Annotated in this window: 65 protein-coding genes, 2 tRNA genes and 1 other RNA gene (2 of these 68 only partly in view); 22 read left to right on the forward strand and 46 right to left on the reverse strand. The window is 37.1% G+C overall.

The annotated features are described in order from the left end of the window. The 6 genes from atpB to PT281_RS02515 form a co-directional block, all read right to left on the reverse strand. On the reverse strand, positions 1 to 692 hold the 5' portion of the coding sequence (gene atpB, locus PT281_RS02490) for a F0F1 ATP synthase subunit A (RefSeq protein ID WP_277151745.1). Its footprint begins 22 nt before the window's first position; only the first 692 of its 714 coding nucleotides appear in the window; the start codon lies at positions 690 to 692; its stop codon lies beyond the left edge, outside the window. Between the two features lie 118 nt (positions 693 to 810). Then, positions 811 to 1,440 (reverse strand): uracil phosphoribosyltransferase, encoded by a 630-nt coding sequence (gene upp, locus PT281_RS02495; protein WP_277129785.1) that lies wholly within the window; start codon positions 1,438 to 1,440, stop codon positions 811 to 813. Between the two features lie 85 nt (positions 1,441 to 1,525). Beyond that, a complete protein-coding gene (locus tag PT281_RS02500) occupies positions 1,526 to 2,530 on the reverse strand; it encodes an L-threonylcarbamoyladenylate synthase (RefSeq protein ID WP_277151747.1) in 1,005 nt (334 codons plus the stop codon). Further along, a complete protein-coding gene (prmC, locus tag PT281_RS02505; protein WP_277151749.1) occupies positions 2,531 to 3,379 on the reverse strand; it encodes a peptide chain release factor N(5)-glutamine methyltransferase in 849 nt (282 codons plus the stop codon). Next, complete coding sequence (gene prfA, locus PT281_RS02510; protein WP_277151751.1) at positions 3,372 to 4,460, reverse strand: peptide chain release factor 1; 1,089 nt, start codon at positions 4,458 to 4,460, stop codon at positions 3,372 to 3,374. The genes prmC and prfA overlap by 8 nt, the downstream gene beginning before the upstream one ends. A 6-nt stretch (positions 4,461 to 4,466) precedes the next feature. Beyond that, positions 4,467 to 5,078: a thymidine kinase gene (locus PT281_RS02515; protein WP_277151753.1), complete on the reverse strand. Its 612-nt coding sequence runs from the start codon at positions 5,076 to 5,078 to the stop codon at positions 4,467 to 4,469. A 155-nt stretch (positions 5,079 to 5,233) separates the two neighbouring features. On the opposite strand from PT281_RS02515, the gene PT281_RS02520 reads away from it, so the two are divergent. Continuing rightward, positions 5,234 to 6,586, forward strand: a complete 1,353-nt coding sequence (locus PT281_RS02520; protein ID WP_277151755.1) for a Mur ligase family protein — start codon at positions 5,234 to 5,236, stop codon at positions 6,584 to 6,586. Between the two features lie 103 nt (positions 6,587 to 6,689). Here PT281_RS02520 and PT281_RS02525 read toward each other — a convergent pair whose 3' ends face one another. After that, positions 6,690 to 7,424 (reverse strand): carboxymuconolactone decarboxylase family protein, encoded by a 735-nt coding sequence (locus PT281_RS02525; protein ID WP_277151756.1) that lies wholly within the window; start codon positions 7,422 to 7,424, stop codon positions 6,690 to 6,692. Positions 7,425 to 7,526: 102 nt separating this feature from the next. On the opposite strand from PT281_RS02525, the gene PT281_RS02530 reads away from it, so the two are divergent. Then, positions 7,527 to 7,961: a MerR family transcriptional regulator gene (locus PT281_RS02530; RefSeq protein ID WP_277151758.1), complete on the forward strand. Its 435-nt coding sequence runs from the start codon at positions 7,527 to 7,529 to the stop codon at positions 7,959 to 7,961. 914 nt (positions 7,962 to 8,875) lie between these two features. On the opposite strand, the gene PT281_RS02535 is transcribed toward PT281_RS02530, so the two are convergent. Further along, a tRNA-Gln gene (locus PT281_RS02535) sits at positions 8,876 to 8,947 on the reverse strand. Between the two features lie 9 nt (positions 8,948 to 8,956). Further along, positions 8,957 to 9,028 (reverse strand) — tRNA-Glu (locus PT281_RS02540). Positions 9,029 to 9,127: 99 nt separating this feature from the next. On the opposite strand from PT281_RS02540, the gene PT281_RS02545 reads away from it, so the two are divergent. Next, positions 9,128 to 10,138 carry a serine hydrolase domain-containing protein gene (locus PT281_RS02545; RefSeq protein WP_277151760.1) on the forward strand — a complete coding sequence of 337 codons (1,011 nt, stop codon included), beginning with the start codon at positions 9,128 to 9,130 and terminating at the stop codon, positions 10,136 to 10,138. A gap of 55 nt (positions 10,139 to 10,193) precedes the next feature. On the opposite strand, the gene PT281_RS02550 is transcribed toward PT281_RS02545, so the two are convergent. The 5 genes from PT281_RS02550 to PT281_RS02570 all read right to left on the reverse strand — a co-directional run bounded on the left by PT281_RS02550 (position 10,194) and on the right by PT281_RS02570 (position 14,769). Then, on the reverse strand, positions 10,194 to 10,385 hold the full coding sequence (locus PT281_RS02550; RefSeq protein ID WP_277151762.1) for a hypothetical protein: 192 nt from the start codon (positions 10,383 to 10,385) through the stop codon (positions 10,194 to 10,196). Positions 10,386 to 10,609: 224 nt separating this feature from the next. Further along, on the reverse strand, positions 10,610 to 12,001 hold the full coding sequence (locus PT281_RS02555; RefSeq protein ID WP_277151764.1) for an MFS transporter: 1,392 nt from the start codon (positions 11,999 to 12,001) through the stop codon (positions 10,610 to 10,612). Positions 12,002 to 12,076: 75 nt separating this feature from the next. Beyond that, the gene (locus tag PT281_RS02560; protein WP_277151766.1) at positions 12,077 to 12,607 is read right to left on the reverse strand and encodes an ECF transporter S component; all 531 of its coding nucleotides are present in this window, start codon (positions 12,605 to 12,607) and stop codon (positions 12,077 to 12,079) included. 112 nt (positions 12,608 to 12,719) lie between these two features. Next, entirely contained in the window at positions 12,720 to 14,063 is a 1,344-nt protein-coding gene (locus PT281_RS02565; RefSeq protein ID WP_277151768.1) for a glucose-6-phosphate isomerase, read from the reverse strand. A gap of 82 nt (positions 14,064 to 14,145) precedes the next feature. Then, a complete protein-coding gene (locus PT281_RS02570; protein WP_277151770.1) occupies positions 14,146 to 14,769 on the reverse strand; it encodes a VanZ family protein in 624 nt (207 codons plus the stop codon). Positions 14,770 to 14,911: 142 nt separating this feature from the next. On the opposite strand from PT281_RS02570, the gene PT281_RS02575 reads away from it, so the two are divergent. Continuing rightward, positions 14,912 to 17,107, forward strand: a complete 2,196-nt coding sequence (locus PT281_RS02575) for an LTA synthase family protein (RefSeq protein WP_277151772.1) — start codon at positions 14,912 to 14,914, stop codon at positions 17,105 to 17,107. Positions 17,108 to 17,141: 34 nt separating this feature from the next. Continuing rightward, positions 17,142 to 18,002, forward strand: a complete 861-nt coding sequence (locus PT281_RS02580; protein ID WP_277151774.1) for an SPFH domain-containing protein — start codon at positions 17,142 to 17,144, stop codon at positions 18,000 to 18,002. Between the two features lie 54 nt (positions 18,003 to 18,056). Here the strand turns inward: PT281_RS02580 and PT281_RS02585 are convergent, their stop codons facing one another. From PT281_RS02585 to manA, 4 genes are read right to left on the reverse strand one after another with little or no spacing between them, the layout of a single operon-like run. Next, positions 18,057 to 19,508: a sensor histidine kinase gene (locus PT281_RS02585; protein WP_277151776.1), complete on the reverse strand. Its 1,452-nt coding sequence runs from the start codon at positions 19,506 to 19,508 to the stop codon at positions 18,057 to 18,059. Next, positions 19,505 to 20,236, reverse strand: coding sequence for a response regulator transcription factor (locus PT281_RS02590; RefSeq protein ID WP_277151778.1), 732 nt, complete (start codon positions 20,234 to 20,236; stop codon positions 19,505 to 19,507). The genes PT281_RS02585 and PT281_RS02590 overlap by 4 nt, the downstream gene beginning before the upstream one ends. Beyond that, positions 20,233 to 20,628 (reverse strand): hypothetical protein, encoded by a 396-nt coding sequence (locus tag PT281_RS02595; protein ID WP_277151780.1) that lies wholly within the window; start codon positions 20,626 to 20,628, stop codon positions 20,233 to 20,235. The genes PT281_RS02590 and PT281_RS02595 overlap by 4 nt, the downstream gene beginning before the upstream one ends. Before the next feature lie 33 nt (positions 20,629 to 20,661). Further along, on the reverse strand, positions 20,662 to 21,624 hold the full coding sequence (gene manA, locus PT281_RS02600; protein WP_277151782.1) for a mannose-6-phosphate isomerase, class I: 963 nt from the start codon (positions 21,622 to 21,624) through the stop codon (positions 20,662 to 20,664). A 317-nt stretch (positions 21,625 to 21,941) separates the two neighbouring features. Here manA and PT281_RS02605 point away from each other — a divergent pair, with 317 nt between their 5' ends. Both PT281_RS02605 and PT281_RS02610 read left to right on the forward strand, forming a co-directional pair. Then, positions 21,942 to 22,265, forward strand: coding sequence for a hypothetical protein (locus PT281_RS02605; RefSeq protein WP_277151784.1), 324 nt, complete (start codon positions 21,942 to 21,944; stop codon positions 22,263 to 22,265). Positions 22,266 to 22,512: 247 nt separating this feature from the next. After that, positions 22,513 to 23,106 carry an SLAP domain-containing protein gene (locus tag PT281_RS02610; protein ID WP_277151785.1) on the forward strand — a complete coding sequence of 198 codons (594 nt, stop codon included), beginning with the start codon at positions 22,513 to 22,515 and terminating at the stop codon, positions 23,104 to 23,106. A gap of 560 nt (positions 23,107 to 23,666) precedes the next feature. Here PT281_RS02610 and PT281_RS02615 read toward each other — a convergent pair. The 13 genes from PT281_RS02615 to PT281_RS02675 all read right to left on the reverse strand — a co-directional run bounded on the left by PT281_RS02615 (position 23,667) and on the right by PT281_RS02675 (position 31,451). Continuing rightward, complete coding sequence (locus PT281_RS02615) at positions 23,667 to 24,866, reverse strand: DUF6575 domain-containing protein (RefSeq protein WP_277151787.1); 1,200 nt, start codon at positions 24,864 to 24,866, stop codon at positions 23,667 to 23,669. Between the two features lie 9 nt (positions 24,867 to 24,875). Beyond that, positions 24,876 to 25,319, reverse strand: coding sequence for a hypothetical protein (locus PT281_RS02620; protein WP_277151789.1), 444 nt, complete (start codon positions 25,317 to 25,319; stop codon positions 24,876 to 24,878). A gap of 239 nt (positions 25,320 to 25,558) precedes the next feature. Then, on the reverse strand, positions 25,559 to 26,584 hold the full coding sequence (locus PT281_RS02625; RefSeq protein WP_277151791.1) for a GH25 family lysozyme: 1,026 nt from the start codon (positions 26,582 to 26,584) through the stop codon (positions 25,559 to 25,561). Then, positions 26,577 to 27,017 carry a phage holin, LLH family gene (locus PT281_RS02630; RefSeq protein WP_277151793.1) on the reverse strand — a complete coding sequence of 147 codons (441 nt, stop codon included), beginning with the start codon at positions 27,015 to 27,017 and terminating at the stop codon, positions 26,577 to 26,579. Before PT281_RS02630 ends, PT281_RS02625 begins: the two co-directional genes overlap by 8 nt. Further along, positions 27,007 to 27,393, reverse strand: coding sequence for a hypothetical protein (locus PT281_RS02635; protein WP_277151794.1), 387 nt, complete (start codon positions 27,391 to 27,393; stop codon positions 27,007 to 27,009). The genes PT281_RS02630 and PT281_RS02635 overlap by 11 nt, the downstream gene beginning before the upstream one ends. 11 nt (positions 27,394 to 27,404) lie before the next feature. Beyond that, on the reverse strand, positions 27,405 to 27,587 hold the full coding sequence (locus PT281_RS02640) for an XkdX family protein (RefSeq protein WP_277151796.1): 183 nt from the start codon (positions 27,585 to 27,587) through the stop codon (positions 27,405 to 27,407). Then, positions 27,587 to 27,994 carry a hypothetical protein gene (locus tag PT281_RS02645; RefSeq protein ID WP_277151798.1) on the reverse strand — a complete coding sequence of 136 codons (408 nt, stop codon included), beginning with the start codon at positions 27,992 to 27,994 and terminating at the stop codon, positions 27,587 to 27,589. The genes PT281_RS02640 and PT281_RS02645 overlap by 1 nt, the downstream gene beginning before the upstream one ends. A 53-nt stretch (positions 27,995 to 28,047) precedes the next feature. Next, positions 28,048 to 28,314: a Txe/YoeB family addiction module toxin gene (locus PT281_RS02650; RefSeq protein WP_277151799.1), complete on the reverse strand. Its 267-nt coding sequence runs from the start codon at positions 28,312 to 28,314 to the stop codon at positions 28,048 to 28,050. Then, positions 28,307 to 28,573, reverse strand: a complete 267-nt coding sequence (locus PT281_RS02655; RefSeq protein ID WP_277151801.1) for a type II toxin-antitoxin system prevent-host-death family antitoxin — start codon at positions 28,571 to 28,573, stop codon at positions 28,307 to 28,309. The genes PT281_RS02650 and PT281_RS02655 overlap by 8 nt, the downstream gene beginning before the upstream one ends. A 658-nt stretch (positions 28,574 to 29,231) precedes the next feature. After that, on the reverse strand, positions 29,232 to 30,350 hold the full coding sequence (locus tag PT281_RS02660; RefSeq protein ID WP_277151803.1) for a PBSX family phage terminase large subunit: 1,119 nt from the start codon (positions 30,348 to 30,350) through the stop codon (positions 29,232 to 29,234). Positions 30,351 to 30,445: 95 nt separating this feature from the next. Then, the gene (locus tag PT281_RS02665) at positions 30,446 to 30,643 is read right to left on the reverse strand and encodes a terminase small subunit (protein ID WP_348635617.1); all 198 of its coding nucleotides are present in this window, start codon (positions 30,641 to 30,643) and stop codon (positions 30,446 to 30,448) included. 93 nt (positions 30,644 to 30,736) lie between these two features. After that, the gene (locus tag PT281_RS02670; RefSeq protein WP_277151805.1) at positions 30,737 to 30,952 is read right to left on the reverse strand and encodes a hypothetical protein; all 216 of its coding nucleotides are present in this window, start codon (positions 30,950 to 30,952) and stop codon (positions 30,737 to 30,739) included. Positions 30,953 to 31,115: 163 nt separating this feature from the next. After that, positions 31,116 to 31,451 carry a hypothetical protein gene (locus tag PT281_RS02675; protein WP_277151807.1) on the reverse strand — a complete coding sequence of 112 codons (336 nt, stop codon included), beginning with the start codon at positions 31,449 to 31,451 and terminating at the stop codon, positions 31,116 to 31,118. 174 nt (positions 31,452 to 31,625) lie between these two features. On the opposite strand from PT281_RS02675, the gene PT281_RS02680 reads away from it, so the two are divergent. From PT281_RS02680 to PT281_RS02695, 4 genes are all read left to right on the forward strand, one after another. Beyond that, a complete protein-coding gene (locus tag PT281_RS02680; protein ID WP_277151809.1) occupies positions 31,626 to 32,033 on the forward strand; it encodes a M48 family metalloprotease in 408 nt (135 codons plus the stop codon). A gap of 72 nt (positions 32,034 to 32,105) precedes the next feature. Beyond that, positions 32,106 to 32,942, forward strand: coding sequence for a hypothetical protein (locus PT281_RS02685; protein WP_277151811.1), 837 nt, complete (start codon positions 32,106 to 32,108; stop codon positions 32,940 to 32,942). 9 nt (positions 32,943 to 32,951) lie between these two features. After that, positions 32,952 to 33,650: a DUF3862 domain-containing protein gene (locus PT281_RS02690; protein ID WP_277151813.1), complete on the forward strand. Its 699-nt coding sequence runs from the start codon at positions 32,952 to 32,954 to the stop codon at positions 33,648 to 33,650. Positions 33,651 to 33,794: 144 nt separating this feature from the next. Further along, positions 33,795 to 34,931 carry a site-specific integrase gene (locus PT281_RS02695; protein ID WP_277151815.1) on the forward strand — a complete coding sequence of 379 codons (1,137 nt, stop codon included), beginning with the start codon at positions 33,795 to 33,797 and terminating at the stop codon, positions 34,929 to 34,931. A gap of 71 nt (positions 34,932 to 35,002) precedes the next feature. Here PT281_RS02695 and ssrA read toward each other — a convergent pair. From ssrA to PT281_RS02750, 11 genes are all read right to left on the reverse strand, one after another. Further along, positions 35,003 to 35,370: a transfer-messenger RNA gene (ssrA, locus tag PT281_RS02700) on the reverse strand. 60 nt (positions 35,371 to 35,430) lie between these two features. Next, positions 35,431 to 36,615 carry an acetate kinase gene (locus tag PT281_RS02705; protein ID WP_277151817.1) on the reverse strand — a complete coding sequence of 395 codons (1,185 nt, stop codon included), beginning with the start codon at positions 36,613 to 36,615 and terminating at the stop codon, positions 35,431 to 35,433. A gap of 44 nt (positions 36,616 to 36,659) precedes the next feature. Further along, a complete protein-coding gene (locus tag PT281_RS02710) occupies positions 36,660 to 37,664 on the reverse strand; it encodes a class I SAM-dependent methyltransferase (RefSeq protein ID WP_277151818.1) in 1,005 nt (334 codons plus the stop codon). A 59-nt stretch (positions 37,665 to 37,723) separates the two neighbouring features. Beyond that, complete coding sequence (locus PT281_RS02715; protein ID WP_277151820.1) at positions 37,724 to 37,882, reverse strand: hypothetical protein; 159 nt, start codon at positions 37,880 to 37,882, stop codon at positions 37,724 to 37,726. Beyond that, complete coding sequence (locus tag PT281_RS02720; protein ID WP_277151822.1) at positions 37,854 to 38,351, reverse strand: ComGF family competence protein; 498 nt, start codon at positions 38,349 to 38,351, stop codon at positions 37,854 to 37,856. Before PT281_RS02720 ends, PT281_RS02715 begins: the two co-directional genes overlap by 29 nt. Continuing rightward, entirely contained in the window at positions 38,335 to 38,610 is a 276-nt protein-coding gene (locus PT281_RS02725) for a hypothetical protein (protein WP_277151824.1), read from the reverse strand. Before PT281_RS02725 ends, PT281_RS02720 begins: the two co-directional genes overlap by 17 nt. Continuing rightward, the gene (locus tag PT281_RS02730; protein ID WP_277151826.1) at positions 38,603 to 39,040 is read right to left on the reverse strand and encodes a prepilin-type N-terminal cleavage/methylation domain-containing protein; all 438 of its coding nucleotides are present in this window, start codon (positions 39,038 to 39,040) and stop codon (positions 38,603 to 38,605) included. The genes PT281_RS02725 and PT281_RS02730 overlap by 8 nt, the downstream gene beginning before the upstream one ends. Then, complete coding sequence (gene comGC, locus PT281_RS02735) at positions 39,015 to 39,362, reverse strand: competence type IV pilus major pilin ComGC (protein ID WP_277151827.1); 348 nt, start codon at positions 39,360 to 39,362, stop codon at positions 39,015 to 39,017. The genes PT281_RS02730 and comGC overlap by 26 nt, the downstream gene beginning before the upstream one ends. Before the next feature lie 13 nt (positions 39,363 to 39,375). Further along, positions 39,376 to 40,368: a type II secretion system F family protein gene (locus PT281_RS02740; protein ID WP_277151829.1), complete on the reverse strand. Its 993-nt coding sequence runs from the start codon at positions 40,366 to 40,368 to the stop codon at positions 39,376 to 39,378. Continuing rightward, complete coding sequence (gene comGA / locus PT281_RS02745; protein ID WP_277151831.1) at positions 40,346 to 41,320, reverse strand: competence type IV pilus ATPase ComGA; 975 nt, start codon at positions 41,318 to 41,320, stop codon at positions 40,346 to 40,348. Before comGA ends, PT281_RS02740 begins: the two co-directional genes overlap by 23 nt. A 115-nt stretch (positions 41,321 to 41,435) precedes the next feature. Continuing rightward, entirely contained in the window at positions 41,436 to 42,164 is a 729-nt protein-coding gene (locus tag PT281_RS02750) for a YebC/PmpR family DNA-binding transcriptional regulator (protein WP_277129920.1), read from the reverse strand. Between the two features lie 227 nt (positions 42,165 to 42,391). Here PT281_RS02750 and PT281_RS02755 point away from each other — a divergent pair, with 227 nt between their 5' ends. From PT281_RS02755 to PT281_RS02790, 8 genes are all read left to right on the forward strand, one after another. Beyond that, positions 42,392 to 44,041: an amino acid permease gene (locus PT281_RS02755; RefSeq protein WP_277151833.1), complete on the forward strand. Its 1,650-nt coding sequence runs from the start codon at positions 42,392 to 42,394 to the stop codon at positions 44,039 to 44,041. A gap of 129 nt (positions 44,042 to 44,170) precedes the next feature. Continuing rightward, a complete protein-coding gene (locus PT281_RS02760) occupies positions 44,171 to 44,983 on the forward strand; it encodes a Cof-type HAD-IIB family hydrolase (RefSeq protein ID WP_277151834.1) in 813 nt (270 codons plus the stop codon). Positions 44,984 to 45,011: 28 nt separating this feature from the next. Beyond that, positions 45,012 to 45,713 (forward strand): ABC transporter ATP-binding protein, encoded by a 702-nt coding sequence (locus PT281_RS02765; RefSeq protein ID WP_277151836.1) that lies wholly within the window; start codon positions 45,012 to 45,014, stop codon positions 45,711 to 45,713. A gap of 15 nt (positions 45,714 to 45,728) precedes the next feature. Continuing rightward, the gene (locus PT281_RS02770) at positions 45,729 to 48,509 is read left to right on the forward strand and encodes an FtsX-like permease family protein (RefSeq protein ID WP_277151838.1); all 2,781 of its coding nucleotides are present in this window, start codon (positions 45,729 to 45,731) and stop codon (positions 48,507 to 48,509) included. Positions 48,510 to 48,799: 290 nt separating this feature from the next. Then, a complete protein-coding gene (locus PT281_RS02775) occupies positions 48,800 to 49,564 on the forward strand; it encodes an ABC transporter ATP-binding protein (protein WP_277151840.1) in 765 nt (254 codons plus the stop codon). 1 nt (position 49,565) lies between these two features. Then, a complete protein-coding gene (locus tag PT281_RS02780) occupies positions 49,566 to 50,297 on the forward strand; it encodes a multidrug ABC transporter permease (protein WP_277151842.1) in 732 nt (243 codons plus the stop codon). After that, a complete protein-coding gene (locus PT281_RS02785; protein WP_277151844.1) occupies positions 50,297 to 51,016 on the forward strand; it encodes an antibiotic transporter permease in 720 nt (239 codons plus the stop codon). Before PT281_RS02780 ends, PT281_RS02785 begins: the two co-directional genes overlap by 1 nt. 2 nt (positions 51,017 to 51,018) lie before the next feature. Next, a complete protein-coding gene (locus PT281_RS02790) occupies positions 51,019 to 51,450 on the forward strand; it encodes a GNAT family N-acetyltransferase (RefSeq protein WP_277151846.1) in 432 nt (143 codons plus the stop codon). 44 nt (positions 51,451 to 51,494) lie between these two features. Here the strand turns inward: PT281_RS02790 and PT281_RS02795 are convergent, their stop codons facing one another. From PT281_RS02795 to PT281_RS02805, 3 genes are all read right to left on the reverse strand, one after another. After that, entirely contained in the window at positions 51,495 to 53,396 is a 1,902-nt protein-coding gene (locus PT281_RS02795) for a copper-translocating P-type ATPase (RefSeq protein WP_277151848.1), read from the reverse strand. Between the two features lie 10 nt (positions 53,397 to 53,406). After that, entirely contained in the window at positions 53,407 to 53,778 is a 372-nt protein-coding gene (locus PT281_RS02800; protein ID WP_277151850.1) for a cupredoxin domain-containing protein, read from the reverse strand. A 130-nt stretch (positions 53,779 to 53,908) separates the two neighbouring features. Then, the gene (locus tag PT281_RS02805; protein WP_277151852.1) at positions 53,909 to 54,145 is read right to left on the reverse strand and encodes a hypothetical protein; all 237 of its coding nucleotides are present in this window, start codon (positions 54,143 to 54,145) and stop codon (positions 53,909 to 53,911) included. Between the two features lie 220 nt (positions 54,146 to 54,365). Here PT281_RS02805 and PT281_RS02810 point away from each other — a divergent pair, with 220 nt between their 5' ends. The 3 genes from PT281_RS02810 (at position 54,366) to PT281_RS02820 (ending at position 56,059) form a co-directional block, all read left to right on the forward strand. Then, positions 54,366 to 54,788 (forward strand): YjdF family protein, encoded by a 423-nt coding sequence (locus PT281_RS02810; protein ID WP_277151854.1) that lies wholly within the window; start codon positions 54,366 to 54,368, stop codon positions 54,786 to 54,788. Between the two features lie 125 nt (positions 54,789 to 54,913). After that, the gene (locus PT281_RS02815; protein WP_277151856.1) at positions 54,914 to 55,375 is read left to right on the forward strand and encodes an HIT family protein; all 462 of its coding nucleotides are present in this window, start codon (positions 54,914 to 54,916) and stop codon (positions 55,373 to 55,375) included. A 30-nt stretch (positions 55,376 to 55,405) separates the two neighbouring features. Then, entirely contained in the window at positions 55,406 to 56,059 is a 654-nt protein-coding gene (locus PT281_RS02820; RefSeq protein WP_277151858.1) for an NAD(P)H-binding protein, read from the forward strand. Positions 56,060 to 56,188: 129 nt separating this feature from the next. Here PT281_RS02820 and PT281_RS02825 read toward each other — a convergent pair whose 3' ends face one another. Then, positions 56,189 to 56,667, reverse strand: the 3' portion of a protein-coding gene (locus PT281_RS02825; protein WP_277151860.1) for a VanZ family protein. Its footprint extends 100 nt past the window's final position; only the last 479 of its 579 coding nucleotides appear in the window; the start codon falls outside the window, past its right edge; its stop codon occupies positions 56,189 to 56,191.

The raw sequence follows: 56,667 nt of genomic DNA on the forward strand, positions 1-56,667 counted from the left end.
CCAATGTAAACCATCGACAAAGTTACGAAAACATATGCTTGGATAGAGCCAATGAAGACAGAGAAACCTTGCCAAATCATTGCAAGCGGCGCTGCTAAAACTAACGTAGAAATACCAAAGCTTGGAGCTAAACTATTTCCAATTAACGTTAACAGAACTTCACCAGCATAGATATTCCCGTATAAACGCAAAGACAACGTTAAAAAGTTAGTAATTTCCTCAATCATATTAATTGGGAACAAAAAACCAACTGGTGCAGCGTAATTGCGCCAAAATCCACCAACGCCGAACTTTTGTATTCCAAACGTGAATGATAGAAGCAAGGTCATCATTGCAAACGACATTGTCGTCACTGGGTCAGCTGTTGGCGACTTGACAAACATATAGTCGCCAGCTTTGACTTCCAAGAACAGACCAAGCATGTTCATAAACCAAATAAAGAGAAATAAAACGAAAGCATAAAGCGATAAATGCTTCTGCGCATCTTCATCTTCAACATTGTCTTTAACAATATTATTCGTGAAATCGAGTAGATACTCTAGCGCATTTTGCTTTTTGTTTGGTTTCATTTCAACTTTACGTGAAAGCCAAATACAGACAAATAAAATCACGGCTGCCATTAAAGTTGAGCCAATAATCCCACTAAGATCAAAGTTTAAGCCCAAAAATTTAAAAACAAATGATTTCTCCATTACTTCGCGGACCTCCCTTCCTGTGCTCAATTATCGAACACTCATACAATATTAACACCAAACAATAATTTTGTGAAAAATTGTAAGCGAATTCTATAATTAATTTATCAAATGTAGATTATTTGGTCCCAAACAGCCGATCACCAGCATCACCAAGACCTGGGAAGATGTAGCCATTTGACAATAATTCTTCATCTTCAGCTGCAGCATAAATATCAACATCTGGATTTTCTTCTTGAATTGCCTTAACACCTTCTGGTGCAGCAACCAAAACGGCTAATCTAATATCCTTAACGCCGCGCTTCTTCAAGGCACCAATCGCCATGTTAGCTGAACCACCGGTTGCAAGCATTGGATCAACAATTAAGCATTCACGTTCTGCAATATCCTTTGGCATCTTGCAGAAATATTCATGTGGCTTCAAAGTTTCTTCATCGCGGTACATCCCAATAACACCGACTTTAGCTGAAGGAATCATTTCCATTACACCATTCAACATCCCCATACCAGCACGTAAGATTGGTACAATGGTCAACTTTTTACCGGCAATTTCCTTTTGGGTAGTTTTACCAATTGGCGTCTCAATTTCTACATCCTTTAATGGCAAATCTCTGGTGATTTCATAAGTCATAAGACCACCAATTTCACCAACAATGCGCCGAAATTCATTAGAACTCGTTTCCTTACGTCTGATAATGGTTAATTTGTGTTGAATCAATGGGTGATCCAAAACTGTAAATTTGCCCATAGTTTCCTCCTAAAAATATAAATTATCCTTAACAAGTATTTTAATCAAAAAAGTAAAGGGTTTAAAGTCATTTGCAGGTAAATTTTTATTTTGCCTGATAATGGTGACCCGCAGCCGCCTTATTTAACCGGTTCATATAAGCCAAAGTTGCTTCACTGCCACTAAAACCTTGAACAAAAATCTGCTTAATATTCTTTTTATCGTCAAAATAGCGCAACCCGCCAAATAATTGGTGGTCAGCATCTACTAAATTCTGTCCCAAACTAAATTTGTTTTCTTTTGGTGCCGCAATTTTAGCTAATTCAGAATCAAGCGCCATGACACCTGTTGTCTCATCAAAATTAATCTGCGCAAAGTCCTTAGCATCATCAACAACCATTACAGCAGCTGCTGGTGCATAATGACGATATTTCATTCCTGGGGCTTTTGGTACAGCCTGATCGCTTACCTTGCCAGTGTTAATTAATACTTCTTCGCCTAAAACTGCACTTAATTCTTCTGGAGTAATTTCACCTGGACGCAAAACAACTGGGTTTGCAACCGATAAGTCAATAATTGTTGATTCTAGACCTACTCTTGCCTCACCACCATCAATAATACCGGCAATCTTGCCCTTAAGATCATGATACACATGTTGTGCTGTTGTCGGACTAGGTTTAGTCGAGGTATTAGCTGATGGCCCCACAATTGGAGAACCCAACTTGGCAATTAAATCATGCGTCAATGGATCATCTGGGCAGCGAAAGGCAACTGTATCAAGTCCACCAGTAACCGCGCTAGGTAAACTCCCCGGCTTAACAAACAGCAAAATAGTTAATGGACCCGGCCAGAAGTGCTTAATTAACTTTTGGGCACGTTCTGGAACTTCCTTAGCATACTTTGCCATCATTTCAGCATCTGAAACTGTCACGATTAGTGGATTATCACTCGGCCTGCCTTTGGCTGCATAAACACCCTTGACCGACTTTTCGTTAGTGGCAATTGCCCCAAGACCATAAACCGTTTCTGTTGGAAAAGCGACTAATTCACCCGCAGCCAGTAATTTGACGGCATCATCAATTTGTCCTTCTGAAAAAATTTTCGTTTCCATTTACTTATTCCACTTTCCGTAAACCATGCGTGGCTTACCTGCCATGTCATTTTTAAATTCGACCGTAAAGTCTGGCAGTTCTTTGGCAAATAAGTCGCTTAACTGCTCTTGTTCACTAAAGCCATACTCCAAAAAGAACTCGCCATGACTATTTAAATGCTCACGGACTTGTTTGGCAAATTTTTGGTAAAAATCTAAGCCATTTTTGCCGCCAAATAAAGCTTCTTTGGGCTCATTTTGCAAGACATTTTGGTCCATGACATTTTTTTCTGTTTCCTTAATATAAGGCGGATTAGAAATAATCTTGTCAAATTTTTCTAAGCCAATTAACACGTTAGCCTTTCGAACTGTCACATCAAGGTCGTAGTTTACAAAATTCTCCTCACTTGTCCGTAATGCTGCATCAGTAACGTCTGAAGCATATAAATCTAGATCAGTAATTCCCTGTTTAGCTGCTTCTTTTGCCAAGGCAACCGTAATGCAGCCGGAACCTGTACCCAAATCCAAAACCTTGTCACCTGATTTTAAATGAGCTAATGCCCAATTAACTAACTCTTCAGTTTCAAAACGGGGAATTAAAACACCACGTTGAACCATGATTTTATAGCCATAAAACCAGGCATAGCCCAAAATATATTGCGGTGATACTCCCTTAGCTAATTTATTAATATCCTTTTGCGCCTGTTTCAATTGCGCTGGGGTTAATTCTAAGTCCTGCTTTAGCGCAAACTCACTGGGCGTTAAGTCTAATCGTTCGGCCAATAGGTATTCAACATCTTCAGGGCGCGCCGCTGGTGCAGTTTCCGTCGCCCAAATTTGTAAATCTTTTAGTGTTGTTAATTTAGGCATTTTGATCGGCTAACTCCTCTAACTGCTTAGTTTGGTTATACAAAATTAACGCATCGATAATTTCATCCATTTCACCGTTCATTACCCGGTCAAGCTTGTTTAACGTAAAGCCAATTCGGTGGTCAGTTACCCGATTCTGCGGATAATTATAAGTCCGAATCCGTTCTGAACGGTCACCAGTACCAACGGCGCTCTTTCTTTTAGCATCATATTGGTCGCGGTTTTGACTTTCATAGTAGTCGTAAACCCGTGACTTCAAAATTTGCATTGCTTTTTCCCGGTTCTGTTGCTGACTACGTTGATCCTGCATGGCCACCACAATTCCAGTTGGCAAGTGCGTCATCCGCACGGCACTGGAAGTCTTGTTAATATGCTGACCACCAGCACCACTTGAACGGTAAACATCAACCCTAATGTCTTTAGGATCAAGATCTAAATCGACCTGTTCATATTCAGGCATAACGGCAACAGTTGCAGTTGACGTATGTACCCGACCTTGTGATTCAGTTACTGGTACCCGTTGTACTCGATGGGCACCATTTTCGTACTTGAGCTTAGAATAAACCTTATCACCAGTAATCATAATGGCAATTCGCTTATAACCACCAACTTCTGTTGGTTCACTATCAACTACTGATACCTGCCAATTTTGTCGTTCAGCGTATTTTTCATACATTCTGAGCAAATCACCAGCAAACAAGGAAGCTTCATCCCCACCAGCAGCACCACGGATTTCCATGATAATATCCTTATCATCATTAGGATCCTTTGGCAGCATTAAGATTTTAATTTGGTCTTCCAATTCACTGATTTCTTGTTCAAGCTCGTGGTTTTCTTCCTTAGCCATTTCAACTAAGTCGCTATCACTTTCGCTTGAAATAATTTCCTTGTTATCGGCAATTTCTTGCTTATCCGCCTTATATTTTTGATACTTTTCTACTACATCGCGCAAATCTGCTTCTTCTTTTGAGATTTCCATGTAGCGCTTAGTATCATTGATGACTTCTGGATCAGCCATCATTTCTTGAAGCTCTTCATAATGGGCTACTAACCCCTCGAGCTGTGCCATAACTTTATCCATACTTATCTATTCCTCTCTTGTTCTTAATTTCCCCGGGTGAAAATAATGAAAACGGCAAACAGGATAATAACTTTCATCGCCGCCAATTTGAACCTGTTCACCTTCATAAACAGGTTGACCATCGTGAATCCGCAAGTTCATTGTAGCCTTACGTCCACAATAGTGGCAAATTGTTTTGATTTCTTTAATTTTATCCGCAAAAATCAGAAGGTTCTTACTACCTTCGAATAATTTGTTTTGAAAATCGTTTTTAAGACCAAATGTCATTACTGGTATCTTAAGTTCATCAACTATTCTGGCACATTCTAAGACATGATGCCGCTCCAAAAATTGTGCCTCATCAATGAAGACACAGGCAATTGAACCATCACCGCGTTTTTCATCTTCAGCGTTTAATTTTTGGATATAATCAAAAATATTTGTCTGCGACTCAATCGGAACTGCATCCCGGTGCAATCCGATTCTTGAAGCAACCGTGCCAACACCACTACGATTATCAATACCGCTAGTCATGAGTGCAATCTTGCGACCTTGGGCTTCATAATTATGCGTATCCTTAAGAATTTCAATCGTTTTACCACTACTCATAGCACCATAGTGAAAAAATAATTGTGCCATTTTTTGCTCCTTTGTTTAAATTAAATTCACCTAACTTAACTAGTATAGATGAAAATCAAATTATGTGCAGTTAAATCGTCGTGAAAACTCGTTTTCAACTCGGCGCTATGCTATAGTTATAATGATTTTAAAGTGAGGGATAGTGAGGGATATAGATGAATCTAAAATCAGGAATTGCCAAGGCTGCTGGTAAATCAAGCTACTGGTTTCTTCATAATGTATTAAAAGGCGGTACCAGTTTTCCCGGTAAATTAGCAATGAAAATTGACCCGCAGGTTTTAAACGCACTGGCACATGATTATGAAACTGTCATTGTAACTGGAACCAATGGTAAGACGATGACGACATCATTAATTGTGGCCGCGTTAAAGCAAAAGTATGGCGACATTCTAACTAATCCGTCAGGTTCTAACATGCAACAAGGCATCGTTACTGCCTTCTTAGCTCATAAGCAAAAGAAGGTTAAGCGTAAAATTGCGGTCTTAGAGGTTGATGAAGCCAATGTTAAGATGGTTACTGAATTAATTCACCCAAGTTACTACGTGTTGACCAATATTTTTCGCGACCAAATGGATAGATATGGTGAAATTTACACTACTTACGCCAAAATTGTAGCTGGCATTAAGCTGGCTCCTGAAGCAACAATTATTGCCAATGGTGATGCCAGTATTTTTTCATCAGTTGATTTGCCTAACAAAAAAGTATTCTACGGGTTTAACTTAGATTCCGCGCAAAAAGATAACGATACTAAGGCTCCTGTTAATACTGACGGCGTCTTGTGTCCGCAGTGTGACCACGTTATTCACTTTCATGACCGGATTTATGCTAATTTGGGTGACTTTTTCTGTCCTCATTGCGGCTACAAACGACCAGAATTGAAATACAGTATCAATAAGATTATCAAGCAAACACCTAATCAATTGGCATTTCAAATGGGTGCCAAGGAATATTCAATTAATATTGGCGGTACCTACAACATTTATAATGCCCTAGCTGCTTATTCTGTTGCCCGTGAGTTCGGTTTGAATGATGATGAAATTGCACGATCATTTGCTAATAATAAGCGGGTCTTTGGTCGTCAAGAATTAATTAATTATGCTGGTAAAGACATTGACCTGATTTTAGTTAAAAATCCGGTGGGGCTTGACGAAGTCTTGCATATGTTAAATACCGAACCAGACGACTACTCGCTGGTTGCATTGCTTAACGCCAACCACGCAGACGGAATTGATACGTCGTGGATTTGGGACGGTCAGTTTGAAGACCTAAACCGTGAGCAGATTAAGCATGTTATTGTTGGTGGCTTGCGTCGTAAAGACATGAACTTTAGGTTAGAAGTTGCAGGCTTTAATCCTGATAACATGACGATAGCTAACGATAACGACGACTTAATTGCGCAAATCGCTAAACTGCCAACTAAAAAAGTTTACATTTTATCAACTTATACTGCCCTTCTCGCCTTGCGTAAAACAATGGCTGAAAAGAAAATTATTAAGGCTGGTATGTAACAATCAAAAAAGACAGTTCTCAATTATGAGAATTGTCTTTTTATTTATAGCAAATTTACTTGCGGCTAAAAACTGGAAACTTAACCAGCTTCTTTCAATTACTTTATGGCAACTTGTTATATTCACCATTAATAACCGGCTCTAGCCACTGCGTTGAACCAGTCGTAATCGCTAAATGGCTAAACCATGAATCTTTAGCAGCCCCGTGCCAGTGCTTAACCCCATCATGAACAACTACCACATCACCTGGATTTAATTCTTGCGGCTGCTTGCCCCATTCTTGACACCAACCACGACCACCAACTGCGAGCAAAATCTGACTGCCGTCATGGTGAATATGCCAATTATTATGGCACCCTGGCTCAAAGGTAACATTGCTAACTGGTACAGTTACATCCTTACCATTCGGTGAAACCAAAGCCTTATTATAGCTTTTGCCTACAAAATACTGCGCATATCGATCATTACTAGGTCCTGTTTCAAATACTCCCGGCTGTTTAACTTCAGTTGTATCAACATCATCTGACCAAATTTTCTTAGCACGATTAAAGGTTGACCAGGCTTTAGGCCAGCCAACATAAAATGCAAGCTGTGTAATTTCGGCGACAATCTCTTCTTTAGTGATGCCATGTTGCTTACCAATTTTCAAATGAGTGGTAATTTGTTCTGTGTTGCCCATTGCTATCAGTGCCGCAATTGTTACTAGAGAACGATCATGGGCTGACAGTTCATTTTCTTTAGACCAAACCTGTCCAAATAAAACATCATCGTTTAGAGCCGCAAATTGCGGTGCAAACTTACCCCAATTTTCCCGACCTGCTGTTTGTTTTTTAGCCATTTTAAAAGCCTCCTTAAATTAATTGCCACCAGTATAGAACTTAAAGTTAACTTTAAGTCAAGGCGATGTTAGAATTACTTTATTAAATAAAGAGGAAAAATAATGACAGAGACTATGGAACACAAATATAGTATTGCGGAATTTAGTGCACTGTTTGACCTAAAACCGTCAACGTTGCGCTTTTACGAAAAAGAAGAATTGATTAGACCGCAACGTTCAGCCAATGGCCACCGCTTTTATGTCGACGCTGACGTGCAATGGATGAAATTCTTGGAGCACCTTAAAGGTACAGGAATGAGTATTACTGATTTAAAAAAATACGTTGCTTGGCGCAATCAAGGCGATCAAACAATTCCCGAACGGCTCGAATTACTTCGTACGACTAAACAGAATTTTTTGAAACAGTTGGACGAGGTCCAGCATCACCTGCAAATTTTAAACGATAAGATTAACTGGTATGAGGGAAAACAAGCTGGTGTAATTACTGAAGATGAAAGTTTTGCGGCATATTTAGCTAAAATGGGACACCATGAGTAATTTCATCAGATTGTTTTAAAAAAGCTCCCGCCATTTTGGCGGAAGCCTTATAAATCAGGATAACTCAAAAATATTTCTGACAATTACTATAGTTTTTAATTCTGTCCTTCAAATACTACTTCAGTATCTCAGCTAATTAAACCTGCTATAATAAAAAGGAGCAGCAGGTTTACCTGCTTACCCCCCTTTAAATCTTGGGCTATTTCTTAAAATGGTCATATAACCATGAAGAAATTAAGTTAGCTAGTATACCTGATACTAGACCCAAAAGAAATGTTTCCATTTGAGGTTTACACCTCCTAGAATTACCATAATTAAGATTGGTTAAGTCTTAGATAATTCCATTTGTCATTTTACCAGAATTTTATACATTGACAATGACCTAAAATATTGTAGAATGATATTGAAATGATTTTCATTTGAGGTTAGCCTCAAAAAGTCCTAAAGTTGGTTACTTTAGGCAGTCATTAAAATGATCCTCTGCTAATGCAGAGGATTTTTTGATATCATCAAAAAAACACGACTGAATAACTCAATAACGTTTCGTTATCCAGCAAGGTTTATGGCGATTTAACTTAAACAAATAGGCTGTAAACAATTTAACACCCTAAAGGAATACACCGAATGTTGTAACCAAATTGCCTGTTTTCGACAAAAAAAGAAGCCTTTTTAGGCTCCTCGAGGTATCTAAACTAATAGATAATTAAATTGCTGAACACCTGATATTATAGCATTTCTAGCGCTCAACTAGACCAATTTTAGAATATTTTGATTAATCTACCTTTGCAAAAATGTTGTAACCGAATGTTGTAACCTAAGTACGTAATTTGGTGTAATTTCAAAAAATCGTAGAAAATAAAAATGCCTTAGTATCAACGTTTTAAGCTAGTTGAAACTAAGACAAATCATGAATATTGGGATATCCGGGCTCGAACCGAAACATGCAGGAACCAGAAACCTGTGCCTTACCATTTGGCTATATCCCATTGATAAAATCACCCGTACGAGAATTGAACTCGTAACTCCACCTTGAGAGGGTGGCGTCTTAACCATTTGACCAACGGGCAAAATCAACAGTAATTATTATGCTTGTAAAAGTTGTTCTTGTCAAGAGATTTTTAGTTATAATAATTAATAAGATAAATTTTTACAAAGGATAGAGATACATGATTGATTACTCAACCACCCAAAACCTTATTGAATCAATGGTTTCTGAACGGATAGTGCCAGGCGTTAATTACGCCTTTATTAAAAATAAACAAACTTTTACTTCAACAGTTGGCTTTGCCACGATCTATCCTCAAGTCAGCCAGCTCAGTCCGTTCGCGCAGTATGACCTAGCCAGTTTAACCAAAGTCCTCGCTACCGAAAATATTTTTCTAAAATTATACGGCAAGGGCAAACTTAACTTCTCTGAGCCCCTGCATGACTTCATTCCCGAATTTACCGACCGCCGCGTGCGCTTATTTCACCTTCTCACTCACACTAGTGGTATCCGTGGCTGGATCAATCATCGCGACGAATTAAATCATGACGACTTAATTAATGCAATCATTCACTTACCAGTAACTGACGAGTTTGAACATAAAATGCGTTATGCTGATACCAATTTCATTTTGTTAGGCTTGGTAATTAAACAAATTTATGGTAGACCCGTTCAAGAAGTCGCGGCTACCGAAATTTTTGCGCCCGCTGGACTAAGTGAAACTACCTTTAAGCCTGAAATTACCAATTGCGTGCCAACTGCCTTACTTAATGGGCAAGTCCTTCAGGGCGTTCCTCACGACCCTAAGGCGCGGCAATTAGGCAGTGACTGTGGCTCTGCTGGCCTATTTTCTTCAATGGAAGATTTAATCAAAATTAGCAAGGGCTACTTAGGGCTTAATCCTAACATTTTACCTTTCGACCAAGATGTTGTTAGCCAACTTTTTGAAAACAAAAATCCAGCAGGCGTAAAACCGCGCTCTTGGGGCTGGGATATACGTTTTGATCCTGAGAGCCACTATCCCCTAATTCTTCATACTGGATATACCGGCACCTTGATTTTGCTTGATCGCGTTAAGAAATCCGGATTGATTTTACTAACCAATCGCGTGCATCCAACAGGTAATAACCAGATTTTCTTAACAATGCGCGAAAAAATCATCCGCAGCTTTTTAATTGAAAATGACAAATAACCATTATAAAACCCCTGAAATTAGTCATCCTAATTCAGGGGTTTATTACTATAGATTATTTTGTGCAATCTTTTTTATTAGGAATAAAATGCCAAATTAAATCGACTATGGCATCAAATAGCATACCACCTGCCATCCAATACATTGCCACCATCATTCCGTTTGCACTAGCAGCAAAGGTATAATACGCCGTAATTCCAAACACAATCACATTAATAATTTTGATAATTAAGTTATCACACATCATGTTAAAAAACTCCTTTTGCTTAAACAACTAGTTAAATTATACCTATTTTCAGCACAATTGAAAGCGATTTTTACGTTTTTTAATTATGATTCAATAATAATATTTAATTTAGCACTTATAATCATTATCGTTATCAAATGTTTACAGCCGTAAGCATAAGTAAAATTATTTTTTATTGCATATATTATAATTAAGTAAATCAATCATTTTTATGAAAGCGTTATTTAATTACTATTTTGGTGTTCAAGTTTAAACATTTTAAGATAGCTAAATAGAATAATAGCACTTGCTACAATTAACACAATAAATGCAATTTGACTACCCTTAGCAGTCATTGCCGCATAATTCCCAGGTTTCTTTTGCCAAGCCGAAATAATTGCCGCCATAACTGTCGTGCCAAGAGAACCAGCGTACTGCTGTCCCGTCTGAAAGACTGCTGTTGCATCAGTATGTAGTTCTTCTGGCTGCAATTTAGAGGCTTCTGCCATCGTATTATTAAAGGCTAATTGTCGCCCGATAATCATAATGCCATAAAAAATAACAATCATTAATGTGGAAATCTTTAAGCTAAAAATTGCAAATAAGATACAAGCAATCATACAAAAGATTGTTCCCGTCAAAAGTGGCAACTTGGCACCCTTCTGGTCATAAATATGACCAAACCACGGATTAAGCAAGCCGCTTAAAATACATCCTGGCAGTAAAATTAATCCACCAATGAGCGAACTTGAATGATTAACAATCTGAACATAATTTGGTAGTGCAAAGCTAGTACCAATATTAATAAATTGCAATAATAAATACGAAATAAGTGCGCAAATAAATGCCTTGTTTTTAAAAACTGCTAGATTGAGCAGCTGCTTGGCACTATTTTTGACTGACTTAATAAACAGCCAAACTAAAATCGCGACGACTATCATCCCTAACCAAAACCAAATATTAGCCAGACCTTGACCGATTTGATTGAAGGTTAAGCTAAAAATAATCATCGCCGCTGCAATAATAATATAACTGCGCCAATCAAATTGTGGATGCTTTTTTTCATGGTATTGTTCAACCATAAAAAGACCCAAAATAAGGATTATTAAACCAATTATTGCTGCAATGCCAAAAATTAGCGGCCAGCCATAAAAATAAACAATGGTACCGCCAAAAGTTGGACCTAAAGATGGTGCCAAAATAACTACGAGTCCAGTAAGCCCCATATAAAAGCCCCATTTGTCTTGTGGTATCAACTCAACCACCAAATTAAACATTAATGGGATTGACAAGCCGGCACCAAATGCCGAAATTAATCGACCAGTCAGAAGAACCCAAAAATTAGGTGCTGTTCCCGCAACAAATGACCCGACAATAAAGGTAATCGCTGCCGTTAAAAATAATTGTTTAGCCGAAAAGCGATCATTTAAATACGAGCTTGCAACCATAATTATGGCAATTGCCAGTAAATAACCGGTAGTAGTCCACTGCACCAATCCTAAGCCAATATGGAATTGCTTCATCATCGTTGGAAAAGTAACATTTAAACTCGTTTCGGTCAAAATTGAAACAAAAGCCATTAAGGCACAGCTAATAATTGCCCCAACGTGTTTTGGGGTTACTACTTTTTTCTCCATTAAAACATCTCCTTATCATAAAAAAAGGGTAAAAGCATAGAATGCTTTTACCCCTTCTTTATTTAACTAGTCTAACTAAAGCTGCCAGTATCTGAGCAGCACTTTTTGCAAAGCGGGCAGCAAGATTATGGCAACAATCGCACCGGCTATTCCTTGGATGGCATCGGTTAAAAGCCCTAAAACGCCAGCTTCCGTGGAATATAACAGCCAATTAGCCAAGTAATATCCCCCAACCATCACAATAATGCCAACAATCAGCGCAAAGATACAACGTAACCATTTACGGCTGTTTGGTGCTAGTCGTTTTACTAGCAAACCCACAAGTAGTCCTTCTAGCCCATGAATAACCAATGAAAAGAGCATGAATTGTGCGTATCCAGAAAGTAAATCAAGCAAAAATCCGGATAACCCACCAACTAATAGTCCAGCAGCTGGTCCTAACGTGATTGCCACTAAAAAGATTCCGGTATCACAAAAATTGATATTGCCATGAGTTGCTGGAATCGGAATAATTAATATCCGACTAAGTACAACGTTTAGCGCTGTCAGCAATGCTAAAAAGACTAATTGACCAAGTGTTAACTTGCTTTTACTATCATCTGCCATAATTAAATACTCCCAAATAATATAATTTAGTATTCAAATGATAAAATTATATTTTTAATATTTATTTAATTAAAAGCCAATTATAGTTAAAAGTAAAGTTCACTTAAGTTAATTATTTATTGAAACGTGCAGTTAAATCATCGTGCAAGTCTTCATAACCTGGCTTGTTAAGCAGACCAAACATATTACGCTTGTATGCCTCAACTCCTGGTTGGTTGAATGGATTAATTCCATTTAAATAACCAGAAACTGCAATTGCTAACTCAAAGAAGTAAATCAAATAGCCAAGAGTGTGTTCAGTTTGATCAGGAATGTTAACTGTCATTACAGGCACGCCGCCATCAGTATGGGCTAGTACAACACCTTGATAAGCACGTTCATTAACATAATTTAGGCTCTTACCAGCTAAGAAGTTAAGTTGGTCCAAGTTCCGGTCATCAGCAGGAATTTCTACATCGTTAGCCGGATTTTCAACGCGAATAACTGTTTCAAATAAGTTACGCAAACCTTCTTGAATGTATTGTCCCAGAGAGTGCAAATCAGTTGAGAAGTTAGCACTTGATGGCCAAATTCCCTTATTGTCCTTACCTTCCGATTCACCCATCAATTGCTTGCACCATTCACCAAACATTCTCAAAGTTGGTTCATAATTTTCAACAATTTCTGTTGTGTAGCCCTTCCGGTACAAAATATTCCGCAATGCAGCATACTGGTAAGGAGTAGCCTTAGTCAAATCAGTATCATCATAATCACTGCGGGCATCAGCTGCACCTTGCATCAATTGGTCAATATCAGCGCCAGACGCTGCAATTGGCAATAAGCCGACAGCTGATAGTACACTGTAACGACCGCCAATATCATCAGGAACAACAAATTCTTCATAACCTTCCGCATCCGCTTCGGTCTTCAGCGCACCCTTAGCACGGTCTGTTGTAGCATAAATCCGTTTTTGTGCTTCTTCTTTACCATATTTCTTAATTAATTTGTCTTTAAAAATTCTAAAGGCAACTGCAGCTTCAGTTGTTGTTCCTGATTTAGAAATAACATTGATACTAAAGTCCTTATCACCAAGCCAAGCCATTAAATCATGCAGATAAGATCCTGAAAGTGAATTACCACAGAAAACAATCGTTGGATACTTATCTTGACCCTTACCATAGAATGAGCTATTCAAAAACTCAATCGCAGCTTGAGCGCCAAGGTAAGAACCACCAATCCCGATACAAATCAAAACTTCTGAATCGCCTTGGATTTTCTTAGCGGCCTTTTTAATCCGGTTAAATTCATCCTTATCATAATCAACTGGCAAATCAACCCAGCCTAAGAAATCATTTCCCGCACCAGTGCCCTCTTTTAATTCTTGAGTGGCAGCATTAACTAATGCCTGCATCTCACTAAGTTCATTCTCATGAACAAATGGCGTCAATTTAGTACTGTCAAATTTAATCAAACTCATAAGTACGCTTCCTTAACTAAACAAAATATTTATTTCACAAGAATATTCTAACAATCTTATTTTGCAAATTCCAGTTATTTCTTTAATGTTTTGCAAACTTATTGCGCACATACTTAAACACCCAATAAAGTAAATATCCAATAGCTGCACCACAACTATTAAAAAAGACATCATCAATATCACTAACACCAGTTTCAAGCAAAAATTGCATCCCTTCAATAAAAATCGAAAAAATCATTCCTGCTAGTAATACTCTGACAAAAGTTTGTTTTTTTGAAAAAACAAATGGTGCCAAAAAGCCAAACGGTACAAAACACAATACATTGCCAAACGAATTATAGAAAAAGTCGAGTCGGCTTTGAGCATACACTAATTTCCATGTTTCTTTTAAAAATACCAAGTTAATTTCACTCAGCGACCGGCTAAAATAAAAAGTCAGTTGCCACGGAAAATATGTATTTCGAAAAGTCGTCAGCATTAGCACTAAAATAAGATAAAATGCAAAAAGCCACACACTGGCTTCGGACTTGATTGAGCGCCGGCGCCTAATTACCATTAACCAGAGTAAGCGTACGACGGCAAATAGTAAAAAATACAGAATAGTTTTGTCAATTGCCAGCATCAGCAGCTTAATCAACGCAAAGTGGTTGATTTTAGTAGCTAAGTTTTGCGCAATGATGTTATACAGTGGTCCTAAAAAAATCATGCTTAATCAATTCCTAAAAATAAACTTCAATTAAATTATACCCAATTTCACGTATACAAATCTTAAAAAATGACTAATAATCGCTAAAAGATTGTCTCACGCCTGTTAAACCTTTAAAATCATTATTAAAGGAGCGTCCGTTTTGAAAAAAAAGAATCTAGCAAACTTCATGCAAACCCGAACAGGCTTTTTTATCCTGCTCATCTTGCTATTTGTCCTAAAGTACATCTTTGCGGCATACCATGATTTCAATTTAGGCATTTCTGATCCTTATCAGCACATCATTATGTGGCTTAGTCCTCTAGGAACAGCGATTTTACTCTTGAGTATCGGCTTTTATTTTCCCAAGCCAATTGTTTCCTATTGGGTCATGCTATTGATGGACTTTGCCAATACCTGCCTATTATTTGCTAATATCCTCTATTATCGTGAATTTTCAGATTTTATTACAGTTAAGACAATTGCTAACGCGGGAAAAGTTGCCCCAGGCTTAGGCAAAAGCGCAGTTTCACTATTACAACCGTCAGATATTCTGCTCTGGCTGGATCTAATTTTGATCATTGCCCTATTAGTGACACATAAATTAAAAATCGATCAAAAGTCCTATGGACTCTTAACGCCGTTTACCATTACCTCATTCGGCTTTTTTGTTTTAGCATTAAATATTTTTCTAGCCGAATCTTCTAGACCACGGCTTTTAAGAAACACCTTTGACCGAGCTTATGTTGTTAAATACCTTGGTATTGATACATATACGGTTTACGACGGTATTAAAAATGAGCAAACCGAGCAAGTCAACCGCAATGCCAATGCTGCTGATTTGAATAAAATTCTGAACTTTACCACGAAAAACAAGATACCTGCTAATGCCAATTATTTTGGCAAAGAAAAAGGCAAAAACATCATTGTTATCCATCTTGAAAGTTTCCAGCAATTTTTAATCGGATTAAAGGTCAATGGTAAAGAAGTAACACCCTTTTTAAATTCAATCTATCATGACAAGCATACCATCAGCTTTGATAACTTTTACCACCAAGTTGGCATTGGTCGCACTAGTGATGCCGAAAACATGCTGGAAACTGGTACTTACGGCATTGCTGACGGGTCACTTTTTACCGCTCTTGGCGGCTCCAATACCTTCCAAGCTGCCCCACAAATTTTACATGAACATGGCAACTACACTTCTGCCGTGTTCCATGGTAATGTCGGTACTTTTTGGAATCGTGACGAAGTCTATAAGAATATGGGCTACAATTACTTCTTCGATCAAAATTATTTCAGTACTGATAAGGATGATAAAAAGGAATATGGTGTCAAAGATAAGCTGCTTTTTGCCGAAAGCATCAAGTATTTAGAACGTATGCAGCAGCCCTTCTACACCAAGTTCATTACGGTAACTAATCACACACCGTTCTCAATGGATGACCAGGATCTTGATCCCCATTTTCAAACCACTGATACCAGCGACAAAACCATCAATAATTATTTTGAAACTGCCCATTATCTAGATGAGTCTATCCGCGAATTCTTTGCTTACCTGAAAAAGTCCGGCTTGGCAAAGAATACAATGGTGATTATCTACGGGGACCACTACGGTTTAACAAATTCTGAAAACCAAACTTTGGCACCAATTGTCGGCGAAAGTTCTGACACCTGGAGCAGTTATAATGATACGCAAATGCAGCGGGTCCCCTTCATGATTCACGCACCTAATCTAAAAGGCAAAATCAACCACGAAGTCGCCGGTGAAATTGACGTTTTGCCGACTTTGATGCACCTGTTGGGCATTAGCAACAAGCATTACGTGCAATTCGGCAGTGACTTATTATCAAAGCAGTACCGCCCATGGATTGTCTTTCGTAACGGTACCATTGTCAGTCAAAAATACGTGATTATTGGTGCTAAAGGTAAAAAGGGTTTAGTTTATGACCGAAAAACTGGTAAGCAAATTATTAACTTTACCAAGCAGGAAAAAGAAGAAATAGCTAGTCTTGCCCAAAAGGCAAAGCAATCTTTAAAATATTCTGATTTACTCAATAACCATAATTTGTTGCGTTTTTACACGCCAAAAGGCTTTAAACCAGTCAATCCCAACCAGTTTGATTATCTAACTAATTTTCAACAAATGGAAAAAATTCAAAATAAATTGAAGAAAAAGTCAACGGCACTGATTAATGTCCATCATGGCTCAACGACAAAACTTTACAAAACCGATGCGCCAGAACTAAAAGGACGCGAGGAAGAAATTACCGAAATTCCAGAATCTGTCCGTGGTAACCATCTGACAGAAAAGAAAAATAAATCTAGTAAAAACAAGAAAAAGGCATATAATAAATAATTATTTATATCTAATATAGAAAGGAAAAGCCAAAATGTTTTTACTAATTATTCTTATTATCCTAATTGCATTTTTTATCGCGGGCTGCCGGGTCGTTCCACAAAATAATGAAGGTTTAATTGAAACTTTAGGTAAGTATTCTAAAACTGTTAAAGCCGGTTTTGTTTTTATTATTCCCTTTATTCAAAAAATACGGCGCGTTTCTTTAGCAATGTTTCCCGCAGAAATTTCCAAATATTCAATTATTACCAAAGACAACGCCGAAATCACAACTAGCTTAACTTTAAACTATTTGGTAACTGATTCTTACAAATACTTTTACAACAACACAGACTCGGTTAAATCCATGGTTGAATTAATTCGCGGTCATTTACGCGATATTATTGGTCGAATGGACCTAAACGAGGCATTGGGCTCAACAAGTAAAATTAATACGCAATTATCCGAAGCAATTGGCGATTTAACAGATATCTATGGCATTCGCGTTGTCCGGGTTAACATTGATGAACTGCTGCCAAGTCCCGAAATTCAAAAAGCAATGGACAAACAACTAACTGCTGACCGTGAAAAAATTGCGGCAATTGAAAAAGCTGAAGGTGAAGCCAAAAATATTGAATTAACAACTAAAGCTAAAAATGATGCTTTAATTGCAACTGCTAAGGCTAACGCCGAAGCTATCAAAACTAAAGCTGACGCTGAAGCATACCGCATTAATCAATTACAAACCAGTCTTGCTAATGCTAGTGAAGGCTACTTTAGAAATCAAAGCTTGGACAGTTTCAATCAGTTAGCCGCTGGACCAGATAATTTGATTGTCGTAAGTAAAGATGACATGACTAATTTAAGTGAATTGCCGGCAGCTGCTAAAGTGTGGCACCAAGCCGAAGGAAAATAATTTTATTGCTAAAAACAAAGAGCACTTCATTTTGAAGTGCTCTTTTTCTATCTATTATTTACTTAAATATTGTTCATAACCCTGATCATAAATGGTAATTGTAAACTCCGCACCTTGCCCAATTTCAGAAGTTACTTCTACTTTACCACCATGCTGCTTAACAAGTGATGATACAATCGCTAGTCCTAACCCAGACTCACCTGTTCCTAGCCGCGCTCTTGATGGATCAGCTTTAAAGAAGCGCTCAAAAATATACTTCATTTGCTTCTTGCTCATCCCAATGCCGTCATCCTTGACAATGACTTGCGTGCCGTGGGTTATTCTGCGACCACTAATCAAAATATGACCATTAGTAGTAAATTGAATGGCATTCTGAACCAAGTTAACAATAATTTGCGTTAATCGGTCACGATCAGCATAAATTGGCAATTCATCCGGCACCTTTAATTCGAGTTGATCATTAGCCTTATCGGCATTTTGCCTTAATTGAATTGCAACATCTTCTAAAATCTTCTTGGCATTAAATTTTGTTTTACTCAAATTTATCTGATTATTACGAATCTTTTCGTAATCCAAATTTTCATTAACTAAGCGAATTAAGCGTTTAGTTTCACGGCGCATTAAGTCAATTGACTTTGGCTTGGATTCTTCTGGAATGGCATCATATTGCAAGCCCTCAAGAATACCATTAATTGTCGTTAACGGCGTCCGCATTTCATGTGCTGCATCAGCCATAAATTGGTCGCGCCGCTTTTCCTGCGTTTTAACTTCTTGGTCATATTTCTTTAACGCCTGTACCATTTTGTTAAAACTAGCAGCCAACTGGTCAATCTCATCATTACCTTTATATTCAATCTGAACATCAAAATTGCCAGACTGTACTTTTTTAGTTGCTCGTGAAAGCCGATTGATCTTATTAGTTGAATAATAACTTAAAATGATGCTCATAACTAACCCAACAAGTAAGGCAATAATTAAAGCATTAATCAAATTATGCTTGGCAGTTTCAATTGGACGTTCAACATCCTTTACAAGCGATCCTACCCAAATTGCACCAATAATCTTATGACCGCTCATCCATGGCACAATTACTCCCGTGTACGGATTTTTTGTATGGTGCAAGTATGACTTACTTTCATTATTGTTTCTAATATGGATTTCTCTGCCGCTACTTAAAACAGCAAACACATTCCTCTTTAAGCGTAATAAGCGCCGACTTTTAGGATAGATTTGTACTCCCTGATTGTTAAAAATATGCAAATGTAGGTCATCACCACGCAAAACAAATTGTAACTTATCCAAAAATTCAGAATTAAGCATAACTGTACCATTCTTTTGGTCACTAGCAGCTAAGTCACCTAATGATGATGCATAATCTTCCATCCGTTGGTAATTTTGCTCATAAGACTGCGTTGTTACCGACTTAATCTCAGCATAACCAATAATTGACACCGTCGTAATAATGATTAGTAAAAAACTAAGTAAATGCTGGTAAATTGACTTCATTTGTTGACCCGCTCATCATCAAACTTATAACCAACACCCCAAACGGTTTGAATTACATCAGCACCAACTTTTTCTAATTTTTGTCGCAGCTTTTTAATATGGGCATCAACTGTGCGTTCTTCACCAAAATAATCATACCCCCAAACTGCTTCAAGTAATTGACCACGAGAAAAAACCTGCTTGGGCTTTTGCGCCATTGTATAAAGTAAGTCAAATTCTTTTGGAGTAATATTAGCTACCTTCTTATTATCAAACAATACTTCACGCCGCGCCTTAGAAATTTTGACATGAGTAGTATTTACGTCAAAACTATTAGTCGATTGCGCCATCTCAGACTTGTTTTGGTTATCTTCAATCATAATTCGCCGATGCAGAGCCTTAATTCGTGCAATTAAAGCTAGCGGGCTAAATGGTTTAGAAACATAATCATCAGCACCAACGCCTAATCCCAAAATCTGGTCAGCCTCACTATCACGCGCCGTTAACATGATTATTGGTACACTTGGTGACAACGCACGGATTTCTTTAGCAACCTGAATGCCATCCTTTTTAGGTAAATTAAGATCCAAAGTAATTAGATCATACTCATCAGGATGCTTTTTAAACATTTCAACGGCTTGTATACCATCGACTGCAACATCTTGTGTCCAGCCTTCTTTAGCAAAAAACATCCCCATCATCTCGGCAACAGAGTTATCATCTTCAACCATCAAAATTTTCAGTTTCATTTTCGATCCCTAAACCCTTTAGTTCTTTCATGCTTAACCTTATCTGGATCAACATAATCTGACGGCAATTCATTGCGCTTAAGTAAAAACTGTTTCAAACTTTTTTCGGTAGCAATAATTGGAAACAAGATAAAGAAGTAAAACGTCAATAGCCAAATCAAAAAATACCGATCCCACTTTAATAGGTGAATGCCAACACCCAATAGCAATTGCAGTAAGCCAAACAAGGCAAAATACAGACTTGCCTTGTTTTGGGCAAAAGCAAAGCTACTCTGATTAACCTGCGCTAAATATGACAAATAACCATAAAGTGGGTTAGCTTTTTTAGCCGGTTTAATTAACCAAATAAGTCCGATGGCAAGCAAAATTGCGCCACAAGCAATATATATCATTCTACTTATTTTCCTTTTTATCGTATTTTAATTCTACTTTGCTGGAGCAGACATCACTATTTTCATTTTACCAATGAATGAAAATTCTTTCATCTGATTAGGAATAATGAAATTAGTGCCGACTTTGAGTGCATAGCTTTGCTCACCAACTTGCAATTGACCAGAACCAGCAATTATCGAAGCTAACAAGTATGGGTGACTATTTAAGCTAGTTTGCCATTGCCCTTCTAAATCTATCTGCCATAGGTAAAAATGCGGCGAAAGCGGTGGCTCGACTAAAGTCTTAATCGTAGCATCCTGCTCGTTAGTTATTTGAACTGAAACTTGCGGATCAACATGCGGCACGGTAGTAACATCAATTGACTTTTGGGTATGCAATTGCCGCGTCTTTCCCGTCTTTTCATCAACACGGTCATAATCATATAGGCGATAGGTAACATCACTTGACTGCTGAGTTTCAATTACCATGATACCCTTAGTTAAAGCATGAATTGTCCCTGCTGGAACATAGAAAAAGTCACCAGCTTTAACCGGTACTTTACGTAGCAATTTGTCCCATTGACCTTGATGTATCATATCTGCTAGTTCTTGTCGCGTCTTGGCAGTATGACCATAGATCAAATATGAACCAGGATCAGCTTGCAAGACATACCAACTCTCAGTTTTCCCACTGTCATGCTCCACTTTTTTAGCATATCCATCATCTGGATGTACTTGAACTGACAAATTATCATTGGCATCTAAAAATTTGACTAATAGTGGAAATTCTTTTTCTTCAGGATTACCAAAAAGTTCGGGATGCTCCTGATATACTTGTCGCAAGGTTTGCCCCTTTAATGCGCCTTGACTAACCAGTGATGCATCATCTTTATAACCAGAAATAATCCACGCTTCGCCAACTTTGCCAGTAGGAATATCGTAATTAAAAATTGTTTGTAATTTGCACCCACCCCAAATTTTGGGTCTGAAATACGGCGTTAAAAATATTGGTTCCACTCTAATCACCTCATGTTTAGTTTAAACTTTTATCTGATAAAAAAGGAGTAGTTTTTAGTGAATCTTTATCATCTTATGCCTTATTATAAAGACTTTTTGGCATAAAACCGAATTAATTTATGGTTTTTTACTATCCGATATTAATTAACAATTAGCATTAGTAAATTATTTTGTAGTTCCACAAGTCTAATTCAGTCTTTGTGTAGACTTATAGATATATTAGTTTTAAAATAGATGCTTAGATAACTATTAAGTTAAAACCAGTTGCATAAGGAGACTAAAATGAAGAAAGAAAAACTAATAGTATAGTCGGATTATTGGTAATTGCTATAGGAGTAGGCATAACAAATACTAACGTTTCTGCACATAGTTTTATATGGTGGTGCAAACCACGTGAAGTTAAAGTTGTTAAGCCCGTACAAATTAGCGAAATCAAAAAAGGTATGCCATTATCTAAGTCACGCTGTATAGGACACAAAGTGCTTGAGAAAGGCACACAACTTAAAATTCAGCATGCAGCCAGTTATATATGGATTGTTCAGAAAAAAGGATTGGCTAATGACTATTTTAAAACTGATCGTCACAAGTATTTCTGGGTGGCAGGCAATTATCCTAAGCATTGGTATAAATTAATTAAATAAAGAAGAGGTAGTATGAAAGGATTTTTTTCAGGAATTTGGACAATATTAGGTCTATTTTCTTTATGGATTATTTACGATATTTTTTCAATCAATTGGATTCATGTAATAGAGTTTGTGGTTGTTGCTTTTATTCTTGTCTGCATAATAGACCATCACCGCGATAAGAAATTCAACGAAAAATACTAGTTCTAACCATGTCCACCAAGCCAGTGACTACAAACCTATGGCAATTTTAGGAGAAAAATTTATGAAAACTAAGAAAATTTTATTTACAGGAATTGCTGCTGTTTCACTTTTAGGTGTATCAGTACCAATTGCTGCCAGTGAAGCTGCTACAAGCGTACAAGCTGCTACAACTCAAAAGCTAAGTAAGAAAGCCTATATCTATAATGTTTATGGCAAAAAGACAACGAAAATGCCTCTTGCAAAAGGAATAACTATTAAAGTATTAAGTACAAAAAAGATTAAAGGTAAAAAATACTACCGAATCGGTAAAAATAAATACATCAAGTTCAATTGTGTTGCTAAGGAAGCTACATCCACAGCAGGAGAAAATCAAGTAACTCCTCCTTCAACTCCGTGGACATCTCAACACTTAGTTGACAATAAAGGCTGGTCATTAACCGAACAGATGTATAAAGCTGAAGAAATGACAGGCGAGCAGAGACAAGATGCTGAAAACGAAATCGCTGCTGAACTTAATATGTACTATGTTAAGCAATTAAAAACTTCGAATAACAGTAAAGATATGCAGGAAGAAATGCTTCAATTCCATAATGCAATACTTAAGCAATTAAAGGTTAAGCAAGATACTGAAAATTGGATTGAACAAGGGCGGTAAATAATTAACTACAAAAAACTCTCAAGAACACTGCGACCATACATTATTCTTGAGAGTTGTACATACTATAAACAAAAGGCACTGATAATATTTAGTATCGGTGTCTTTTGTTTACTCAATTTTATCATAATAGGAAAGAGTCTGTTATGCCCCATAAAACAAATAACAAATTAAAACAGTAAGCAAATATACATCACTATAAATTAAAGGCAAAAGAAAGTTAGCAACACAATTGATGGTTTATTTTAGTTTTGTCAGTAAAATCACTATTAAAACTAAAAGAAGCCTTGATTTATCAAGGCTTCTTATCTATACAATGGAGATGAGGGACGTCAGATATGCCATTTTATGTAATTACATGCCTTAAAAACATTGATATAACAGTAAACTGCTATTTTATATTATTGAGTAATTTTGACTTTTTAGTCCAAAATTTAGTCCATAGAAATCTGCTAGAATTAACGAATATTATTCTGTAGTCTGAAGCTCAACTATTAGATCCTCTGAACCTGATCAAAAATATTATAACATAACATACTACTTGAACTTACGGATGAATATTATTCAAGATATGCTTTTTTATTTGTTTCTAGAGATAATAACTCATATTCATATTTATCTTCAACTCGTCTTAGATTATCAGACGTCTTTATTTCTTTTATTGTAGCTATTCCATCGCTTGGAATAGTAAATTTTTTAGCATTTGTTTTTACAACACCATTATATATTTCATCTTTCTTATCATTAGTTTTAGTAGTAAAAGAAAAGCTTTCTGATTTAGAGTCGTATCTTGTTAATGTTCCTGGAATCTCAAAAGTTTCTTCATCTACATTGGGTGGCAACTCACCAACTTTATTAATGAACGTTCCAATACTCTTCGAAGTAAACGTAGATTTCACAATTTTTATTTTATTACCAGGTTTAGGTATTTTAGCTGTAATTTTTCCAGTTTCAACTCCTTTGAAACTCTTAGAAAGTTTGGACATATGATCTAAAACAAGCCAGCCATATTTTTTTACTATAAAATCGGCATCTATATTCTCACCACTCTGTGTTTCTTGAAACAATTCAACCAATTTTTCATATGGTAAAGCTTCATCATCATTGATTAATGATGATACACCATTGGAAAGTAATCTTGTACCAAACGACCCAGCATACGTGCCAACGAATTGAAGCTGTGTAGCTTTATTGTTTATATACTCTTTCAATAATTTCTTAGTATCTTTTGGCTGTGTAAGTGCAACTAACAAATTTTGAATCTTTAGCAATATATCTGCTAAAAGATCTACTGATACTTCATGCTTATCATGAAGCGGCTGAATAGAAAAGTCTAAGCCATATCTATTTTCAGTATAAGTATTATCATAGATAGTTGTATCATCAATAGCTAAGGATTCTTTATATGATACATAATAGTCCTTATCAGGTAACCATTGTGGATTTATTGCTTTCGAAGATTCCGCATAAAATACATCCTTGCTTTCGCCTTGTTTTTCTATGTAAATTACTTCAGAAATTAGATTTCTATACAAATCTAACAAGGATATTTGCTTATGCTCCAACTTACTTAATTCTTCATATGAAACTGGTAAATATGCCCAAACATCAGTATCATCTTTTTCTTCATAATCAATAAAATTAGCGACAAAAAGGCTGCCAATTTCTGTTGTAAATGAATACAAAATTGGTTCATCATAATAATCATAAACATGAAAGATATTTATTTTATTAAAAGGCTTGAAATTTAATTTTTCCATAATTTTGCCCTACCATTTTGTTACTGAAAAGTTTTGTTCAACTATATTAGATTTATAATTTAACCAAAAGGTAAAATGTCTATATCCTTTTTCGGGATTACTAGTATCAAGTATTACCCCATCTAATTTGTTTACATGTAATGAATAAAAGCTCCTAAATTTTCTTTTTAGTCCTCTATTTCCTTTTGTCATTTCATTATAGGCATCTCTAGCCTGCTGCTCTGATAAATAACATGAATATCCTGAAGACTGACACATTTTTGTGTAATCATTATCAAATTTCCATTCTTCGTATTTTCTTCCTCTTTTTGCAACCGATATCCAATCTTCTTTATCAGTTTTATCACTTTTTTTAGAAAATCTGTATATCATTCCCTCATACTTTATAGCATCCTTAGGCGGACACTGATAATCACTTTTATCAGGAAAATAATCTTGATTATAATATTTCATTAATTTGTCCTCTTAATACCTTATCGATATTATTATACATATCATGTCAAATTATTGCAGTATATAGTGGGGCGCATTTTCAACTACACTATATGTTGTAATCGAAAAAAGACCGCCCCAGAGAAATTAATCTCCAGAGTGGTCTTTCTTTGTATCAATATGCCTAACAACATATCATCGCTATTATAAAATTAAATATACTTTTTTGCCATTGATCCATTTATCTTTGCCAGCACCAATTAGTAAATAATTCTTTTCCATGCGCAGCACTTTGTAGCAATCGCCTTTCTTGAATTTTCTACCCGTCTTAAGTCCAGCAGGTAGAGCGTGGCCAACTGCAGACCCAGTGACCTGACAAACAGCATGCATGTTTGGATTAGTGAACAGTGGATTTTTTTGGCAATTACTGTGCGCCAATCAATCCAGCCTGTTTTGCCCTTATAAGTAATTTTGTAAAAGCCTTTGTCATTTTCAGCCTGCATAATCACAGTCTTTCCATAAGGCACCATAATCAACTTTTTGTCGTTATTCGGCTCTGCCCACAGCGTTGCACCTGATTTCTTAGTTACACAGACAGCGCCCATATAAGTTGTCATAACCAACGGATGCCAAGTCATTTCAATATCCCCTTTCGTTTCATTCTTTGCATGATTATTCCAGTCAATATCTTGACCGTTATAGTAGTCTAAATCTAAGTCACCTGGCCAACCGCTCAATCTTCCAGCTGGTGTGTATTGTACAATGGCCAGTCGGCTATTATTCCAACTATTTAGTCGACCATAAATTGGTCGTGGTTTATAGCCTGGGTGTACAGCCATTGAATTATACTGGGCAACCCATAGATAATACTTATTGCTGATGGAACGCCAGTTATAGCTATTTTCATCGCTCAAGCTCATGTAAATTAGCGGTTTAGTTCCAGTCTCCTTGTACACGTAATCCAAAAAATTCTTAGCCCATGTGACACCACCAACAGGTACTGCTGAACCTTCATAATCCAAGGCTAAAACAGCATTCTTAAGATAGGGCTTTGCTATCCGTAAAAAGTAATTGGCTTCAGCAGCGTAATTGCCAGCATTTGCAAAGTGATATAGCCCTATCTTCTTGCCTGCCTTTTGCGCTGTTTTTAGCTGCGAATTCATAGCAGGATTGATGTAACCTGTACCTTGTGTTGCTTTTACCAGTATAAAATCACCAGCTATCTTAGCATTGTCGATACCGTCCTGATAGCTGGATTCATCAACGCCGTTTTTTACTTTAGGCATTGTTATCAGCTCCAGAGTTTACATCATCCTTGATAACTGTTTTTTCAGTTTCGTCCTTAACATCGTCTTCATTAAAATCGTCAGCCGTTGCAGGCGTTTCTGCATCAGTCTTGTCTGGCTTATCAGCATTCATCTTAGCAACTTCCTTTTCAGCAAAAGCTCTAATTGCTGCTTCAATAGTCGGGTCAATTTTTACGCCACGAGCAGAAAGTACACGTGTTACTTCATTAATAACGGCGTTCATCTTGGATTTGCCATCACCGCCGGTAGTTTCCGCTTCGTGAACAAAGGCCGCTGCTAAATTAGGAATTTCAGCCACCCATTTATTTTTAATGGTATGGTGCTCGCCATAAACCTTAACGCCAACGTAAGCCACAATGGCGACAACTACTAAACCTGCATAGCTTAAATCTAAATAATCTTTAACACTCATTTATTTGCTCCTTTAAAATAACTGGCATTGCAATTGCCTGTTTATATAATTTTGTCCCTGTACCGTTGCCCTGCAGGGCATGGTAACTTTCATAAATATGCTTTAGCCTTGTAAATTGCTGTTCTGTACCACCTTTTTGTACATAAATTATTCGGTAACACAATTCATCAAGCTCAGTATGTAAGATTTCCTGCATGCCTTGCCCAACCACATCTAATTTCTTATTGATTTTGGCTAGTGTTTCATCTAAATCAGGTATCTCACTAACTAATTTTTTATTAGTTTGGGCACGTTTTTGATGTCCCGTCCATAGCCCGACGATAAATTGCACCACACCTAAGCGCCAAATCCATTCAAATAATAAATTCCAATCCAAACTAAAAGCACCTACTTACTATTTTCAGTAGATGCTTCTGAATAATCTTCGCCAGTAATTCGCTTATACGCTTCCGCATCAATTATGCCGAGCACTACAAACGAAGCAATTTTAGCTTTGTTGTAAATCTTTGAGTTATAAAGTGATTGATATACCTTTTCCATAATCGGTGCAAATTGTTTTAAGTTAAACATTATTCAGCTTCCTTTCCTGCATTACCTGTGTTCATTGCTGCCATCATTTGCGACATCATATCAACGACATTTCCAACTTGTTGTCCAATTGTTGTTTGCCCTGTTTGAAGCGAAGTAAGTGTCTGGTCAATTGCCGTCTTATCTTCCTTGATTGATTCTGTATCAGTCTTGACGTCTTTCACATCTGCTGATAATTGATTAATTAATTGACCTTGCGCATCAGGCTGATATTCGTACCATTCACGCTTATTCCAATCGTACTTAGGTGACTGAATAGACGGGTCTGGTGCCTCGGCCACAAAAGGATATGGAATATAGTCGCCGAATGGCTGTTCCTCTCTATCAATTGCATAAGGCACTTGATTGTCGCTACGATAATAAATATACGTTTTTGTTTCTTCTGTCATTTTAAAAAATCCTTTCTATTAAAAAAGCAACTTAGCTCTTTTACTAAATTGCTTTACTCATAATGTGACCAGCAAGACAAAATCTCGATTACTTTATCTTGCTTATTAATTTTATAAACTACCCGATGTTTACCATTTAATCTTCGTGAATAATAATCTCGACCTGTAGGTTCTAGCTTCTCAAAAGATTGAATTGGTTCATAAGGATCATTCTCTAGTGTTTGCTTAATTTCCATAAATCGCGTTCGTAAATTACTCTGCATGACTTTTCTTAAATCATTTTTAGCAGATGATTTAATTTTGATTTGCCACTTATTCATTATCAATCTCGGCAATCATATCGTCTAAATTTACCGCCTTATCATCTCTGTCATCACGTTTTATTGCCTCTTGCAATTGACCATTAGCTACTAGTGCCAATGTCTCCTGCAGTTCATCATACTCGCGCTTACTAATTAAAACAGCACTTTTTTCATCAGTAGCACCAGCAATAATAACTGGCTTCGCATCACGATTAGTCTCATTAATTAAGCTATACAAATTTGACCTTGCTTTAGTTGGTGTCACAATTTCTGCCATAATTTTACCTCCTAATAATATGTATTTTAGCGTACGCATTAGAGTACGTCAATCTATTGGTGTTGCACCGCTAAATTTTTTTAGTAAATCACTCGAATATTTGGATCATCTACTGAAATAAAATAAAAATCAATCCCTACTGTTAAAACATAGTTTACGTCATGCCCCCGTCCTCCATCAGTCTCAATTCTACTTATTGGTAAAACTGTATCTTCCTTTAGTGTAGTAGGCTGCTTAGTTTCACTGTATGGATAAATTATAGTACCTTTATTAATTAATAAGTTTTTGCCTACTGGATCATGATTAAATTTAGCATCAATGTCTTGTTTGCTATAAGTATATCGTTCAGCAGTACTAATAGCTTCACCCTTAGCTTGATTAATTTTTTGATCAATAACTGTGCTAGTATCATATGAACTTAAATCTGTTTTAGGTATCTTACCAATCTGATTATCAGCATATTGCTCGGCATTCGATTGTGCAGTTTTTGCAGCACTATCTGCATATTGCTTCGCATCCGTGACATCCGGCTTACTTGCTTTACCATTGTTTAAACTATCTAGTGTTTGTTTAACTGAACTATTGTAGTGCGGTATGTTTTCAGAAGTAAGCGAAACGTCTTTAGAAAAAGGATCCGGCTTAATAGTATTAACACTGTCTACTTTTCCAGCATCTTTAATGCCATCTTCAAGTTGCTGCTTATCCTTATCATAAGTAGTCTTATCAACTTTTTTGTTAAAGCATCATCAACATATTTCTTAGCAGCAACACCTTCTTCAGTGACATTAATCGTTACACTACTAGACTGCCCAACTACCACATATATGGTTACGTTGAATTGAAACATCGCCTTGTTGTTAAAGTCAGGCATATGTTCTGGATCAACAGCTGTCGTGATAGCATACAGAAATTCATCGCCACCATCTTCTTTGGCATACAAGCCAATCGTATTGATATTATAGCCGTGTGCTAGATCTTTATTGTTAAACTTCAAGTCCATACCATGATAAATACTTTCAAAGTTTACACGTTCCTGTTGAGTAATCTGTCGAATAGTCAGATTGTCAAAGACTTCGGCACCCGTACCTGTTACTTCACCCAAATACTCATGCTGATATGCTTTTTCGTTGTCATGCTTTAACTGTTCCGCATCAGCAATAAACTCTTTACCCAACCATTCTTTAGGGACTGAACGATAATCTGACGAATGTACTAACGTGTCTTTACGCAGTGATTGCTGTTCTGTTGCTTCGTTGACCCAATTACGCTGACTAGCCAGCGGATTATAACTACTAAACGTAACAATGCCAGAACCACCTCTGCTTAAAGATTGGTTAATGTTACGTATTTCTTCCATGCCTTTGAAATCTGATATTTCTTCAAAGTGCTTAAACTTGGTATAGCCATGTCTAAACTTCTGCGACTTAATCTTTTGTGGTTTGTCCGCACCTTTAAATCTAATCTGCTGACCCGTTGGTAAGTAAGTTAGCTGCATTAGACTAGTACTCGAAGCCCAGTAATCAGATACACCTAACTTGTCAATTGCCCACAGATATTGATCAAAGACTGAGTCACGTAGCGTTGCGGCTACCTTACGAATAACCACTGCATTAGCTTCTAGGTCTTGCATCATACCCAGGACAATTACGAGCGAAACAAAAGAGGACTTGGTTGAGCCACGTCCTCTTTTTAACCAATAATTGGCATATTTATGATGCTTTACATCTTGATAGACACTAAAAAAGGATGGTGCAATCAAGCTAGATAATCTAACCATCTTCTTCACTATCCTTTGGAATATCATCAATAATCTGTACTGGACTTGCAATTCTAGCATTCACATCATGCTTCTCTGTCCACATTGCTGACCGTTTACCCAGCAACTCTGCTGTCAGATATTTCTTTCATTCGTTTTTCTAAGTAATTAGCAATTTCAACTTTCTTCAGGTTTTCTTGTCCAATTGAGTAAGCTGTTCGCTTGGAATAACCCGCTTTAATTGCAGCTTCCGTGGCATTACCCGACTTAATGTATTCATTTGCAAACTTTTGTTGTTTTACTGTTAAACTCAAGCATTATCACCTTCTTAATTTTGGGTAGAAAAAAAAGACACTCAAATAATAAGTATCTTATTAAGTTAAATATCGATTTTTATGCTACGAATTTTAAATTCTAGGATATTTCCTTTTATTGTAAAATTTTCTAAGACGTGGATCATCATAAGCTTCTTCATATTCAGGTTTCAATTTTTTTATTAGCTGATCTGCTTCGGGCTTAGTCAAATTATTATAATCAATTGGCCTCATACTTCTAACAGCAGTATTCAAAAAATCATACATCATTTTTATATAATTAATTTGTTTTGGAGTTGCTTTATCCATTTTAAACACCTTCTTCACCAATATACAGTTATTTTACCACATACCTCACATTAATAGCGGTTATAGGAATCGAACCTATATAAGAGACCATCACCGCTAACCAATATACAGGAGGAATGCTCCGTTAAAACTAGTGTCGAAACTGTCCGGTATTATCCGCTACCTAATCTTTCGACAATACTAATATAGCACCTGTTAACCCCGACCTGACCCCGATTCTGCACCGATTTATAATTTTCAGGTCTGGTATATCTACATCATAAATAACCTTCCAAGTTTCAATAGTATCGGCAATTTGACAACAGGCATAACGCTTTAAATCTCCATAGCGAGAGTCACTATATTTTACTTTGTCAGCCACTTGCCAATCTTTTAATTCATATCTTATATATAATGATTTTAAAATCGTTCTAAAGGGCTGATTTTGGCTATCTGAGCAATGGTCTACTGCTTGATAAACAGCCTTGCATTTATCCTGCATATCAAAAATATTAGCCATTCTTATTTCAGCACTATTTCGGCCATGAACTGTTACATCTGTCGGATCAAACTGTAGACATCGAAAACGATGAATTGCTGTCTTACCGTGGTCGTCCTATTCCAGAAGATTATCTAAATATTATTAAGAACCTAATGGATTCTGATATTCAACATGGTAGAAAGAGATAATTACGTGAACGATTTAATACAATATTTATTCGATTTCGCTTTTAATCAGGATATTGGTTACCTATTAGTTCCAGCTGATGAGGATTACAGTTCTTTTGCTAATAAAACTAAAAAGCTTATCATTATCAACACCAATTGGAAGAATAAGGCTGAGTTACCTTTCATTATTGGCCATGAAATCGGTCATTTAATAGATGGCGATCAAGGCATTTCACGCTATTGCGGTACTTCTCTTACATCTAAGGAACGCCATGCTGACCTTTATTCACTTAATTTAATTTTTGATTATGCTACTAAGCAATATGATTGTTATGAGGAACCTAGCCAATTTATGCAAGCTTATGGTATACCTACTAGAATGTATAACGATGTAGTGAATTTATTTAGGAATAACGATGATCTTTTATTTTGATTTTAAAGTAAGCGGTATTATTAATAATTAATCTTTGCTAAAATATTAAAAGAATTTTAGGAGGATTTTAAAGTGCTGAACGGTAACGAATCGAAATCAATTCATAAAAATAAATCACTAAAAAATAGTAACATTTTAATAAGCCAAGATAGCGCCGGAAACAAAAGTCAAAAGACGCCATCGCAAAACAACCTTATTAAGCAACTACAAGAAAAATATAAGGAAAATGGTTATCAAACTATTCCTTATATACCAAATGACCAATTTGCTCATTATTGTTTAGAACAATGGGAAGACAGCATTAGAATGGCTGCACCTGTTCCTAAAGAAAATATGGAAGCTGTTAAGTTTGAAGATCATTCCTTACTAATTGGTGAGGTTGTGATGCTGTGGTGGATGAATCGCATGAAGAAAAAAGATTACATTCCACAATATTTTTTATGGCAGTATGGAATTAACTTTTCTACTAGTCTTAAAAAATTAGAAAGCTATGGACTTGCTACAAGTGAAAAAAGCATAACAAACGCTGGTCTCAATTTCTTAAACAAATATCCTAAAATAATTAAACACCATCGAGCTGGAAAATCTTGGACTGGTATTGGTCCTGTTAAATATGATTATTCAAAATTATTAAAAGGCGAGGAAAAGAAAGAAGCTATGTTACAGAATGTTCAAAAAGCATTTGATAATGAGATGAAATTTTATTCAGAAAGTAAAATTATATATTTTCAATGGATGCCTTCCAAAAATCCATGTCAACTTTGTAAAAAACTTGCTACTACTGATAACGGTTGGGGCAAAGGCGTTTATAGAGTGGCAGATAAAATCAAGGTGCGTAAATTATTACACTATGATTGCCTCTGTACTACAGTACCTTATGACGATACTTTACCAAACATTATTTTTTAGGAGAAATATATGCTGAATAAAAAAGAAAATGCTAAACAGCCCTTTTATAAACAAACTTGGTTTTGGTTAATTATTGTAATTGCTTTTATCGGTTTGCTTGGAATTACCTTTTATGCCGGTAAAAAAAGCACTTATACCAATAACACTAAAACTGAACAAAAGTCTCATAAAAAGTCTAAACCAAAACTAGTTTCAGATAAGCTTGGTGATAAAACTACACAAGATAATCTTACTTTATTTCAAATTTATACAAACATTAAAGTTGGCGATCTTATGCAAAATGGGCAAGGCGGATCTACATATTCATCTGTTAAAAAATCTTTGCAATCTGATCCTTCAGAAGCTTCTGACAGCGAAACTTCAGGTATTAAAACTCAAATAGCAAAATGGGAATACGATGATATGACTCTTACCTTTGTTTTCGTTAATAATAAAGTTGTGCGCTCATCTTTAACTGATTTTCGCTGGCATAGACCATCTAATCGCTTAACTCGTAAAGCTTATAAAAAATTATCAAATAGTACGACTTCTGATGAAGTAACTGATAAATTCGGTTTGCCAGATGAAATAGATCAATCTTTAATTTTGGGACGTTATAAAAATATATTTACATGGTATACAGGAATTAAAGGCGGTGTAGGATCTGAAGTAGATCTTGAATTTACTGGAACAAGACTCACTGGTAAATCAGAAAACGGCTTAGAATAATTCCTATTAACGCAAAAAAAGCCCTCAAGAACGCCGCGACCAAACATTGTTCTTGAGAGCTATAAATGTAGTAAACAAAAGATGCTGATACAGTATCGGTGTCTTTTGTCTACCCAATTTTATCACAATGAGGAGGATTTTGTTATGCCACGTAGGACAAATAAACAAATTAAAGAATATACTTTAAAATCTGGCAAGAAAAAATGGAAATTCCAAGCATATATTGGCTTGGATGAAAACGGTAAGCAAATATGCGTCACCAGACAGGGTTTCAATACATATAACAAAGCTGCTTCTGAGCTGACCAAGCTAAAAGCAAAAGGAATTGAAAAGTCGTATCAACGACCAAATCAAATAAAATTTGATGAAATTTATGATCTTTGGTTTGAAAATTATAAAGACCAAGTTAAAGAATCAACTGCAAATAAACTTCTAATAATGTATCGTAATCACATTAAGCCTGTATTTGGAAATAAATACATGGATAAGGTACAGGTTAAAACAATTCAACGTTTTGCCGATAAAAAAGCAAAAGAAATTGTTAAATATAAGGATGTTGTCAGACAAGTAGGTATTTTATACGAATATGCCATCAGGCTTGGATATGTAAAAGAAAATCCTGTTAAGCGAATAATCATGCCCAAGAGAACGGCTCGACCGCGGCGAGATATAAAACACAACGTGTACTCACGTGAAGAACTAGAAGAATTTTTAGCAACTGCCAAAAATTATAGCATTCGACCATACACTTACTTTTATCTTCTTTCAACAACTGGATTGCGTAAATCTGAAGCTTTGGCTTTAACATGGAATGATGTTGATCTTGTAGGCAATAAAATATCAATCACTAAGACCCTATCATATGGTTATGACAATAAACTGATTATCCAATCGCCAAAAAGCGAAATGTCTAATCGTGTCGTGCCTATTTCTACAAAGTTAAAACAAGTATTACTAGAATTTCAAAATTACGAGCGCAAACAAGCCCTTATTTCTAACAAACTATTTCATACGTCACTTGGAAAATATTTGACACTCAGTAAACCAGATCAGTGGTTAAGGGCAATTTATAAAACAAACCCCAAATTAAAAAAGATAACAATTCATGGCTTCCGTCACACTTTTGCTACTTTGCTAATTAGTGAAACAAACGTTAAGCCAAAAACAGTTCAAATGCTAATGGGTCATGAAACGATTGCTATGACAATGAATATTTATACCCATATTAACAACTCCAACAGAAAAGATGCCATTAGCTCAATCAAGACTTTAAATATTTAATCATGTGGAAATCATGTGGAATTACTTTAAAACTAAAAGAAGCCTTGATAAATCAAGACTTCTTAGACATACAATGGAGATGAGGGGAATTGAACCCCTGTCCAAACGCATTCCGTCACTGACCTCTACGATCATAGTTATATTACTTGAACTTCGCTAGTCCAAAACGCCATATAACAGGGCTAGGATGAACTAGCTAACCTGCTTAGGACTCTTTTTAACTATTCAGATGAGGTAGTTAAACGTAACTCACTAATTTGATACCTATTACTAAACGTGAGTAATCCAGTACTAGGCAAGGCATAAGCGCTAAATTAAGCAGCTAATGCGTAAGAATTTTCTTTATTTGCAGTTAAAGTTCTGTGACGTTTTAATGTAGACGTGACCTACAAATCGCAGTCAATGCGAATCTACGCCTGTCGAATCCCAAAACATCCCCTTGAGACTCTCTAATTATAGCATAATTCACATCAACATACGATCAAAAAAGTTCAATTAATTAGTTCAAGTGAGCTAAACGAACAACATCACGTTCAATCATCAATTCTTCATCAGTTGGGATAATCATTGCCTTAACTTTTGAGCCGTCTTTAGAGATGAACTTCTCACCATTAGACTTGTTAGCTTCAAAGTCTGGGTCCAAACCGATAAATTCAAAGGCCTTCATGACATTTTCACGAACGCTGCTATCATGTTCACCAACACCAGCAGTGAAGACAATTGCATCAACACCGCCCATTTCAGCAACATAAGAACCTACATATTGAACTACACGGTCAATAAAGATTTCACGAGCTAGGCTGGCTTTCTTATCAGCGTTATTTTCCAAATCACGCATATCTGAAGAAATTTCAGAAATACCAAGTAAACCTGACTTGTCATTCAAAATACTAATCATTTGGTTAATATCAATATTGTCTTTGTTCATAATGTATTGCAAAACTGAAGGATCAACATCACCTGAACGTGTACCCATTGTAATGCCTGCAAGTGGTGTAAAGCCCATTGAAGTGTCATAAGACTTACCGTTCTTAACTGCAGTAACTGACGCACCTGAACCCAAGTGACAAACAACCATCTTCAAATCTTTGGCGTCTTTACCAAGCATTTCGGCAGCACGACCAACAATGTAACGAACTGAAGTACCATGAGCGCCATACTTACGAACGCCATATTCTTGGTAATATTTATAAGGAATTGAGTACATGTAGTGTACTGGATCCAAAGTTTGGTGGAATGAGGTATCAAAAACAGCAACTTCTGGTACTTCTGGGAGCAATTTCATAAATGCTTCAATTCCCTTACCTTCAGCTGGGTTGTGTAATGGTGCATATTCCTTTAGGTCATAAATAGTTTGTAATTTATCCTTATCGACAATAACTGAATCAGAAAATGCTTCCCCACCAGCAACAACACGGTGACCAACACCAACGATTTCGCTTAGGTCAGCAATTACTTTGTATTCTTCTAATGCCTTAAGCAATAAGTTAACAGCAGTTTCTTGATCTGGAATAGCTACTTCTTCCTTATGCTTCTCGCCATTAGCCAATTTGATTTCAAATGATGAACCATCAATCCCTACACGATCAGCAAGACCTTCTGCTAATACGTTTTCTTCTGGTAAAGCAAACAACTTATACTTAAAAGAAGAACTGCCTGAGTTAATTGCTAAAACTTTTTTCATAAATAAAATTCCTCCATACATGTAACTTTATAATTTTTCACAAATTAATGAATGTTATTAGTATACCACTCATTTAGCTTGACATTAAGCTTAATTAGCTCTTCTTGTTTCTTAATTGAGTCTAACTTTGTGAGCAATACTTCACTGCTGCTAATTCCTGTACCATGATTTTGAAATACCAAAACTGATTTTTGGTTAAATTTATTCTGAAACATCTTGTCTGGCAGCTCTACAATTGCCCGCAAGAAGACCTTTTCGGCAAGCCACGGCATGAAATCAGCCCCCACCTTACCAGAAAGAATTGATTTAGGGACAACTAAAAAGGCATAACCACCAGGCTGCAGGTTTTTAATAATTTGCTCAATAAACAAAAGATGCGCGAAAGAGTGCCCTTTTTCAGCCTTTGTCGCAAAATTAGCCGCATTATCATCAATTGGATAATAACCAATTGGCAAATCACTAACTACTGCTTCTGGGCTTTCAATTAACCAAGGACTAAGAGCATCTTGGCAATACAAATCAATCTTAATACCGTTCAAATGAGCGCCAACATCCGCAAAATTTAGCACTTCTTCATCATTATCAATGCCAACTAATTCATAATTTAACTTAGAATGGTTGGCCATTCTCAATTGATTAATGACCTCATAAAGTAAACTACCAGTACCAACTGCTGGATCAACAACCGTCAATTCCTTATCTGTTGGTAGTAATTTTTTCATTAACATCGCAATAATTGTCGCAATTGCTGGTGGTGTCGGCATTTGATTAACATCCAGCTCATCTTCATTAATTGCTTTTAATACCAAATAGGTAAAAATTTGTACCTTATCCTTTTGGGCCAAATGATCGTAATCTAATGCCGCATATTTTTGGCTTAACTTGGCAACAGTCTCCTTGTCGGGAGCTCCCATCTCCACCTTAATCTTACCAGTTTCAAGATTATCGAAGGTTTCAGTTAAAGCCTCACCAAAAGAAACATTTAAGGCATTCTGCAAACAATTAACACAGTCCAAAAATTTATTAAAAAGTTCTTCAATTTTATCCATGCTTAATTCCCCTTATCTACTACCATTTTAATAGAAACAAGGTTATTGGTGCAAGCAAATCAATTGTTGACTAGATATTCAATCAATAACAAGTCATTTTTCATACTTACACGATAAATTTCTTGATAAAATTGCAAAAATAACAAACAGGTAGTCAATACCAAAACACTGCTAAGTAATGCACTAGCCTTAATTTTTTGCTTTTTTAATTTGTTCATTTTTTGTCTTCTTTTCCGGCTGCCTAGCCAATTTAAAATATAATTCTGACTTACGACCATCATCTTCTGTCACGTTGATTTTAAGCTGCCCTGGATGGGTAATAAAATTAGCCTGACTAATATTCAACAACAGCGGCATATGTCCGCCTTCTACGGTTGTTGCCCGAATCATATTCTTATAAAAAGTTAACAAATAAGTCGTTTCACTATTATCTTGGTCTATTTTTACAATTTTTGCCTTTTTTGAAGTAGAATTTGCCACATCTATATAAGCCAATTTAGTATGATCGTCATGCAAAAAGCGATTAAGCTGCACATAAGAAAAAACTACATCATCGGTATGGTGCTCTGCCTTATTAGCCAAGGTCATACTTTTTAACAAATTTTGCAGCATCAAGACAACCAATAATGTTACAAAAACGGCAAACATCACTTCAGCTAGCATAAAGCCCTTATTCTTTAACTTCATAAGTCTTTTTGTCTGTTGTATCATAAACACTTTTTGCTCCTGCTGGTTGATAAACCCGATCGTGTACCGTAATTTTACTTAAATCTTCCTCTTTCAACACATGCCAAGCATAAGCACGATCAGTTTTCAATTCAATTTGGCGTTCATTTGCTCGGCTAGCACCAACAATTAATGCAATCACTGAGATACCCATTATTGCCAAAACAAGTGCTACCATACTTTCTGCTAGTAAAAAGCCTTTTAACCGCAGTTTATTCATCAATTGCCCGTCCCCACTGCATTTGTAACTTTATTTTTTGTGAATGGTGACCATCTTCGATAGTAATCGTTAGCGGGGCTAACATACCTTTAGCCGAAATCACAGTTCTGCCATGTAAACCATAAACAGTAATTGTTGACGCAATTTGCATTTGTTGTGAAAAGCCGTCGCCTACAAAGACAAGTATCTTTGTTTGCGGCTGATATATCAGCGTAACTGTCTCATGCTTAATTGTACTGAACCGTGCTGCTTGCTCAATAGAACTCTTAATTTCTTTGGCAGTATTATTCAGAATCAGTTGTTCACGATATGAAGCAATTTCAACAGTTCCAAGCATTATTAAGCTTAACGAAATCGCTAAACATACAACCATTTCAATTAAAGTAAAGCCACCTAACTTTACTTTAATTGCCCTTTTCAACCACACCATTAGTTACCGTATAATTTTTAGACTTATCTAGCTGATTTTTGGTCAAATAACCATCGTCAAACATATTTTGAAAAGTAATATCTTTACCCTTTCTATCTTTATCTTCTTCATAAAGGTCAGCCTGTGTCTGCAATGTTGTTTTAAAGGCATCTTCGGTTCGTTCAGCGGCACTCTGCTTTTGCCTAGTCAAATTAGGCGCGATAATCAATAACAAAAGTACAATAATGGCAATAACCACGACCATTTCAATCAAGGTAAAGCCCTGCATCTTACGCGATTTAGCCATAATATTCAATAAATACTGCTTAAATTTTTTCTTCATTATAAATAGCTCCTTAAATCTGCTGCATCATCGCATACATTGGCAGCAGTAATTTCAGATACATCCCGATAATGCACAACCCAATCAAAATAAAGCAGACTGGTTGAACATTAACAATTAACTTTTCGATTTTACTGGTTAAGTCAGTAAACAAGGTTTGCCCCAGCAGTAGACAGCTCTTGCCTAAATCTCCCTTGGTTGAACCTGTTTCAATTAAGATTACTAGCTCATCTGGCAAGAATAACTCCTGCTTGATAATTTGCGATAAGTTCTTGCCCTTAGCTAATTGCCGGTTCACCTTAGCCCCAATAAATTGTTGCAGTGACCCCGATTCCTGATTAGCCGCATACTGACACATCTTTTGCAGTGAAAAGCCACTAGCAACTAACAAGCCAATATCATAAACTAGTAAATAATTAACATATAATTTGACCGCCGAGCCAATAATTGGGTAATGCGATAATCTTTTTAGTGAATGATAATCTTGCTTACGCAAAAGTGTTAAAACCTGCGTAAAATAATACAGAAACAATAATCCAAGTACCAATAAACCAACCAGCATTACATCACCAGTATGCTCATTAGACGACGCAAATTGGTTTGATACAAAAGTCTGCATAAAGATAAGCAGACCAATCATCATTACGACTAACACAAATGGATAAGACATTTCTGTCTTTAACTTTTTAATCTGTTCATTTTTTAAACGGTTTAAGGTAGCCAGTTGCGCTAAGCAGTCAAGTAAATTCCCTTGCTGCATTGCCAAATCAACTTGCGTTGCAATCGTTTTGCTAAAACCTAAATGCCACATTTCCTGACCTAAATCAGCGCCTAAAGTCATTCTTTGGCTCAAACTAGCCAATACTTTTCGGCGTTTGGGCCATAAAATTGGCATTAATTCCAAACTCATATTAAGGGCAAAACCATTAGCAAGGCTATTTTGTAAGTAATCAAGAAAGGCTAATTGTTCTTGTCCCGTTAACTTATCCCTCTTGAAATTGTTCATATATCGGCGCACTAATTTCACCTCGCTGTTTCAATTCCATTAAATTATCTGTCCAACTTACAAAATTACCACGCTGACTTTGACTGATACTGTCCTGCAGAGTTTTTCCACTGGCAATATCAAGTAAGCATGAGAAGCCATTTTTTGTTGGCAATAATCGTTGATAAGAAACGGCTGTTAAGCAATTACTCAACTCGTTTTGATTAATCTGTAAGCTCTCCAATCGCGAAATTGTCTGCAATGTGCTTTTAGCATGAACTGTTGCGAAAACTAAGTGTCCACTCAATGCAGCATCAACTGCTAGACGTGCTGTCTGGGCGTTGCGAATTTCGCCAATAATCAAAATATCAGGTCGGTGGCGCAAAGCTGCTTCTAATAAGCGGGCATAACTAATCTCGGCCTCATAATTAACCTGAGTTTGTAAAAATGTCGCTTGGTGAATTTCAACCGGATCTTCAATTGTCATCACCATTTGCCCTTGACCCACAATTTCCGCCAATTTATACATCGTAGTCGTTTTACCAGAACCAGTTGGTCCACTAGTAACAATCAATCCACGCCGTCTAGTTAACTCTTTTAATTGTTCAATTTGTTCAGGTAAAAAATACCGTCCTGCCTTTACCTGATAAATAATTCGCAGTACTAAAGATTCATAACCTGCAAAATCGCCAACACTTGATAAGCGTAAATAATATTTTTCGTGATGATAATCATACGTTAACGCACCAACTTGTGGTCGGCGGTGTTCTGCAATATCCATTTGCGCACCATATTTAAGAAAATTAATAATCTCTTTGCCCTCATTTAACGTAAATTTAGCTCGCTCTTTAATACCAGTCAGTGTCCGCGAATTAACCAGCATTTCTTTATCACGTACCAAAAAGAACATGTCACTGGCATGATTGGCAATTGCTTCTTCAATCAACCAGTTAACTGTTTCTTTAATCCGCATAAAAACCCTCCTTTGCGTGTACTCTACATATACATACGCAAAAGAGGTCAGAAATTTTTTGTAAACAAAAAATCACTCAAAAAATTGAGTGATTAATTATTAATTTATGTCTGACCTAGTCTTCATCAGCAGCGGCAGTATAAACATTTTGCACATCGTCATCGTCTTCTAAGGCATCAACAAGGTTAGCAAATTGTTCTTTCTTGTCTTCTGGGACTGGTGTAGTGTTCTCCGGAATCATCGTTAACTCAGCGTTAGCAAGCTTGTAGCCTGCCTTTTCCAAAGCATCACGGACTTGTGCCAATTGCTTAGGATCGGTATAAATCTCGTAAGCTTCGTCACTTGTTTGCAAATCATCGCCACCGGCATCCATGACATCAAGCAACATTTGGTCTTCATCGGCATCAGTAGTTGTCCGGTCAATTGCAATGTAGCCTTTGCGGTTGAACATGTAAGCAACTGAACCAGTAGCACCAAGTGAACCGCCATTACGCGTAAACGCAACCCGAACTGAAGAAGCAGTCCGGTTCTTGTTATCAGTCAAGGCTTCAACAAAGACAGCAACACCACCGGGTGCATAACCTTCATAAGTAATCTCATCGTAATGCTCGTCTGAATTGCCGTCAGCCTTCTTGATTGCGCGGTCAATGTTAGCCTTAGGCATATTATTAGCATGGGCTTTATCCATTACCATCCGCAAGTTAGGATTCCCTGAGGGGTCAGGACCACCATTCTTTGCAGCCATATATATCTCACGAGATAGTTTTTGGAAAATTTTACCTCTCTTAGCGTCTTGCGCATTCTTGCGGCCTTGAATATTGTGCCATTTTGAATGTCCTGACATAAGAATCCTTCTTTCTTTATTTGTAGTTATTAACGATAATAATCTTAACTCACGGCAGCATAAAATTCAATACTAGCAGCAATTTCAGCTGATTTTTTACTAAAATCACTTTCAAAATGGACTATTCTAACATTATTCTAACTAAATATCCTGATTTGGGTCTAGTCAGATAATGCAATAATGAGTAAAATAGAAAACGTTAATTATTTTTAAAGGAGATAATCTCAGTGGATGAAATAGGTTCAAACAAGAAATATATTTCGTGGCCGGTATTAACTCTGATGGCTTTTTGTACTGTTATCGGCTTGGACGATATTATGTACAATTTCCAAAATCAGGGAATGCCCGTTGTTACTTCATGGATTATCATGTGTATTTTTTACGTGATTCCATATTCTTTAATGGTTGGTCAATTAGGATCAGTCTTTAATAAGGAAGGTGGTGGTCTATCGTCATGGGTCCGCGGGACAGATGGCGAATTTTTAGGCTACTTTACTGCTTGGACATACTGGGCAGCTTCAATTCCTTATGCAGTTGATTCAGCTAACACAATTATTGTCGATATTGGTTGGGCTGTTACCGGCTCTGGTAAATTTCAGGACCAAATTTCTAACAAAAACTTTGCGCTCATGACCTTTGCTATGTTTATTATCTTCATTATTATTGAACATTACTTCTCACGATCAATGGAAGTATTGTCAACAATTGGTGGAGGCATGATGCTGATTATGACCTTCATGTTTGTCTTTTTGGCATTTGTTGGTTTAAGTAAATCCGGTGGCCACATGGCAACCACCAACTTCACTTGGCACTCACTCATTCCTAAATTTGACATGCATTACTGGACTACAATTGCCATGTTAATTTATGCTCTTAATGGTTGTGAATTGGTGGCACCATACGTTACCAAGATGAAAAAGCCAAAATCCGACTTTCCTAAAGCCATGATTGCTTTGGCAATTATGACCATCTTCTTAACCGTCTTTGGTTCATTTGCACTTGGCATTTACTTCAATGCTAACCACATTCCAAATGACTTGAAGATGAACGGTGAATACTACGTCTTTGACATGGTTGGTCGACAATATGGTTTAGGTAAGAGTTTGCTTTACTTATGGTCTTGGACTTCTGTCTTTTATAATGCTGCCCTGTTAGCTGTTTTATTAGACGCCATGACAAGAATGCTGATTTCTGATACTGGTGACAAGTATATGCCGAAGTTCTTACGCAAAAAGAACAAGAATGGCTTGCCAATCAATGGTTACATTCTAACTGTTGCGCTATCAGCATTTATCATGCTTCTTGGTATTTTCTTACCTAACATGAATGACATTTTTAATTGGTTATTAAACTTAAACGGGATCATTTCACCAGGTGTTACCTGCTGGATCTTCTATTCCTTCATGCGAATTAGAAAGAATTCTAAGAAATTCTCGTCTGACTACGTCTTTATCAAAAATGATAAGTTAGCCTACCTAGCAGGACTATTCCTACTAGTAGTTACAGCTGTCGCAACCATTTTGGGAATTGCCCCATTAGACGTTAAAGAGTTCAGTAGTTATTGGTGGTATGAATTAATTATTAATATCGTTGCAATTGTTGTCCTAATTGGGTTAGGCGTGATTTTACCAAGTATTAGACGCCGCGAGGAAGAATATGGGATCGCCTTTAGCCGCGACCAATGGATTGCCATGCTTGTTCTAATTATTGGCTCCATTGTCCTTGATCTCTATCTTGGCGGTCAGAACCTCAGCAAGATAGATTTTGGTCAATTCAAATTAGGCTTAAACATTATTATTATCGTTATTGAAGCCATCTTAGCAATTTTGCTTTGTTGGTTAGTTGGCAGAAGAAAGCCAAGTAACGCAAGAAATTAATTGAATATTTTTAAAGCAGCTTCACAGCAGTGTGGAGCTGTTTTTATTTGCCAAATAATCATCGATATTAATTAAAATATTATCGCAACTACTATATAATAACTTTAGGATACAATTAAGGAGCAGAACATGACAAAAATTCCTTTTAAAGCAGTTGCCGTCGACATGGATGGCACCTTTGAAAATGACGAAAAGACATTTGACCGACAACGTTTTGATAAGATTTTGACCGAGTTGCGCAAGCACCATATCCATTTTATTGCTTCTAGTGGTCGTCCATTATCACGCCTGCAAAAAGATTTTCATGGTTTTTTGGACAGGATTGATATTGTAGCCGATAATGGCTCAATCTTAACGCAGGACAACAATATTATTTTGCGGCATGTTTTCACTTATCAGACAGGAATTAAATTAATCAACTTTATTCAAGAAAATTATCCTGCAACTGAGATTGCCGCCAGCGGTCTTGACCGTTCTTACATTAATAAACGCGCTAGCATAAAATTTAAAAATGCCATGCATTTTTTCTATCCCAATGTTATTGAAATTAACGATCTAACCCAGCTGCCAACTAGTGACAATTTGACTAAGCTGACCCTTAATTGTGATGCTGAGTTAGCCAGCGAACTTGAATTGAAGTTTAATCAAAATAGCAGTGAACGTATTCACTGCACGACAAGTGGCTTTGAGAATATTGATGTAATGCCTAATCGCGTTAATAAAGGGCAAGGCATCAAATATTTCTTGCGCTATTTCAACGTTAAGCCAGAAGAATTAATTGCCTTTGGCGACGGCATGAACGATAAGGAAATGATTGAACTAGCCGGCTTTAGTTATGCAATGAAGAACGCTAACCCTAAGTTAAAAGAAATTGCTAAATACGAGGCTCCAAGCAATAACGACATGGGGGTATTGCAGGTTCTAGAAGAATATTTAAGATAAATTTTGTTCTTTCAAGGAGTAAGGCTATATGAGCTACATTGAAGTAAGACATAATTTCAAAAAATATCAAACTGGCGACACAGAAATATTAGCCAACAATGATGTTAATTTCACCGTTGAACAAGGCGAACTCGCGATTATCTTAGGGGCATCTGGTGCCGGCAAGTCCACTATTCTTAACATTTTGGGCGGCATGGATACCAATACTAGCGGGGATGTCATTATTGATGGTCAAAATATCGCCCAATATAACAAACGCCAATTAACAACTTATCGTAGAAATGATATTGGCTTTGTTTTTCAATTTTATAATCTGATTCAAAATCTAACAGCTAAAGAAAATGTTGAACTTGCTTCAGAAATTGTTAAAGATGCGTTAGATCCGGTGCAAACATTAATTGACGTGGGCTTGCAAACACGTATTAATAATTTTCCAGCTGAACTATCTGGTGGTGAACAGCAGCGTGTAGCAATTGCTCGTGCAATTGCTAAGAATCCAAAGATTTTGCTCTGTGATGAACCAACTGGTGCCCTAGATTATGAAACTGGCAAGAGTGTCTTACAAATCATTGCTGATATGAGCCGAAAAAAAGGTGCAACCGTAATTATTGTCACGCACAACAGCACCATTGCGCCAATTGCCGACCGGGTAATTCATTTTCATGATGGTCAAGTTACGCAAATTGAACACAATCCTCAACCTGAAGCAATCGCTAATGTTAAGTGGTAAAGAAGGCGCAATTCAATGAATAAAGTTGTTTGGCAAGACTTCTGGCAGTCAATTAAGCATACTAAGGGACAATTTTTGTCAATTTTTGGTCTAATGATGATTGGTGCTTTTGCACTTGTTGGGCTGATTGTTACTGGTCCTGACATGCGCGACACCGGTAATCATTATGTCCAAACATTAAAAACGCCAGACTTAACAGTCATCAGCAATTATGGTTTAGACAAACAGGACACACAGAAAATTCGGCAAGCGGCTGGTAATCACAAAGTTGAATTTGGCTATATGACCGATACAGTTTTGAAAAATAGTCATGAAAGCTGGCGCCTTTTTTCTAAGCCAAAAAAGATTGGTCATTACGAACTCCGTGCAGGTCGATTGCCACGAGCTAATAACGAAATTGCCATTGCTGCTCACTTTCGAAAACGTTATCACTTAGGGCAAACAATTGCTTTTACCGAAAAAAAGACTATCTTAGGTACAAAAATGCTGCGGCGGCACCAATTTAAAATCGTTGGCTTTGTTCGCTCCAGCCAAATTTTATCAAATGTTAATCTCGGGCAAAGTAATAGTGGTACAGGCGAATTAAAGGGTTATGCCGTTGTCTTGCCTAGCAATTTTGACCAGAGCCTTTATACAACAGTAAATTTGACTTATCACAACCTACGTGGACTCGACTCTTATGGTAAGCTGTATGCCACCCGCCTTAACAAGCATAAACGGGCACTTGAGCACACACTAAAGGCGGAAGCTCCTGAACGCAAGCAAAGAATTGTTGCCGCAGCTAACCACAAATTAAATACGCAAACTGCTAAAATTACGGCTGCTAAAGTCAAAATTCAAACTAGCAAGCAAAACTTAATTACGACTGAAAAAGAACTAGCTATAAAGCAGGCGCAGCTTACCGCTCAAGCCAGTCAAATTAATAATCTTACCCCTGCCCAACAAGCACAATTAACTGCGGCTAAGCAAGAATTAGCTTCTAAAGCGCAACTATTACAAACTAAAAAGCAGCAATTGGCTCATTATGCCAATCAAACAAAATCAAAACTAGCATCCGGTGAGCACCAAATTAAGCAATCTCAAAAACTGCTTAGCACTTTACCAGCACCTACCTATCATGTTTACAATCGTCGAGAAATACCAGGCGGCGAAGGTAACATTGTCTACAGCACAGTGGCTCAAGTTGTCGAAGATCTTGCCAAGGTTTTCCCTATCTTCCTGTACTTTGTTGCGGCACTGGTTACCTTTACAACAATGAATCGCTTTATTGACGAGGAACGAATTAACTCTGGTACCATGAAGGCTCTTGGCTATGACGACTACGTCATTATTAATAAGTTTATTCTGTATGGGTTTCTTGCGGGAACGCTCGGTACAATTGCTGGTATTTATTTGGGACATACATTAATGCCGCAAATTGTCTACCATGCTTATTATCAATCATTGACCTTGCCGCCAATTGAAGAACATTTTCATTGGCAAATCAGTCTAATTGCACTCTTACTTGCTTGGATTAGCTCGGTCTTACCAGCATATCTGACCGCCAGAAACGAGTTTAAAGAAAAACCAGCAGCACTCTTATTGCCTAAGCCACCTGCTGCTGGATCCAAAATTTTATTGGAAAAAATTCCGGTTATTTGGCAGCACCTTAATTTCACCCATAAAGTTACTGCTCGCAACATTTTTCGTTATAAAAAGCGCATGCTTATGACAATCTTTGGTGTCTGTGGGTCTGCTACTTTACTTTTTGCTGGGTTTGCAGTTAAAAACTCAATCGGTAATATGAATAATCGCCAATTTAACGATTTAATTCACTACAACTTAATTGTCGCCCAAAAATCGCCAATTTCTAATACGGAAAAAGCAACACTAACGCGCCAACTTCAAGCTAATGATATTAAACAAGAAATGCCAATCTATTACCAAACCTTGACCAAAATTGCCGGTAAAAATAGTGATACACAAGATATTACAATGATTGTGCCGCAAAATAAGAACCAATTGCACCAATATCTGCATCTAGACAACCGGCAAACTAAACAACCAATCTCATTAACTAATCAGGGTGTAGTAATTTCTGAACGATTAGCAAACCTGTTAAGAGTCAACCCGGGTGGGCACATTACTCTAACCGACCAAGACAATCACCGGCGAACAATAAAGGTGGTGGCAATTACGGAAATGTATATGGGACACTTCGCAATTATGACACCAGCAGTCTATCAAAATATCTTTGATAAAAGATTTAAACCCAACGCTAATCTGGTCATTCTCAAAAATGGTTCCCGCCAAAGCACTCGCAACACGGCAGCTCAATTTATGAAGTTATCTGGCGTGAGCGGGGTCGTTCAAAATACTGCAATCAGTCAAGAGCTCGATGTCGTCGTTCAATCGCTGAATATGATTATGCTTGTTTTGATAATTGTGGCGGGGTTGCTCGCAATTGTAATCTTATACAATTTAACTAACATTAATATCGCTGAACGGATTCGTGAGCTGTCAACGATTAAAGTCCTTGGTTTTTATAATAATGAAGTGACAATGTACATTTATCGGGAAACAATCTTGCTGACTTGTATTGGAATTTTAGTTGGCTACTTGACAGGCTACCTGCTTTACCAATACATTCTCTATGTTGTGCCGCCAGCCAATGTCATGTTCAATCCAGCCCTATCTGTCGATAGTTTTCTTTGGCCACTGGGCGTGGTGGGCATAGTTACTATCGCACTCGGCTTTACCGTTAATTATAAATTAAAAAATCTTGACATGTTGGCAGCTTTAAAGTCTGTCGATTAAGTAAAAAGAAGGATTTCCTAAATAAGAAATCCTTCTTTTTTTGTTTTGCCAATAGTTACTTACTGTAAATATTTAAATGAAGTATTCGTATCTTACTTATTTATTAATACTATAATCTAAAATTATTAAAAATTAATAGCATAAAATTAAAACTATGCTATAATCTTTTTCATAGACTTAATGTTATATCAACTGGTTCTTCAAATTAACCTGTAATCTTCTGATCGGTAATCACACCTTCCTTTTTAGTGATTGATCATCTTACAACTTAATTGATGGAGAATAATTTTTTGGAAAATATATTATCAGTTAAACACTTAAAAAAGACTTACGAAAACGGACAACAAACATTTAATGCCCTTGTTGACGTTTCTTTTACAATTGCTAAGGGCGAAATTGTTTCGCTCTTAGGACCAAATGGTGCTGGCAAAACCACTACCGTATCAATTATTGGCGGCTACTTAATTCCTACTTCTGGGCAAGTCTTTGTTAACGGTCAAGAAATTACTACCGCAAAAAGACGGCCACGAATGGGCGTTTCCTTTGGTGGTGAATTAGGCTTTTATCGTAATGCCACTGCTAAACAAAATCTGGCGTTCTTTGCCGATTTAGCCAAAATCCCCTATCGTCAGCAAAAAACTGAAATTGAACGTGTTCTAGAAATTGTTGCTTTAAAAAACGTCGCTAACAAAAAGGTTGGAACATTTTCAAAAGGTATGACCCAAAGACTGCACATTGCTCGTGCACTTCTAGGTCAACCTGATTTGTTACTGCTTGATGAACCAACAAGTGGTCTCGATGTTGAAATTGCTAAGAGTATTCGAGATACAATTAAATATCTAGCAAATAATGGCATTAGCATTTTACTAACCAGCCACACAATGACTGAAGTTGAGGCCTTAGCTGACCGCATTGTTCTATTGGGTAGTGGTAAAGTCTTCGCTACTGGCAGTGTTGATGACATTGTTAACTTGTCAAAGGTTGATCACATTGATCGACCGGCAACATTAGAAGAATCTTACCTAGCCTTAGCACCACAGTTGCGGAGGAAATAACATGCGTTTTCTTCGTTTATTCCTCTTTCATGTTAAGGACTATCTGTCTGACCAATATTTTGTTTGGTTAACAATTACCAGTACGACTGCGATTTTTTTAATGCAGTATACAATTGCCTATGCTCATCATAATCTAAATAATTCTATGTTATGGCTGCAAAGCGGCATTTTTGGAATGTGGTCATCTTGTACAACCGTTGCTGGCTGCATTAGCTTTGAAAAATATAAGGGAACATTACCTTATTTACTAAACAACCAATATGACGAACGTGCATCCCTCATCACACTGCTATTGCCTGCTTCTGCTTACGGCTTATGCGCCTTCCCACTCAGCTTTTTATTAGCAAAAATCCTTGGCGTTGCTACCGGCAGCGTCAGTTTGCAATTAATCCTAACCATTATTTTGTTATGGCTTGGCGCGGCTACAATGGGTATCTTGATTGCCTCATTTTTGACCTTAACAACAGATGCAATGGTCTATGAAACTTTAATCGGAACACCCATTATCCTATTAGCTGGCTTATTTGGCAGTACCCAAATTCTGAAACCCATAACTAATTTTTCGCAGTGGCTAATCCCAATTACCACGCCAATTGCAACGTTAACTAGGCAAGTTAACTTTAACTGGTGGGCGTACTGCTCTAGTCTTGGTCTGTGGATATTGTTAATCAGTATTATTGTCCGAAGAGTTAACTTTTTGGCTAGGAAGAAAGGAGCGCTGAAGATTATCTAATGATTGCTACCCAATTTTCTTCACTATCTTTCTTACATAATTGGCGTACAAAACTAGTTTACTTTTTCCTAACGCCTCTGATTGACATGCTACTACTAGTCCTAATTACGACTCAATACACCGGTAAATTCAATTGGACTGTTGGCATTGCTTCAATTGCGATTGACGCCGCACGATTATCATTGCAAACGATGAACGAATTACTAGTTAAGGATGCAAACTTGCGCATTGATTTTGAAATGGTTACTAAAAGGCCATTCAGTCCACGTTATTGGTTCAGTAAAACACTAGTTGCACTACTTATCGGCAGCTTACTTGCAGTAATCAACCTGTTCCTAGCCTTTTGTTTAAGAGCGCCACTGGCAATTATTATTCGCGCCTTAGTTATGTTACCGGTACTGTGCATTGATGGTATTATCTTAGGCTTTACTGCTTGGACCATCTCATGGCAAATGAATGATCCTTACTTTGCGCAAAACTTGTTCAGCTCATTAATTGAACTTGTTTCTGGTATTTTGGTAATTATCACCGCCTATCCAACTTGGTTAACCAAAATTGCCTTATTGTTTCCATTTTATGGTCCAGTTAATTTAATTAAAACTGGACATGCTAATCTTGCAATGGGCTATTTAACAATTATTATTTGGTTGCTAATTGGTCTAATCGGCTATATAATTCAACTTAACCAAATTCGTCAAACTAAAGGACATCGGTATTAAAAATGATTCGCCATGCAAAAATAACAGACAGTGCTGCCATTCAGAAAATAAATCGCGAGCAGTTGGGATATGATTATCCTTTAACTAAGACACAAGCCAACATCAAGCACTTGCTCGCTGACCACCACCACTTAATTTTAGTGGCAGAAGACGCTCACACAGGTAAAATCACCGGTTACGTTCACGCGGAACTTTATCAAGAAACTTACTTTGATCCCATGCTTAATATCATGGCTTTAGCCGTAGCTAAAGATGCGCAAAATCGCGGCATTGGTACTGAATTAATGACCGCAGTTGAAAAATATGCCCAACAGCACAAAATAACAGCTATCCGTTTAAATTCCAGCACTAGCCGAACCGAAGCACATCAGTTTTATGCTAAAATCGGCTATTCATTTGACAAAACCCAAAAACGCTTTTCAAAAAAGTTATAAGCAAAAAAGACACTTGGCAATTATGCTAAGTGTCTTTTACGTGACTAAATTTTTGCTTTTCCTAACAAGACTGAACTAATAACTACCGATAACGAACTAAATGCCATTGCCAGTCCAGCTAATTCAGGACTAAGCACCAGACCAATACCGGCAAATAAGCCAGCCGCAATTGGTATTCCCAATACATTATAGATAAATGCCCAAAACAAATTGAGTTTAATACGGTTAAAAGTTTTACGACTCAGCTTTAAAGCCCGCACAACATCCATTAGGTCATTTTTTACTAAGACAATTCCACCCGCATCAATGGCAACATCAGTGCCAGAACCCATTGCAATCCCAACATCCGCCTGTGTTAATGCTGGGGCATCATTAATGCCGTCACCAACAAAGGCAACTTTGTCCGTTTCTTGCAGTTCTTGAATCGCCGCTGCCTTTTCGGTTGGTAAAACACCGGCAATAACTTCATCAATCCCTACCTGCTGAGCAATTGCCTGAGCTACTTGAGAATTATCGCCAGTCAACATAACTGTTTTTAACCCTGCTGCTTTAAGGCGTGTAATTGCCTGACCACTGTTTTTCTTAGGTACATCTTGAATAGTAAGAAGACCAATAATTTTATCGGCTAAGGCAACTACAATAACCGTCTTCGCTTCTTGTTCAAAAGCCGTAATTTGTGCCGCAATGTCAGGCGACATTATAGCGGACATCATTGCCCGACTGCCAACCATAGCCTCTTTACCAGCAATGGTGCCAGTTATACCTTGACCTTCAATTACACGAAAGTTATCTACTGATTGCAACTGCACCTTGGCTTTTTTAGCAGCTTGTAAAATCGCTGCAGCTAGCGGGTGTTCCGACAATTTTTCCAAACTAGCGGCAACTTCTAAAACCTGCTTATCGCCAATAATATCAGTTACTTGCGGTTGACCGGCGGTGATCGTGCCAGTTTTGTCAAATACAATTGTTTTCAAGTTATTGGCAGCTTCCAATACTTCACCATTTTTAATCAAAATGCCCTTTTTGGCACCTAAGCCTGTACCGACCATTAAAGCGGTCGGCGTAGCTAATCCAAGAGCACATGGACAGGCAATAACCAAGACTGAAACGGCAAAGACTAAGGCTGTCCCGACGCTTTTATCAAGTAACAGATACCAGATTAAAAAGGTGGCAATGGCAATTATTAAAACTGCGGGCACAAAAATATCGGCAACACGATCAGTTAAATTTTGAATCGGTGCATGACTATTCTGCGCCTTTTTCACAATTGCCACAATTTGCGCGAGCATTGTATCGCGGCCAACCTTTTGCGCCTTAAATTCAAAGGTACCATTCTGGTTAAGTGTCGCGCCAACAACTTGATCGCCTGGTCTTTTGCTGACTGGCATGCTTTCACCCGTGACCATTGATTCATCAACACTAGACATGCCGGATACAACAACGCCATCGACCGGTATTTTTTGTCCCGGTTTGACTTGGATTATATCACCCGCAACGACTTCAGCGATTGACACTTGTACAAACTGATCATCGCGTTTAACGAGCGCGTCCTTTGCTTGCAAATTAGCCAGCTTGCCAATCGCGTCCGAAGCGTTACTGCGCATTTTTGCTTCCAATACTTGCCCGAGCAACACAAAGGTAATCACAAAAGCGGCACTTTCAAAGAAAACCGGCTGCTGCTTAAACATGGCATAAATACTATAAAGATAAGCAGTCAATGTTCCTAACGCAACCAGCGTGTCCATATTAGCGTGATGCTTTTTAAATGATGCCCAGGCACTGCTAATGAATGGTCCTGCAGAAATCAACATGATTAATGTTGTCAAAACTGACATGGTCCATTTGTCGCCAGGAAGCATCCAACCAGTTAACGGCTGAAGCACCATCTCGACTAGCATTGGCAAAGACAGCACTAGTGCCGTCCAAAAACGCGTCGTAATTTTCATTTAATAGCTCCTACTTAACAATCACTTGACCGTGGAACATATTCATACTGCATGCCCAGTCATAAACACCGGACTTAGACGTGTCAATCTTGACTTCCTCAACTTGACCTTGAGGCAATTTTTGATCAATTCCTAAATCAGAAAAAACAACATGGTCAAGACAAGTTGACGCATCCGTACGCTTAAACTTCAATGTTGCTGGCACGCCCTTTTTGAGGACAATTCGTTCAGGCGAATAGCCGCCCTTGACTTCAATGTCCACACTCTGGTGGTCATGATTAACTGCAGCTTGTTCTGCCTGCACCTGATGCTTGCCAAAGAACCACCATGCAATAAAGCCAATTAGTACAATACCTACTAGAAAAATAATAAGTTTAATCATATTTTTACCTCATTAATCAAAGTCTACATTTGTAAACTATAATTAGTATATATTTTAAATTTACATTTGTAAACATTAATGCTTTTTTGCAAAAAAAATACTCGCTAACTTTAATTAGCGAGTTACACCCTTAGTCTGCATCAACACGATTAAGCCATGCTGCTAATGACTTATCAACCGGTTGACTGCCAATTTCAGCCAAGATGTGCTTGAGCTGTGTACGACTATTGGGTACATTGGTCAATACCAAGTTCAAATATTCAGCGAGCGACAAACCCAACTTGTCAATTTTTAATTGAGCATTAGTAAGTGCGCTGTTATTCAGATTTACTGAAATTAACTGCTCATTCATTTTGATTTCTTCCATGCTAATCTTTTCCCTCCAAGTTTCGACTGCAAAAAAACATTTTAAGCAAAACATATTGTTATTGCAAGGTTTTTGCGCTTCTTAGGATAGTTTATGCTATATTAATATAAGAAAGTAAAAACACAGTTCGGCTGGTAGTCCGGACGTGACCATACCTGATCATCAGTAACCTGCCTCCTTGGTTGTCCATCTTTCTTAATTTTTTAAGGAGGATGGCATTATGTCAATTATTTATAGTTCTTTAACTATTATCTTTGAAGCACCATTTTATCAAGCTATTTTTGAACGGCGTGAAGGTACAAATTATGAGGTTGCTAAAGTCAACTTGGGTACTTCTGAACCGAAGATTACTCGGATTTATTCGCTAATTATTAATCACTGGAACGAAATCAAATTTTATAGCCAAGATAGTTCTGAAGCTAAAATTAAAGTTAGAATAATTAATCCAAAACGACGTCAACGTTTAGCAAAAAAGGCAATTAAAGACGGTGTTGGTACTAAAGCTCAAATTGCATTACAAAGACAATTTGAACAAGCCAAATTATCTAAGAAAAAGGCACGACATCAACAAAAAGTGCACGTTGCTCAGGAAAGCTTTAAATTGCGTCAAAAGAAGAAACTACAAAAACATAAGGGTCATTAGTCAAAAAGCTGCAAAATCATTTATTTTGCAGCTTTTTTCTTTCATTAAAGGTATTTTTTCTTGACCTGTTACTTAATTATTAGTAAATTATAATCAACCATTAACAGTAAAGGAGAGTATTTTTAATGGCGGGTAGCCATTGCGAAATTTGTCGGCGAATTGAGCTCATTGATCATCATCAGAGCCCCTATTTTGTCAAAGAATTGTCAACGGGATATGTGGTCTTAGGTGACACACAATACTTTAAGGGCTATACTTTATTTTTATGTAAAAAACATGTCACAGAACTACATTTTTTACCGCGAAAATATCAGGATCTATTTTTACATGAAATGAGTTTGGTCAGTGAGGCTGTTGCGATCGCTTTTAAGGCTGATAAAATGAACTGTGAACTGCTGGGTAATGGAGACTCGCATGTTCATTGGCACCTATTTCCAAGACACATTGGAGATGCACCAAAACCAGGACCTGTTTGGTGGGTTGATCCCCAGGTAATGTATAGTCCAGAAGCACAAGTGAATTCCGAACAATTACGGGTGTTAAAGAAAAAATTGCAAACCTCATTAGACGAAGTTTTAAGCAAGTAATATAAAATATTAATCATATGGAGGATAATTATGAAAGTATTTGTAATCGGTGCAACCGGTATGGCTGGTTCCGCTTTTGTCAAAGAAGCAGCTAAAAATGGTCTTGAAGTTATTGCTAATGGCCGCTCAGAAGACAAGTTAGCTAAGTTAAAATCTGAGGTACCAAGTATTCAAACTTTAGCGCAAGATGCCTTTACTCTAGCTAAAGACGATTTCGCTGACTGTGATGTAATTGTTGATGCCTTTTCAACGGCTCCAGCTCAAGCATACCGCCACACTGACCTAGCAGCTCACTTGATCTATTTATTCAGAGAAACTACTAGTCCACGCTTAGCATTCATTCTTGGTGCTGGCAGCTTAACTACCGGTGCTGACCACCATCGCGTCTTACAGGATATTGAGCAAGATGAATCAACTAAACCATGGCGCAACACCCCAAAGAACCAATATTTTGAGTACCAATTCTTGCAAAATGTCGATAATGTTGATTGGTTCGGGGTTTCTCCAGCTAACTTATTTATTCCGGGTGAAACAGCTGCTAATATTCTTTACGGCAAGGACGAACTGCTATATAACAAGCAAGGTGAATCAGTTACCACTGCTGGAACCATGGCCACGGTTTTAGTTCAAGAGCTTTTAACTCCTAAGCACCACCAAGAACGCTTTACGGTTGCTAATGGCTAAATTTAAAAAATGCTCCATATTGTTAGAGATCAAACTAACAGTCAGGAGCATTTTTATATTTTAATATTTGATTTAAATGCACTAAAAATACACGACTTCAATAAAATAAAATTGTGTATTAACTGATTTTTATAAACGTATATCTTCAACTTGCTGCTTAAAAAATAAATTTATCAATTTGAAAAAGCCAAACCCGATTAGAGCTCCCAAAGTGTTCAGTAACAAATCATTAACATCAAAAATTCTATTTCCAAGATAGAAAAAGCTTAAAATCAATTGCACGCTCTCAATTAGTAATGAACTTAAAAACATTAACCAAAGATTATGCCCAAGTTTAGCGTACTTTTCTTTAAACACTGCTACAAAAAATGACAGTGGCGCCAGCAGTACAATATTACCTATTAGCTGTAATGGCATATAATTTTTTAAGATATTGAACCTTAAATTAATAAAGAGCTGTTTACCAAACTTTAACTTAGCTGGTAACGAGTTATCCAAAAACAAAGGTATTGGAAAAATTGTAACATCTAGTAATACCCATAAATAAATTAAAAACAATCCACTTAGTAATATTCTTTTCCAATTACGTTTTTGACTTTTAAATTGCC

Origin of the sequence: Lactobacillus sp. ESL0701 (genome assembly GCF_029433445.1) — a bacterium.
Classification (GTDB): Bacteria; Bacillota; Bacilli; order Lactobacillales; family Lactobacillaceae; genus Lactobacillus.

Excerpts from the sequence above, each read along its gene's own strand:
- upp (WP_277129785.1), bottom strand. The coding sequence starts at position 1,440 with ATGGGCAAATTTACAGTTTTGGATCACCCATTGATTCAACACAAATTA.
- PT281_RS02500 (WP_277151747.1), bottom strand. The coding sequence starts at position 2,530 with ATGGAAACGAAAATTTTTTCAGAAGGACAAATTGATGATGCCGTCAAA.
- prmC (WP_277151749.1), bottom strand. The coding sequence starts at position 3,379 with ATGCCTAAATTAACAACACTAAAAGATTTACAAATTTGGGCGACGGAA.
- prfA (WP_277151751.1), bottom strand. The coding sequence starts at position 4,460 with ATGGATAAAGTTATGGCACAGCTCGAGGGGTTAGTAGCCCATTATGAA.
- PT281_RS02515 (WP_277151753.1), bottom strand. The coding sequence starts at position 5,078 with ATGGCACAATTATTTTTTCACTATGGTGCTATGAGTAGTGGTAAAACG.
- PT281_RS02520 (WP_277151755.1), top strand. The coding sequence starts at position 5,234 with ATGAATCTAAAATCAGGAATTGCCAAGGCTGCTGGTAAATCAAGCTAC.
- PT281_RS02525 (WP_277151756.1), bottom strand. The coding sequence starts at position 7,424 with ATGGCTAAAAAACAAACAGCAGGTCGGGAAAATTGGGGTAAGTTTGCA.
- PT281_RS02530 (WP_277151758.1), top strand. The coding sequence starts at position 7,527 with ATGACAGAGACTATGGAACACAAATATAGTATTGCGGAATTTAGTGCA.
- PT281_RS02545 (WP_277151760.1), top strand. The coding sequence starts at position 9,128 with ATGATTGATTACTCAACCACCCAAAACCTTATTGAATCAATGGTTTCT.
- PT281_RS02550 (WP_277151762.1), bottom strand. The coding sequence starts at position 10,385 with ATGATGTGTGATAACTTAATTATCAAAATTATTAATGTGATTGTGTTT.
- PT281_RS02555 (WP_277151764.1), bottom strand. The coding sequence starts at position 12,001 with ATGGAGAAAAAAGTAGTAACCCCAAAACACGTTGGGGCAATTATTAGC.
- PT281_RS02560 (WP_277151766.1), bottom strand. The coding sequence starts at position 12,607 with ATGGCAGATGATAGTAAAAGCAAGTTAACACTTGGTCAATTAGTCTTT.
- PT281_RS02565 (WP_277151768.1), bottom strand. The coding sequence starts at position 14,063 with ATGAGTTTGATTAAATTTGACAGTACTAAATTGACGCCATTTGTTCAT.
- PT281_RS02570 (WP_277151770.1), bottom strand. The coding sequence starts at position 14,769 with ATGATTTTTTTAGGACCACTGTATAACATCATTGCGCAAAACTTAGCT.
- PT281_RS02580 (WP_277151774.1), top strand. The coding sequence starts at position 17,142 with ATGTTTTTACTAATTATTCTTATTATCCTAATTGCATTTTTTATCGCG.
- PT281_RS02585 (WP_277151776.1), bottom strand. The coding sequence starts at position 19,508 with ATGAAGTCAATTTACCAGCATTTACTTAGTTTTTTACTAATCATTATT.
- PT281_RS02590 (WP_277151778.1), bottom strand. The coding sequence starts at position 20,236 with ATGAAACTGAAAATTTTGATGGTTGAAGATGATAACTCTGTTGCCGAG.
- PT281_RS02595 (WP_277151780.1), bottom strand. The coding sequence starts at position 20,628 with ATGATATATATTGCTTGTGGCGCAATTTTGCTTGCCATCGGACTTATT.
- PT281_RS02610 (WP_277151785.1), top strand. The coding sequence starts at position 22,513 with ATGAAAACTAAGAAAATTTTATTTACAGGAATTGCTGCTGTTTCACTT.
- PT281_RS02615 (WP_277151787.1), bottom strand. The coding sequence starts at position 24,866 with ATGGAAAAATTAAATTTCAAGCCTTTTAATAAAATAAATATCTTTCAT.
- PT281_RS02620 (WP_277151789.1), bottom strand. The coding sequence starts at position 25,319 with ATGAAATATTATAATCAAGATTATTTTCCTGATAAAAGTGATTATCAG.
- PT281_RS02625 (WP_277151791.1), bottom strand. The coding sequence starts at position 26,584 with ATGCCTAAAGTAAAAAACGGCGTTGATGAATCCAGCTATCAGGACGGT.
- PT281_RS02630 (WP_277151793.1), bottom strand. The coding sequence starts at position 27,017 with ATGAGTGTTAAAGATTATTTAGATTTAAGCTATGCAGGTTTAGTAGTT.
- PT281_RS02640 (WP_277151796.1), bottom strand. The coding sequence starts at position 27,587 with ATGTTTAACTTAAAACAATTTGCACCGATTATGGAAAAGGTATATCAA.
- PT281_RS02645 (WP_277151798.1), bottom strand. The coding sequence starts at position 27,994 with ATGACAGAAGAAACAAAAACGTATATTTATTATCGTAGCGACAATCAA.
- PT281_RS02650 (WP_277151799.1), bottom strand. The coding sequence starts at position 28,314 with ATGAATAAGTGGCAAATCAAAATTAAATCATCTGCTAAAAATGATTTA.
- PT281_RS02655 (WP_277151801.1), bottom strand. The coding sequence starts at position 28,573 with ATGGCAGAAATTGTGACACCAACTAAAGCAAGGTCAAATTTGTATAGC.
- PT281_RS02660 (WP_277151803.1), bottom strand. The coding sequence starts at position 30,350 with ATGGTTAGATTATCTAGCTTGATTGCACCATCCTTTTTTAGTGTCTAT.
- PT281_RS02670 (WP_277151805.1), bottom strand. The coding sequence starts at position 30,952 with ATGGATAAAGCAACTCCAAAACAAATTAATTATATAAAAATGATGTAT.
- PT281_RS02675 (WP_277151807.1), bottom strand. The coding sequence starts at position 31,451 with ATGGCTAATATTTTTGATATGCAGGATAAATGCAAGGCTGTTTATCAA.
- PT281_RS02690 (WP_277151813.1), top strand. The coding sequence starts at position 32,952 with ATGCTGAATAAAAAAGAAAATGCTAAACAGCCCTTTTATAAACAAACT.
- PT281_RS02695 (WP_277151815.1), top strand. The coding sequence starts at position 33,795 with ATGCCACGTAGGACAAATAAACAAATTAAAGAATATACTTTAAAATCT.
- PT281_RS02705 (WP_277151817.1), bottom strand. The coding sequence starts at position 36,615 with ATGAAAAAAGTTTTAGCAATTAACTCAGGCAGTTCTTCTTTTAAGTAT.
- PT281_RS02710 (WP_277151818.1), bottom strand. The coding sequence starts at position 37,664 with ATGGATAAAATTGAAGAACTTTTTAATAAATTTTTGGACTGTGTTAAT.
- PT281_RS02715 (WP_277151820.1), bottom strand. The coding sequence starts at position 37,882 with ATGAACAAATTAAAAAAGCAAAAAATTAAGGCTAGTGCATTACTTAGC.
- PT281_RS02720 (WP_277151822.1), bottom strand. The coding sequence starts at position 38,351 with ATGAAGTTAAAGAATAAGGGCTTTATGCTAGCTGAAGTGATGTTTGCC.
- PT281_RS02725 (WP_277151824.1), bottom strand. The coding sequence starts at position 38,610 with ATGAATAAACTGCGGTTAAAAGGCTTTTTACTAGCAGAAAGTATGGTA.
- PT281_RS02730 (WP_277151826.1), bottom strand. The coding sequence starts at position 39,040 with ATGGTGTGGTTGAAAAGGGCAATTAAAGTAAAGTTAGGTGGCTTTACT.
- comGC (WP_277151827.1), bottom strand. The coding sequence starts at position 39,362 with ATGAAGAAAAAATTTAAGCAGTATTTATTGAATATTATGGCTAAATCG.
- PT281_RS02740 (WP_277151829.1), bottom strand. The coding sequence starts at position 40,368 with ATGAACAATTTCAAGAGGGATAAGTTAACGGGACAAGAACAATTAGCC.
- comGA (WP_277151831.1), bottom strand. The coding sequence starts at position 41,320 with ATGCGGATTAAAGAAACAGTTAACTGGTTGATTGAAGAAGCAATTGCC.
- PT281_RS02750 (WP_277129920.1), bottom strand. The coding sequence starts at position 42,164 with ATGTCAGGACATTCAAAATGGCACAATATTCAAGGCCGCAAGAATGCG.
- PT281_RS02760 (WP_277151834.1), top strand. The coding sequence starts at position 44,171 with ATGACAAAAATTCCTTTTAAAGCAGTTGCCGTCGACATGGATGGCACC.
- PT281_RS02765 (WP_277151836.1), top strand. The coding sequence starts at position 45,012 with ATGAGCTACATTGAAGTAAGACATAATTTCAAAAAATATCAAACTGGC.
- PT281_RS02770 (WP_277151838.1), top strand. The coding sequence starts at position 45,729 with ATGAATAAAGTTGTTTGGCAAGACTTCTGGCAGTCAATTAAGCATACT.
- PT281_RS02780 (WP_277151842.1), top strand. The coding sequence starts at position 49,566 with ATGCGTTTTCTTCGTTTATTCCTCTTTCATGTTAAGGACTATCTGTCT.
- PT281_RS02785 (WP_277151844.1), top strand. The coding sequence starts at position 50,297 with ATGATTGCTACCCAATTTTCTTCACTATCTTTCTTACATAATTGGCGT.
- PT281_RS02790 (WP_277151846.1), top strand. The coding sequence starts at position 51,019 with ATGATTCGCCATGCAAAAATAACAGACAGTGCTGCCATTCAGAAAATA.
- PT281_RS02795 (WP_277151848.1), bottom strand. The coding sequence starts at position 53,396 with ATGAAAATTACGACGCGTTTTTGGACGGCACTAGTGCTGTCTTTGCCA.
- PT281_RS02800 (WP_277151850.1), bottom strand. The coding sequence starts at position 53,778 with ATGATTAAACTTATTATTTTTCTAGTAGGTATTGTACTAATTGGCTTT.
- PT281_RS02805 (WP_277151852.1), bottom strand. The coding sequence starts at position 54,145 with ATGGAAGAAATCAAAATGAATGAGCAGTTAATTTCAGTAAATCTGAAT.
- PT281_RS02810 (WP_277151854.1), top strand. The coding sequence starts at position 54,366 with ATGTCAATTATTTATAGTTCTTTAACTATTATCTTTGAAGCACCATTT.
- PT281_RS02815 (WP_277151856.1), top strand. The coding sequence starts at position 54,914 with ATGGCGGGTAGCCATTGCGAAATTTGTCGGCGAATTGAGCTCATTGAT.
- PT281_RS02820 (WP_277151858.1), top strand. The coding sequence starts at position 55,406 with ATGAAAGTATTTGTAATCGGTGCAACCGGTATGGCTGGTTCCGCTTTT.